Below are 57,052 nucleotides of genomic sequence, written 5' to 3'. Positions count from 1 at the left end.
CATTGACCATTAAAGGAAATCCGTATCATGAAAAATATGAGAGTTTAAAAGAATACCAAGGGATTGCTTCCGATGAAATGATGTATTTTCATGTATCTGACGAGGCAGATTCTATTTTGGTATACGATGTTCGAGCGAAAGCACTAGTAAATTGGACAGAACATCCGCCCATATTCTTTGAAAATAGGAGCTATCAGCTAGTTGTTATTCCAAAAAATAATAATGAGTTATCCTTTTATCATGAGCATCCATTACTTAGAAAAGCAATTAGCTCTACTAAAATGGGCCCACTCAAGATATTAATGGGAAATCTCTCATTTCCTAATGAAGTAGGGTATACAGACTTTGAAATTCGAGATGATAAAAAATCTTTATTAACAGTTAAATTAGAGATTTTTCCATCCAAGCTTGATTATAAAGAAGATTACCGGGCACTTTTGGAAGAAGTGAATGATGAAATATATAATTTGGCGTTTCATTTACTGAAAAGAACGTATTTAGGAGCATCAACGATTCAAGCTTCTAATCCTTCTAAGAGTGAATTTTATCGCATTTTAAATGACTCTTTTAGTAGATTTATGAAGGCTATTTCTCATATTAAAAGGCAGCCACATCATGCGCTTGTCACTCAGCATCAGCTCGTACAAGGAGAAAGAATTCGTCGCCTTGATTCTGTCGGAATGAATTACTTACGAAAACGACCACATTTGTTTCAAGGAACAAATATGGTCCCATCTAAAGGAATCACGGCTCGTAAAGAAGTGTCGTACGATACATTAGAAAATCGTTTTGTGAAGTGGATGATGCAGAGAGTATTACATAAAGTGGATGATTTATATAAAACCTTAGAACCAGGATCTACATTTAAGCGGTTGTCAATTGATGATGATCTCATACAAAACGTAAGAAAGATGAAGTCCCGATTGAAAAATGAATTAAATGACCCATTTTGGGGTGGAATTGGGAAGATGGATCGTTCCGTCTTCTCTCTTGTTATTCAAATGGCACCTGGTTACCGAGATGCCTATCAAATTTTTTTAATGCTATCGCGGGGACTAACGTTAAGAGGACAGATCTTCAAAATGTCTGTAAAAGACGTTGCGAGGTTATATGAATACTGGACATATTTAAAGCTCGGACAAATTTTATCGAAAAAATATGCAACGGTCCAGCAAGATATTATTAAAGTTCGGCAAGATGGCCTGTATGTGACACTTGATGAAAGCGCCACTGCAAAACGAACATTTATTCATCCTGCAACGAAAGAAACAATCGAACTTTACTTTCAAAAGAGAAGCAAAGCATTACCAACAGTCACGCAAAAACCAGATACAATGCTTGCGATTGAGAAAAAGGGGAAAAACTATCAATACCAATATATTTTTGACGCGAAATACCGAATTGACTTCGCAAAGGATGGTTCACACTATAACAGACAGTACGGAACTCCTGGCCCAATGGAAGAAGACATCAATACGATGCATCGCTACCGAGATGCATTAGTCGTAGACCAAGGAGGCCCGTTTGAGCGAACAGCTTACGGTGCTTACGTACTATTCCCATGGAATCAAGAAGAACAATACGAGAATCATCCTTTTTACAAAAGTATTGAAAAAGTGAATATTGGCGGATTCCCATTCTTACCGAATGCAACAAGACTAGTGGAACAATTTCTTGATCACTTAATTGAAAAAAGCCCTGAAGAGATTATAAGCGAAGGAATTCTCCCAAGAGGAACAAGAGAGGAATGGCAATCTTCTTTAGATGAAAAGGTACTCATCGGCGTTGTGAAAAACAAAGAACATTACGAGGTACATATGAAAGAAGGCTTCTATCATATTCCTGTTTCGCAATTAAAACAAGGCTGGCAAGAAGCAAAATACGTAGCATTGTATGCACCAAAAAAGTGGTACGGAGAAAACGGTGGCATTCAGTACGTCGCAAAAATTAAAAATGTTCAAATGAAAAAACGAGATCAAATTGATGAACTGCCTAGCAACAAAATAAACGATTATGTTTATTTCGAACTATCACCATGGAAAAAGCTTGATCATCTCATTCGCCCAGTAGGGTACGGTATTCAAGTATATACGCTAACAAACATGTCGTTATTAAAAGAAGTGCAAGAACTTCCAGAGTTGTTTATGAAGTCAAAAGAAGAACGTATTCTTTGGCGAACACTTCGTAGGTTTACGAAGAAGGTTAGAATTGAGCTGGATCATTCATACTTGGATCAGGCAGCTGCTATCAAGAGTTATCATATTCAAGATGTTTATATCAATATTGATTATGAAACTAGAATTGTGATGATTGGAAAAGATCGGGTAGTTAGAGAGTTGCCTTTGGATTTGGTTGTGAGGAATTCTTCGGTGTTGTTTAAGGTGGTTTTGGAGGAGTTGGGGAGGTGGTGAAACATTTCTGTTTGTATGTTGTTGTGAAGAAGATGATGTAGTTTTCTATTATTATCCAATAAAATCTAAATTTTTGTTATTATATTATTGAGTTTTAAAAATAGTATAAATTTTATGATAATAGGAGTGGAAAGATGGAAATAACGAGATTACAGTCGGTGTTGAAGGCCTGGCATTTAGTCGAAGCATTAGCACCAAGTGAAGTTCCAGGTAAGGGAGAAGTTGTGGGAAAAGGTTACTTCAAAGATAATAAAAATCGAAGTCGAACGCGTTTGATAGATTTTAATGAAACTCCTTGGCAGTACGATCAAGTAAAGGATAGTAAAAAACATCGAGTGCAATTCCGTTATTATTTAGCTTGTTTCGAGCATCATAAACTTGTCAGCTTTATACGTGATATTTTTAAAAACAACGATGAGATTATTAATAAGGACCATAAAACTTTATTTAGTTTTTCTTTTTTGGTGGACAGTGATGGGAATTATATAAAAGATTCAATGTTTGTTCCTTTTCTAATGTATGTAATGAAATTGATGGCAGAAACCTCAAAAGTACATTATGAGGAACTAATGACTCCTTTTCGGAATCAATTGCAGCTATTTGAAGAACAAGCACAGACCGTTTTTACTAATGGAGTAACAAAAGAATCCTTACTCTCAATTCAACAAGTATACCAGCAATATTTTCATCGATTAGATAATAATTCATTAAACTATTTAGAAATGGAAGTTATGAAAGTAGATCAAAAATCTATATCTAAGAATTTTAATAGCTTTTATTTAAATGATTTAGAACTAATATTATCAAAAGGAGAAAACGAAACACTCCGTCGGTTTATTGAAGGGGCATTTACTGAAGAACGCTTGGATATAAATGAGAATCGAGAATATATTGAAGAGATTTTAGAGCCTAGAAATCTACCTGATGGTCGTTGGCCATCGCCGGTAAATCATAGATTATCTTTAATGCAGCAAGTGGCTGTAAACCAAATTATAAATAATAATCAAAAAATTAGTTCTGTCAATGGGCCACCAGGAACAGGAAAGACTACGTTATTAAAAGATATTTTTGCTGACATTGTAGTTCAAAGAGCAAAAGAAATGGCACAACTAGATTATCCTTCTAAAGCTTTTATAAAAATAAAAACTATTAATTTAGATGGCTTCCATTATCCAATCTATTTATTGGATTCAAAAATAAATAAGTACTCTATGGTTGTTGCTTCAAGTAATAATGGGGCGGTTGAAAATATTTCAAAAGACCTTCCTAAGCTAAAGGAAGTTATACGGCCTTCTGATGAAAGTAAGGTTAAGGAATATGAAGAGTTGTATGCTAAAGAGGCAAAGGATTTATCTATGTATCCATCTACCGCAAAAGATCTTTTAGGTAGCGATGATGATACATGGGGACTATTTTCAGGGGCTCTTGGAAAATCGGATAATATATCTACATTTGGTTGGAAATTGTTTGGAAGTAAGAATGATCAACATGCTTTTCTTCAACAATTGGAGCAGGATAGTAAACGAGTCAGCATAAAGGATTGGGAAGAAGCTGTAAAAGATTTTGAAGATATTTCAAAATGTGTACAACAAGAAAAGGAAGATCTTCAAAAATTTCACGATGATTTTCATAGTATACAAGCTTTCAATACCCAATTAAAAGTGTTAGAGAATCAATTATTTATACTGAAGCAAGAACAACTGAATATAGAGAATGAGACGAGACATTTAGAACAGCAAAAGCAACGAACAGAGCAACAGATTCAACTCCTACCTAAACCCACTCTTTTACAAAGGTTTCTATGCAAAAAAAATACAAAAAAAATCGAATTAGAAAATGAACTCAATAATATTATTTCGTGTTTGAAAGAAGAAGAAAGTAAGCTCCACTTAAAAAGTAAAAAAATAAACGAGTCTAAGAAGACCATAGAGGAAATAAAGAGGAAAATATCTACTTTTACAAAATGGCTAAACGATCATAAAATGCAAGGCTTGGTATTACCTGATGAAGACTATTGGTCAAGTACTCACCAGGCATACGAATTTCGACAATTAAATACAATATGGCTTACAGATGAACTAAATTTTAAAAGAGGATTATTGTTTTTAAAGGCTATGAAAATCCATAAATTAATATTAGCCTTTAATTTTGAAGCGATTAAATCTACTTTGCGTTTATTAATTAATCGTACAAATTTAGATCTTAATGATAAGGATCATAGAGAATATTTAAAGAACATGTGGCAAACTGTTCATTTAATTACCCCTTTGGTAAGCACAACTTTTGCGAGCTTTAGTTCTATGTATAGAGGTATAGAAAAGGGCTTTATTGATTATTTGTTTATAGATGAGGCAGGGCAAGCTACCCCACAGCAATCAGCAGGTGCTATATGGAGGGCTAAAAAAGTAATAGTAGTAGGTGACCCGATTCAAATTGAGCCTGTTGTAACAATTGATCAAACAATTTTAGGGGATATTAAGAAGTACTTCAATATAAATGATAGATATATTGCCATGGGTACCTCAGTTCAAACTTTAGCAGATGCAGCGAATCCATATGGAATGTTTAACAGCTATGGTCAATGGATTGGAACACCCTTATGGGTTCATAGAAGATGCTTAAATCCAATGTTTACTATCGCAAATGAAATAGCCTATGATAACAAAATGGTATTAGGTATTAAGAAGGGAGAAAGTAAGAGTGCTTGGTTTGACTGCAAGGGATCGGCTATTAACCGTCAATTTGTTGAAGAACAAGGACATTTGGTGGTAGATCATATTATTGAACTATGGGAGAAGGATTCAAGTCCTCCCAAAGTATATATAATCTCTCCTTTTACTGCAGTAAAAGATGGTATTAAAGAAATTCTAATCAAAAGGTTAAAAAATATGAATGTTTCTACAAGAATATTAAAGGATTGGGTGAAGAATTCTGTAGGTACTGTCCATACATTTCAAGGAAAAGAAGCTGATATTGTTTATTTTGTAACTGGTACAGATGAGAATAGTGATGGAGCAGCTAACTGGTCATGTTCAAAGCCTAATTTAATAAATGTAGCCGTTACACGAGCTAAAAAAGAGTTTTATGTAATTGGTGATTACAAGCGATTTTCTAAGAAACCTAACTATGCCGCTATCGTAGAAAACATAGATGAGGTTCAAGATGGTAATAGATTGACCTTAAACCTTAATTAAGCTTAAACGAATATGCGCCATAAATTAATAAAAGGAAAGTATAAGGAACGTAAGAACCAAAGTTAATAAGAAAAATTATATAAAATGAGAGGGAGATAGCTTTGAAAATTTTAACATGGAACATTCGACAAGGTGGCTCTGATAAACGCATACCTCAAATGGCTGAGCAGCTTAACAAACATGCACCTGATGTTTTAGTTGTAATAGAATACTGGAACGGGCCAAAGTGAACTGCACCACTAATGTGAGACAGGTAGTTTAATTTTTTAAACGGTCGTATGTAATTATAATAATGCATGAAATCATTTACTTTTTCTAGTACAATAGAATTTGTAAGGCGTACCCTTTTTGGGGTATAGAATTCTTCCGACTTTATGGTGGAGTGGAAGGATTCTATGACGGCATTATCGAAGCAGTTTCCTTTCCGGGACATGCTTGTGATAATGCCTTTTTCTTCGGCTAAATTCTGAAAGGCATAGGAAGTATAGACGGATCCTTGATCACTGTGAAGTGTGACGCCTTTTACTTTTCGATTCTCGCAAGCAGCTTGTAAAGTCTCTAGCACAAGGGATACATCTTGACTCTCCTTCACCCGATAAGCGATGATTTCGTTACTATACAAGTCCATAATCGTCGATAAATACATCATAGACTCCCCAAAAGGTAAATACGTAATATCTGTTACCCACTTCTGATTTGGTCGGTCTGCTTGAAAATTTTGTTCTAAACGATTGGGTACCACTTTCTGACTTTCTCCTAAAATCTTTACTTTTCGTTTTAGTTTTACTCTACACTGAAGGTTATGTTTTTGCATAATTCTTTGTACTGTCTTTCGATTCACGTGTATTGCTACTTTTGTTCGTAATAACCCAGTGACAGTGCGATGCCCGATTCGAAATTTGTAGGTTGTACAAAGCCTTTTAATTTGTTTTTCTAGAGGAGACAAGTCCCATGACTTTCCCCTCCAGCGATAATAGGTAGCACGAGAGATACCCATGCATTCATAAATAAGACCGATGGTCCCAGAATTCATCATTTCCTCTACGAGTGTAATGATGAATTCTGGGACCATCTCCTTTCGATTTCCTGATACTTTTTTAATATTTCTACTTTCATCTCAAGATAAGCATTTGTTCGTTTTAACTCTTCCATTTCCGTTAAATCTGCAGGGCCTTTCCCATAACTATACTGTTTGCCAATTGGTTGTGCGAATCGATGTTCTTCCCCATTTCGAAACCATTTCATCCATCTTTTGATCTGCGACACATCACGAATACCAAACTTCTCCATAATTTCACGATTGGTTAACTTTCCCTCCAACTTCAATTCAATCACATGTCTCTTCACAGATTCTGGATAATAATTTTTCTTTTTCCCCATAGAAAAAACACCTCCAATTTGTCGTTTACATTTACATACGACAGTGGGGGTGCTTTATCCTTGTCTCATTTTACTGGGTCATTACAAACGAGCAAATGAAGGCTGTTTTCCTAGGTGAGGCTAATGAGGATATTGAAGAGAATATTCTAAATGAAGTGGAGTCTCTTGATAGTATTTATCATGTCGTGTTTGAAGAGTTTAAAGATGTTTTAAGAGTGGATGGTTTTGGGATAGTTAAAATTTTATTATCTGCACTAGGCTATCCTGTTCTTGAAGAAGTACATGAAGTTTCAACAGAGCAAGGGTTAGTATGTAAAGGAAAAAATGCACATGCAACTGGTGAGTATAAAGACGGAGGAGTGGTAGTTTATAAAGGTTCAATCTGTAATATTGAAGAAGCACGAACAGCGGGGTCTTGGGTTATAAATATGAGAACTAACCTGCTGAACAGCAGTATTTTAGAACAACAGGAAAATGTATATGTTTTCACTTCGGATTACGCTTTCCCTTCTCCTAGTGCTGCAGCTGCAGCTGTCCTTGGACGTAGAGCGAATGGATGGACAGAGTGGAAAGATGAGGCTGGAAAAACATTAGATGAACTAAAGCGAAAACCAGACTAATTGTTGTCTACGGTATTTACATTTCTTATTATGAGATGACAGCAGTGTGTATTATGAACTAAGCTAAACGATAACGTATGTAAACGTATATACGAAGCTCCAACTCAACCAATAAATATTTGGATGGGTTGGGGCTTTTTTATATTATTTTTTATGTCTTATAGGATTTTTTTGTAAAAAAGAAAAAGCTCCCAGAAATGTGACGCAAATATTACCATGTTGCATTTTATAATAGGAATGTATCGATACTCTGCTGTTCAAACGATAAGGAATTAGAGTACATAAGGTCACCATCTTAAAGAATGGTAAATTATCACAAGAAATCAAAGCTACTTATATTAATTTTGATTTCTCAGATTTCAGTGAAGAGAAGTTTGAAGTGTTTTTGCTAATTTTCATGCAGAAGCGGAAAGAGTTGTATCATCAGAAGTATATGCAAATGAAACGGAAAAAGCGGTAAAGAGAGACTGTACCAACTTCATTTCGAAAGAGGTATTTGAATAAGTAAAGTAAGAATTAGAAAAAAGAAAGAAATGGGATTTATAAAACATGATGGATTGACATTATAAAACCCTCACGCATGTTTTTTCATGTACAAGAGTACAAATAAAATATGCACGAGGGTTTTGTAATTTGGAAGTCTTTCAAACTATGTTGTTATTAAATAGTTTCTCCATGATCTAAGTATTTAATAGTTGTTGCCTCTTGATTTTCAATACCTTGATTTGCAACACCAAATGATAAAACGCCTGTAAGAACCATAACAGCCAACACTAACTTTTTCATTATTTTAAAGCTCCCTTCTCCATATCTTTTTTGTCAGCAGTCAATGCCATATGCAGATATTTACTAGATGTCTCATGATTATTTAATTCATAAAATGTATTTCCAAGCATGGAAGCATATTCCTTCACATGCCCCCATAACTCTTCTTCTTTAAAGTAATAGATTCCTGCTATAATTGCTTTTTCTATTTCCTTAACATCTGCCTTTTTATTGAGTTCCTTTAAAATATTGAAGTGATACTTATATTCTTCAAGGTTGTTAAGTTTGCACCCTTGCTCAATTATCTCTGCAGCAATCTCATTTTTCCCTAGTTTGTAGTATTCTCTTGCTAATAAAAATAGAGTTTTAGGATTGTCTTTTAGTGATTCTCTTAAGTGTTTGACAGCTAATTCTGATAAATTCTGGTCTGCGTATAACAAACCTAAGTTATGTCTAACCTTATTTGCTAAATGTTCTTCATTATATTTCTTAAATGTGTCTAATGCAGAAATAAAGTGTTCTTCTGCACTTTCAAATTGCTTTAGTTTTGTACAGGATAAGCCTAAAGTATTTAAGCAAGCTGCAGATTTAACCTCATATCCCTCATTCTTTGAAAAAATCGTATATGCTCTATTAGCATAGCTGATAGCTAATAATGGATTCAAAGTTTGGTAATGGAATGATGCAAGCATGTAATCAAATTCAGCTTTTTCTAGCTCATTTGTGACTTGGTTTAGCAACTTTTCAGCTTGTTCATAATGAATTCTAGCTTCTCGGTGATTTGCAAGAGAATTTTCATAAATAGCTTTAAAGAAATGATAGTAATATTTTAAGAATTGTTCCGCTTGTTCTGGGAGAGGCTCAATTTTATCTAAAATTTCCTCATACCCCTCAGTATCACATACAAGCAGCTTATACCTAAATTCAATCAAAGAATAATAGGTGAGAATATCTTGGTTTTCTTCAATATTGAAGATTTTTTTATCAATTTCTTCTTTTAAATGCGTTGCTTTTATAGCATGTTGAGAAATAATTGACTGATACCAACTATTTAATAGATTGCTTATCTCTTCATTTGGAACAACACTTGTGTTCATAATATCCCCCATAACTCCTTTTTTGGTGATTTTGCTTCTAATTTTACCACGAAAAAAGAATTTTCTGACAATAGGTCTATTGATAAATAATTGTCTGAATATTATGTCATTTTTAGATTTAGTTGAGATATGTGTAGAATTTGCTCATAGTGATACATTATTTTCTAAACGATAATTATTAAGATTTTTGTAACAAAGTGAATTCTTTATTGGAAAAAGAATATCGCAAGCGTATTGATTTTAGTGATAAGCAAGCGAAGCGTATGTGGGAATATGATGAAGATCTTTTATTTAGATGGACGAAGGAGATTTGTGAGTACCGCCCTCATACATATTTTGAAAGAAAAACAGCAAGGATGAAATGAAGTGGTTCAAAGTCGTTAGACATGAGTTTGGTACGGTACCGAACTTATGTCTATTAGTTTTACTATTATAGAGAAGCCCTCAACATTTTCTCTATAATAGTAAAACTAATTGATCGATATCTCGAACGATAAGTATACACACTTAAAACAGCTATTATTCTAGTCAATCCCCACAACATCCTCAAACCTCAACCGCAAAGTAAACCCAAACAAATCCTTAAAAAACACCACATCCTGTAATAATCTCTTCTGCACTTAACAACGTGGCTTCTTGAATGGTGATGTTATTCGTTTTCATAAAAGATTGTACGGCGTAATAACCTACGGCGTAACCTGCGCCAGATGATAAGCCTACTGGTGAATAACCTTCTTTTTTAGCAATTTCATCTCCAAACATGTAACTACTAACTTCCGCAAATCCTTTTAAATGAAAACCTTCTCGAATGACATGAATCGAATATTCAAGTTCTTCTTCATCAATTGAGGTGACCCAAGGACCTAAATATTCTTCACCGTACAACTCAGTAGCAAATGAATCAGCAAGTCCTTCGATGACTAAATATTCACCTAGCGTTACGTCACCGTGATCCCAATCGAAATAAGAAAAACGGAGGTTATGATGAAACTCATGAGCAATGAGCGCTGGTATTCTCGGAATGTTATAACTGTTTGGGTGAATGGTTATGGTGACATAGCCAGGTATTCCGCCGAAACCACAATAACCATTTTGATTTTTTAGCTTTTCAGGATCGGCAATATACATTCCAAACTTCAATTCTTCTGCACGTACTTTTAAGTTAGTAGCTTTTGCAAACTCTATGCATCTGTTTAATGTTTTGTGAGCGATGTCTAGAGCATCTATTGTTTTTAAATCGTGCAATGCTTTTTTTGCTATATCACTTTCTTTTATATCAAGATACCCTAACATTTTTGTTGCCATCATAACATCGTATCCATTGGGTTGTTTGGCTTTAAGTGGCACATGAATTGTGTTCCACATATCCTCAAAAGGTTTCATCATTGTATATCTAAAGAAATATTCTCTCTCTTTGAGAGGTAATGAAAGTAAAAATTCGTACTGACTTAAAGTATCTTCCATGTGGATTTTCATTTTAATCACCTCTTGTTTATATAGGTTTCATTAAATTCATAAGATAGCTTAAGAGTATTTAATAGGATATCTTCATTCGTGATATTCTTTAGTTGGTTTAATGATATAAGTAAGTCCGCTATATGAGTGTACATTTCATCAAGCTGAAGTGTTATGTCTCTAATATGAAGTTCATGTAATGGAAAAGACGCTATAGATTTTAACCTTCTGCCCAATATTTTTAGAGCGAGAACTTCAATTAAGTCTAGTAAATCCTCATTTGATAAATGTATTTTCCCTATGTCGTTTTTCTTAGGAGTAATCAAATTTAAATCACAATAATACCTTATTGCTCTTTCGGGCGAACCAGTAGTCTTTTTGACATCCCCCGTTGTTACCAGTTGAATTCCCCTCCTAAGATTAACTTAATCTATCACGTTGCGTTAAGGTCAAGCTGATTATTGATTTTTGATATAAAAAAGAATCTCTTATAAAGGGAATAAGGGATACTAATTAAAAAAATCGATAACAAACGTAATAAGTTCGGCGATAAACATTCCAATATTCACTTTTTCCCCCCTTTTAAACGGTATATGTTCTAAATGGATCTATCCAAAAGAAATTTAATAATATCTCTTGAACTTCTACCCACGTCATCTTTTACGATAAAAAAAGAAGACAAAACGAAAGGGGAGTTCCAATGAAAAGCAGTGTAAGAGAAAAAAGAAATATCGTCATCATGGTACTGCTATCAGCTGTTGTAGGGATTTTTTCACCATTGTTTATGCATATAACGTTGGCACGTAAAAATGGAGTATACAAATACCATTGTCGAAAAGCGTTTAACTTTCACTTGTTGATTTTTCTTCTCTTTAACATTAGTTCACGTATCAGTGAAGTTTTGTTTTGGTGTGTATTTGCTTTAGAAGTCATTCAAGTTGTCATCATTGCGTGGAAAATAATCCGTGATGAACCATACCGTTATCTCATTCGAATTCCGTTATTTAAAGAAGACAAATACGCTATGGGAGGAAAATAAGTAATGAACACAGAAATGGAAACAAAGAAAAAAAGGGTTATTATTGCGATATTGGCTTTGTTTGTTGGCCTTTATTTAGTTATAAGAAAAAGAAAGCAAAATGATCTGTATTATGGCTGTGAGGAATATGATAGCTACGGAAAATCAACTCGAAAAAGTTTCAATTTTTTATTACTTGTAGTAGTTCTGTTTCGATTAGGTATGAAAATTAAGAATAAAAAAGGTGTATTGGAGAGTGTTTCTAATATGCTTCAGTACGCAATTAAAAAAGAAATGTTATGGGCTATAAATGAAAAAGAAAAATGAAAAGCAGGTGAAGACATGTCCTGGACAATTAGTGAGCTTGCCAGTGTAGGTGAGGTAACAGTACGAACACTTCGTTATTATGACAAAATTAATCTATTGAAACCAAGCGATTATACAGAAGGTGGACATCGTTTATATACGAAAGATGATTTATATATATTGCAACAAATACAAGCGTTGAAACATCTTGGCTTTTCATTAGGGGAGATTCAAAGCATCATTTTACAGAATGATATCTCTAAGGAGAAGTTTATGGAGCGGATCCATTTTCAAAGAGTGTTATTATTAGCGGAACAAGAGAGAATTGCGAAGATACTCACACATATGGATGAAATGACAGCAGTATTGCAGAAAGAAGAAACGATAGATGTACCTTTATTTTGTTCTTTCTTACAAACATTCATATGGGAGAAGGAAAATAGAGAGTGGTTAGGAGAACGGTTTTCAGAACAGGGGATCCAAAAAATTTATAATGATAAAGAACTAAATTTACAATTGAATCAGCAGTTTATGCGTTTAATCAAGCAATTGAAGAGATATAAGGAAGAGAAGAAGGATCCAGCACATGTTGATGTTCAAGCTGTTGCTAAAGAGTTTTATAAATTAATAGAAGAAATCATTCAAAGTGCTGGTGTATCGAAAGATGACTTTGAAAATATTGCGAAACAGGATAAGATTCCATTAGCTGAATTTCCTGCTCTTTTGACGAGGGAAGAAGAGTGTTATTTGAAGAAAGTTATGAAAAATATTTAGTTATTAGAAGGCACCTTTATTTTAAAATTTCCAAAAGTGTAAGAGTGAACCTTTCCATCTGTTTACTTAATATCAGTAGATCCTTTTCCTAAAAATGTGACAGGCAAGATATGAAAAAAGAATTTGAAGAAAGAACGATACCATTAAAAGTAACATAAGATAATTATGTTCAGAAAAAGCCATCTGATTGTTAGATTAGATGGTTTTTATTTATAAAACAACGTGTCATTATGGATGTTATGGTCGCCATGTTATCCCGCATTAACGGGCAGTAATACTCCCACCTCAAAATTCAGCGAAAGCAAAGAAGTTAGGTGGGAGATAAACTGCCCGTAAAAGCCCGATTGGTTCAACTAATAATCAGTGGGGGATGAAGAAAACCCCCACTGATTAAAGTTTCACTTTATTGGTTGAATGTTTATTTAAAATGGTAGAGGTTGTGTATAGATGGTTGTTATTACCGAACTGTACAGTAAAACATGTTGTTAAGGAATCGTTTCCAGGTTAGCCGTTCGTGTTGAGATGAACCACTGGATCATGTGGGGCACTCGAAATCTATAGATAGAAGTCACATTAACACTTTAGAGGAGCAGAGATTAATGAAGGTAGTAAATAAAGAAAAAGTTTTAATCCTTACCGGAAATTATGGGGATGGTCATATCCAAGTAGCCCAAGCTCTACATGAAGCGATACAAATTCGATTTCCGGCAGTAGAACCGGTGATTTTTGATTTTATGCAATGGGTTCATCCCTATTCTAATCATGTGAGCCGTTTCCTTTTCCTCCAAGGAGTAAAAAAATTCCCTCAGTTGTATGGGTATATGTATCAAAAAACACGGAGAGTGAATACTTTATCCAATTTGCTAAAGACGATTTTCTCTACAGGTCTTGGACGATTGCAAAAATTGATTGAAGAAGTGCAGCCGACTGTCGTAGTCAGTACGTTTCCTTTGGCAGCAGCTGTGATGTCAAAGTTGAAATCCTATGGTTTAACCGATATTCCTGCTGTAACCACCATTACTGATCATACAGATCATAGTTGCTGGATTTATCCTTTTACGGATCAATATATCGTTGGCTCAAGTATTGTCCGCGATTCTCTGATTAACCTAGGCGTTAAAGAGAATCGGATTGCTCATACAGGGATTCCCATTCGACAGCAATTTTTTCAGTCCTTTGAACGAGAGGGAATTTTTGAGAAATATGGTTTAGATCCTCATATTCCTACAGTGTTAGTAATGGGGGGCGGTTGTGGCATGATTGGTGATGGAAGTTCCACTCTTCAAGCGTTTGATACGTTATCGGAGCCTATGCAATTCATCATTGTTTGTGGACATAATGAAAAACTTCGTATGCAATTACAGGAAACGTTAAAGGATTCCAAGCATCACATCCATCTCACTGGTTATATCAATTATGTTCATGAGTTAATGGCTATTTCTGATCTAATGATTACAAAACCGGGAGGAGTCACTACCTTTGAGGCGATTGCCATGGAACTGCCTATCCTTCTTTATAAACCTATTCCCGGTCAAGAACAGGATAACGCTAAATTTTTAGTTCATTCAGGCGTGGCGATTCAAGCAAAAACGGATCAGGATTTAACCGATCATGTATCCAAATTACTGAGCAATGTAGAACTACTTCAACAGATGAGGGAGAATTCGAAACGATTTCATCCTAAAGAATCTGCCTTTGCATCAGTAGAAGTCATTATGAAGATAAAAGAAAACAATTCCAATGTACATGACCTAATGTATTCATTTGGTTCATAGTTAATAAGGTGAAATATGAGGATGTTCATGTTTGCGTCATACAAGTTCAAGAAACCAGTAGCTCGCTCTCTATCTATTGGAAGTTTAATTATCTTTTTACTTCTTACAGGAATATATTTGTATTTTCTTCATACAGGATCGGCAAAAGTATGGCTTGAATCCATTCGGCATCTCGGTGTTTTCGGGATATTGTTAGGTATTATGATTCAAACGGTTGTCAATGTAATACCTGTGCCTGGTGAATTTGTTTCTCTTTTTCTTATAGAAATATACGGTGCAGTTGCAGGTGGATTTTATTCATGGATTGGCGGGATTTTAGGAGCAGTCCTTGCGTATCATCTATCCAATTGGCTCGCTCGTCCAATCATTGAATCATTGACGAATCCTTACCTGATAAAAATAGATCGTTGGCTACAAAAACAAGGAGATACAGGGCTTTTGATTCTGCGTTTTGTGCCGTTGGTTCCTTATCATTTCATAAACTATACGGCAGGTATATTGGGAGTAAACAGAAGGGCTTTTATATGGACGACCGCCTTAGGGATATTGCCTTATACTATATCGGTAAGCAGCCTATTTGCAGGGGTGCGTTATGGAAGGTTCATTCCTTTTATACTTGGCGGCGGACTTTTTATCTTGTCTTTTATTCTAAGTATTGTCCTACGAAGAAACATGCAAGAACAGAAATTATAGAAAGGGGAGAGTGCAGGAAATGGTTAAGGTTATTTTACTGTTGTTGTTCTTACTAGCATTATACTGGCTTGTTCCATATATTCTTACTGCCGGTTTTGGTATCGGGGTATTAAAAAGGAAAGATTCTTCTGCAAAAATTGCGTTTACTTTTGATGACGGTCCCAATCCTATTTATACTCCGCAGCTATTGGACTTGTTAAAAATAAATAATATGAAAGCGACATTTTTTGTCGTTGGTTCTAAAGCGGAACAATACCCTGAGTTAATTGAAAGAATGCAAGCAGAGGGGCATTTAATAGGAATTCATAATTACGTGCACAAGTCCAACTGGATTATGGCTCCTTGGATGATAAGGAGGCATTTAAGGAAGAGTGCTTCAATCATTGAAAACATTACTGGGGAACGTCCCATCTATTACCGTCCGCCATGGGGATTATTAAACGTATTTGATTTTTTGCTAATGAAAAAGTATAAGATCATCCTATGGTCGGTAATGGCAGAGGATTGGAGCAGTAAAGGCGGCAGTGAAAAAATTAAAAAAAGACTATTACGGGATATGAAAAATGGGGATGTCATCCTCTTGCATGATTGTGGAAAAACCTTTGGAGCGGATGAAGATGCTCCTATGAATACCATTCATGCATTAAAAGATGTCTTTCAAGAACTATCAAGCCGAGGTATGTCTTGTGTAAGAATTGATGAATTATGAGATTAGACTGAATAGTGGACATGGATTACGATTACATGAGAAAAAAGAATGGTGCGGAAAGAAAAATTGCTGCATAGCTATCAAACTGTTTCGTTTTATAATAATCTTCAGGGGGGCGATGTTATGAGGAGAGGAATTTGTTTTGAAATTCCAAACGAATATGGCAGTTTGCTTGGAGAAGTGCTAAAGCCAATTGACATTACTGCTTTTAGTTGGCGAATTGGAGATGGCGAGTCATATATAGTAGAAAATGACCAATTAGGTAAAGAACTTTTCTCAGAAGATAGAGATATTATTTTTAGGTAGTGAACGATTTTAGATTACATAAAATCTTCATGTTATCCTAAATGATAGTTAAAAGGCATGAGTCCAGTTCAATACCGGACTCATGCACAAGAAGCTGCCATTTTAATATTTACTAAGAGAATCGCACCAACGATAGTTGAAACAAAAAAATTATTTACAACCGCAATTACACTTGTTCTGTTTAAAGTCGATTACCATACGACCTTGAATCTTACCTTGTTCCATGTCTTCGAATACATTTTGTACTTCATCTAGTGGGCAAGTTTGAACAACCGGAACTACTTTGCCTTCTGCACCGAACATAAATGCCTCTTCTAGGTCTATACGGGTACCAACTAGAGAACCAACTACTTCAATTCCGTCTAGTACAAGTCGTGGAATGTTTAAGTCCATCGTTTCTACTGGTAAACCGACCGCAACTACTTTACCGCAAGCACGTACTGCATCAACTGCTGAGTTGAAGGCTACTTTAGAAACCGCTGTTACGACAGCAGCATAAGCGCCGCCAAACGCCTCTTGAATAATCTTATCAGCAGGACCTTGTGTAATTGGATTGATAGTCATATCGGCACCAACCTCTTTAGCTAATGCTAATTTGTCGTCATTGATATCTACTGCAATTACCTTTGCACCAAATACATTTTTAGCATATTGGATAGCAAGGTTACCTAATCCACCACAACCGTAGATTACGATGGGTTGACCAGGTTTAATGCCTGATACTTTAATAGCTTTGTATGTAGTTACGCCTGCACATGTGATTGATGATGCTCCGGCAGGATCTAATCCTTCTGGTACTTTGACCGCATAATCAGCAGTAACGATACATTGTTCAGCCATGCCGCCATCTACTGAATAACCAGCATTCTTAACTTCACGACAGAATGTTTCTCTACCAGTTACGCAATACTCACAACGGCCACAAGATTGGAACATCCATGCGATACTTACACGATCACCAACTTTAAGTGAAGTAACATCATCAGCAATTTTAGTTACAATACCGATACCCTCATGACCAAGGATGCGGCCATCTGTGTCACCAAAATCATGATTCGCAACGTGTAAGTCAGTGTGACAAACTCCGCAATACTCTACATCTACTAATGCTTCCCCTGAGCGTAACGGACGCAATTCTTTGTCAATAACTTCAATGTTTGCTTTGCTGTTTTTATTAACCACTACTGCTTTCATATGTGATCTCCCCTTTAATGTGTTAGAGTTTTAATGAATTTATCTCACAACTTTTGTCCTCACTTATGGCCAATTATTGTACCAAATTCAAGTGTTTAATCATCATTACCGATTAATCGTAACATAAAATTTGGAAAGAAGATTATGAAATATCGAACAAATTTTGAAATATTATGTAAAGGGTCTTCGATGCTTTTAAAGAAAAAATCCGTTAGGGTTTTAGGTGGGGGTAGTTCAATTTAAGTATTGTCCTACGAAGAAAAATGCAAGAACAGAAATTATAGAAAGGGAAGAGTCCAGGAAATGGTTAAGGTTATTTTACTGGTGTTGTTCTTGCTAGCATTATATTGGCTTGTTCCGTATATTCTTACTGCCGGTGTTGGTATCGGGGTATTAAAAAGGAAAGATTCTTCTGCAAAAATTGCGTTTACTTTTGATGACGGTCCAAATCCTATTTATACTCCGCAGCTATTGGACTTGTTAAAAATAAATAATATGAAGGCGACATTTTCTGTCGTTGGTTCTAAGGCGGAACAATACCCTGAGTTAATTGAAAGAATACAAGCAGAGGGGCATTTAATAGGAATGTATAATTACGTGCACAAGTCCAACTGGATTATGGACCTTTGGATGATAAGGAGACATTTAAGGAAGAGTGCTTCAACCATTGAAAACATTACTGGGGAACGTTCCAGCTATTATCGTCCGCCATGGGGATGTTATTCTCTTGCGTGATTGTGGAAAAACCTTTGAAGTGGATGAAGATGCTCCGATGAATACCATTCATGCATTAAAAGATGTCTTTCAAGAACTATCAAGCCGAGGTATGTCTTGTGTAAGAATTGATGAGTTGTGATATTAGGCTAAATTCCATAAGTATTTGAATTTACAAGTATATAGGAATACAATATAACCATCATATGTACTCTATTTCTTGGAAAGAAGGCAGTAACATGAAAACCAAAATAAAGAAATCAATTGAAAATTTACAAGTAAAAACATTGAAAATAATGACAAATTCTGTTTCCTTCAAATCTATTATGCGCGGGGCTGGTATGACTTTTGTAATTATTTTTGGATCAGCTTGGGTTAAGCAATCTGCTTTATTTTCATTGAATTCTTTGATGATGGTATTCGGTTTCTTTTTACTCTTTATGCCATATATTCTTGATAATTCTAGAAAGATTAGATTATGATTTGATTTCTAATACTTAGCTATCGATTTGAAAACTTTATGATACCCCCAAATAAGAGTTTTGCACATTTTTAATGAAAAAGTGTAAATCTTCTTGTTTTGGGGTATAGGATTTTTTTAGGTTGATGGTGATGTGGCGGTATCCCAAGTATATAAACTTTTTAACATTAGTTTTACATTATGCTAGAATTTTTAACTTCCTTTTTATACCTAATTATTACTAATATAGCAGCTAAAGAATATAATAGTGCAAGTCCTGCGCCAAACTCTGTTGTTATATATCTTGATATTCCTTTACTTATTGTAATCTCATCAAATAAAGCTTGAACGAACAGATTATGGCTTGCGTGAAGTATAATTGTTGGCCATACGCTGTTTGATCTTACTCTTAGATAGTTTGCTATAAAAGTAACAGAAATCATGGAAAAAGCAAAGCATATTAGTACAAAAGGTTTTTCTACTTCACTACTATAGTCTGCAAACAATATGAGTGGACAATGGTAAAGATACCAAATTAATGCTGCAATCAAAGATGTCTTTAAAAAAGAGTTTTCTTTTAAAAGTTCAGGTACCATAAAACCTCGCCAGCCTATTTCCTCTCCCGCAGCAGACAAACAGCTATACATAACTCCTAAGGTTGCTAAAACTATCACTTGAAGTATGTTTGGCGACTTAACATCTGCTATACCGGTAATCCAAACAGCGGAATATACAATTAAGCAACTTGCTAAGGGTAAAAAATATCCAAAAGCTAAATATTTTAATTTTCCAGGTTTAAAACCAAAGCCCTTAATGTTCTTGTCATATATGAGTTTTGTGAGAAATGCTGCTATAGCTGGAGCCCACATAAGCTCAAATACATAACCCTCATTTCCTTTCAGGGTTCCTTTTGAAATTATTGCATAATATGAGTATCCAGTTAGTAATACGATTAATGTCAAATACGTGAAAATTTTTTTTGTACTTTTCGTCATAAATTTCCCTCTTTGTGCTTTTTTCGTCATAAAATGTATTCCCTTTCATACATCATATCACATCGCTCTCAACCTAACGTAAGTCTTTACCCCGCGTCCATCAAGTTAAGAAATCGGTTATTCTCCAAAACGAAAAAAGTGAGCGGAATCCTCATAAATAACTGTAAAATAATAAAATTTTCGTTTTGGGGACACTCCAAAATACTAGCTTGATAGCTATGGGGTACCGCCAACATTTTAACGAAAATATACGCTAAACCCTAAATCTCGTCCAGCTTGGCGTCTTTTCTTACTCTAAGCTGAAACGGTACGATCACCCATAAGCCGAGTATCAAATTCCATTAGACTGACTTGTTAAAAAAGCAGTGACGGACTAGGAACCCGAAAGACCTAGACTGCCGCTGCTTTTATTATGCTATCGTTCTCCGTTAGTAGAATCATGTGGGAGCAAATCTACGTGCTTAGAAATGAGAAACCCATCATGATTTAACGCGGATTGTTTCCTTTTTGCTGCTATGCTTTCCTGAACACGATAGCAGTGCCAAGCGCCTCGGCCGCCGGTACGAAGAGGTCGCCCGAGGTCGTCTCCGCTATCGGTAAACCATTCCCTTCGAGATAACTTCGGGTGTGGGAGATGTCGCTCACTGCTACCGCGTACCCGGCAAATCCCGGCAGCGGGGGTGCCATCTCTCCTGGGAGCAGTTCTGACAACTGCGATCCGGGAACGATTGTGATGCGAGCCCCTTCCAAGTTGAAGATGTGTGTCACTCCATCCGTCTGGGCCTCACGGTCCAAGTATCGGCCATATCGCCGAGTGAATTCGTCCAGCTCGGAATCTTCTACGCATAAGATTGATTCGACTAGATCCGTCGCCCCATTCGGATGGTTTGGAGGTATTTGCTCCTCTACTATGGCTGAGGACGAGTTTTCCGCTGCAGCCAGACGACCTTCGTGCACGTTGTCCTCGTCAATTTCCAAATAGCGCACGGGAATAAGTTGAATTCCCCCGGACATTTCAAGAGGTCGCTGCACGGTATTAACGCCGCCATGACTGATTCCACTCCGTTGGAAACGGTCAGCTGTCTGGTCGGCGTCCTCGGTGCCGAAACAAAGAATATGCGTTCCTTCATAACGGGACAGACATCTGGAGACAGTATCGACAGTGTGCTTGATTTTTCCGATTATTACTTGGAGCACATCCGGTGATGCCTGCAATGGAACGAGTTTTGCATTGAGCGGAATCCTCGCGCCTTTCTCGGCAACTGTTACGATTTCGATGAAGCTGCCTAAAAACTCGACATGCGAATTGGCTGCTCCGAACGGCTTCGGAGGTTCTCCTTCATTTTCGGCCATCGCCGGATAGGACGGCGGCGAACAGACAAATCCCAGTTTTCTGTACAGTTCGAGTGCAGCTTCCATATCGGAGACTACATGGCCGACGTGATGAATGAATTTGATTTCAGCATGCATCTGCATCCACTCTCCTTGAATTCAATAATTGTGACAAAAGAAAAGTTTATTTTAATTACATTGAACAATTTGGGGTAGAGATACATAGCCATCAAGCTAAAGTTTTATTGCACCCCCCAGAACGAAATTTTTAGGCTTTCTTGTAACGAAGAAGCTTATTTATCGTTTTGGGGGACTTGTTTTCTTAAGTTGATAGCAATGTGGTGGTACCACAATTTATAATCCTTTGTTTAGTTAATTATTCTTATTTTTAAGATTCTCGATGCTTCACATCTGCGGATACGCCTCCCGTTATGGGCTATGTCCTCCTCCAAAATCAATTAACCCCTTATATAATTCCTCTGTTTTATATTCTTTCGCGTATAGTATGTAGTCCACCAAAAAAGTACATTCTTTTCTTTAAGTACGACAGAAACTTTATTTATAATAACTTTATTGTCTGTTAACAAAAAATCTAATCAAAAGTCGTGTTAGAAATCCCAAATTTAGTTGCGGTCAAGTATATCTCCATGACATGTAAGAGAACTTAAAAGATATTCTTGAACAATAAATTAATTTAAAAATGAAAGTCGATATTCTCAAATGCGAGGGTATCGACTTTTATCATTCACCAATAGTTCCAAATTTGGGTATGATTCTTAAACAAGAAGGCATGTTTTTTATGAAAACTGTTATTAATATAAACAACAAAAAAGTTTTAAAAAGATACTTGAACCTAACACGGTGTCAGGTTGTATGGTAATTTTGCCGGCAAAATTACTTCGTACGAAATGAGGGGTTAATTCTGAATAAAAAAACTTGGAAAGTTGGAGAATTAGCTAAACAAACTGGACTTACGGTACGGATGCTCCATCATTATGACAAAATTGGATTGTTTTCTCCTTCGCAGTCTTCTGATAAGGGATATAGGATTTACACTGAAACAGATATTACCAAGCTACAACAAATTATGTCACTTAAGCAGTTAGGTTTTGCTTTGGGTGAGATTAAAGAAATGATAGAAAATCCAAATTTAAATCCTGTCGAAGTTATAAAAGTACAGTTAGAAAGTGTAAAAGAGTACATTCGAATACACGAGCAATTATGCAGTCGGTTGGAAAGAATATACGAGCTGCTTAATAGTCAGCAAGAAGTGGGCGCAGAGCAATTTATAAATTTAATTGAGGTGATAAATATGAGTAAAGAAAAATATTTTACCCAAGAGCAACAGGAAAAGATGTTCAAACAAATGGGACTAGAGGAAAGAAAGCAATGTGTAAGTGAATGGACTAAAATAACTGCAAAGATCCGAATGGAATATGAGAAAGGAACACCACCTGAAAATCTAGACGTAACTCAACTAGCAAAACAATGGAATGAATACCTCAATAAGTTGACTTTTAGGGATCCTGAGATATCCAAAGCAGCTGAACGTTATTATAAAGAGAATCCTGAAGTAGGAGAGAAATTAGGGATAGATAAGATTGATAAACAGCTTTCTGACTACATTAAGAATGCTATGCCACACAGTTAAATTCATCTTTATTATTACAGAAAAAGTCGTAAGAAATTGTATAACTACGACTTTTTCTTTTTAAGCAATCGAACGAGATTATTGAATAATCTTTTAGACTTAAACAACTTTAAAGAGCAATACCACAGTTCGTAAGTAGTATTGCTCTTGGTTTTTCACATCAAAATTAAAAGACATGATGATCTGTATATAAAAGAAACCTATTTAAGAATCGCGCTCAAAGGCCCAAATAAAAATAAGATAGCTAATACAAAAAGAATACACACGCTTCAAAGTACTAACTTTTTCACTTAATCAGCTCCTTTTTATTCCCTAAGATTTGTATTTATGTTATTTAACCTCGGCTTTAAGAAAACTCCAAAGTCCAGCTATACTAAATACTACAAATGTAATAATAACTGCAATATAAAAATCTTGGAGAGATTGAGTGAATCCCAATTGATTCTCAGGAGTCATTGCATAAACAGGTTGAGACCATGGATAGTATTTTCCATACTTTGAACTGGAGATGAAGATATTAGGCATTCCAAAGGCAAAATTTATTGCTAAAGGAAGCACAAAATTTTTCCATTGGGTAGATAGCCATAGTTGCATTGCAATTAATGGTAATGTAGCTAGCCATCCTCTCAAGAATAAGCCTAATAGATCGAAAAAGGGGAAAGTCCCTGTGACCCCCATTATATTACCTATTATGAAAAGGTAGGTGAAAAGAACGATATTTGTTATCCCCACTAGAGACCAAGCCCAAATCATTTTTGAAAGGTAAATGTCTTTTTTAGAAATCGGAAAAGTCAGAAGTTGTTTCCATCCCCCATCAACATGTTCGAAGCGACATAGCAAGGCAACAAACACACTAGAAAGGGTAGGACATAAAACCATACCATATAAAAATTCCACTTGCGTCCAAGTGCCCCCACTTTTTTTAAAATGGACATTCGATTTTGGTTGAGCTCTTGATTAAATATTTTTACTTCCCCATTTGTGGGACGAATCAGTCCAAGCAACATACGGATGGTGGTTGTTTTCCCGGCACCATTCGGTCCTAAAAAACCATAAATTTCTCCTTGTTTTACCTCCATATTCAATTGATCTACAAGCGTTTGATTTTTATATTTTTTGGTCAAATCTTTTGTCTTGATAATATATGAACTCACTTCATCACCCCATAATTTTTAGGTAGTGAACGATTTCAGATTATATAAAATCATCATGTTATCCTAAATGATATTTAAAAAGCTAAATCCATACATCGAAGCAACCGCAAAAATGACTGTCCATACTGCTAGACTGACCGTCATCCAACTTATGACGTGTGTCCGGGAAGACCCGAATGTTAAAGCTAATACGGCCGCAATATCGGTCCCTACAAGAATTGGAGCGAGCAAGGCCAAACCTGGAATACCATATCGTTCCCATATTCTTCTTGATCGAGTTTCTTTTTTCGAAGGTGCTGTTATACCTTTTTTTAACCTTCTTGCTGCTTGCCATCTGGCAAACTGTTTAAAGAAAAAGCCTAGTAGTAGAACTAAAATAAGATTTCCTGCAAATGCTGTTACTCCTACTGCAAATGGGTGTAACCCCCATGCGATACCAAGTGGTACAACGATTGATACATCCATCCATGGGGCAAAAGCTAATAGAAATAACACTGCATATTGCCATAATGCACCCGCATTTTGAGCCCACTCCAACATATTGTTTCATCCCCTTTTTTCTTTAGATTAAATACGATTTAAAATAAGAATAGTAGTTAACCAATAGACAATGTATTGACCTGCACCTAGTACACCAATACACAGTAATGGAACAAAATGATGTTGAGAAAAGAGGAAGCAGATCCCTGCCGTTACTGGAAGTGCAATGCTATAGTAAATATACACATTTCGGCAAGCCTTATAGGTTACCCACTGCTGCCCTTCATCTATTTCACGAAATTCGGATGGTATAAAGCCAAATAATCTAATCTTATCATCAGGATTCTTTCTGTTATAAAACTCTGTAAGAATGAACCATAAAAAAGTAACCGTCGCTAAAATCCCAAAACATAATCTAGCTAAAACGACCTGTGTACTCATAAGAGAAAATAGTAAAAACGCAATAACCAACACAAATATACTCGCCCCTATAAGCGGAGATCTTAAAACCTGCTTCACCATAATCATTCCTTTCCCTTTAAATAAAAAACATCTTCTACGGTAACTTGAAACGCAGCGGCTATTTTTAACGCCATAGTGACAGAGGGGGAATAATCTCCTTTTTCAATTAACCCGATTGTCTGTCTTGTCGCGCCAATTGCATCGGCTAAGTCTTGCTGAGTCCATTTAAAACGTGCCCGTAATTCTCTTACTCTGTTTTCCAACATTTTGATTTTCCTTCCTTTATTTTCTATTACCATCATTGTAAAAGATTGGTTACAAAATGTAAACAATCATTTGCATTTTGTAATGAATAATTGCTAAAGAAAACATAAATAAAACCATTTATAACTAAAATGACGTTGTTTAATTTATATGGTTTTTAAAGATAGCGAGCGGTCTGTACCTTTATAAATACAAAAGCAAACGACTTGATCTTATCCAAGTGATTTGCTTTCATAAAAAAGATAAATATTTTCATATCAAAATAGAATTCTGTAAGATCATAGGTCTTTCTTTGTGTTTTTGATTGTCACATATATTTTTGTAAAAAGAGAAGTTTAGTTAAAGCGTGATATTTACAGTAGCTTGAAAAAAATTGCCTTCACGTTTTAAATAAAATTTTAATTTGTAAGCGCAAGCAATGCTATCTATGTAACTACCACGTAGGAAATATACGTATAGGATGTTACATTATGCTAATATTTAAATGAAAAGGGGGATTCTAAATGAAAGATATAGAGTTATATATTCCAGAGCAATTAGAAAACTATAAAGAGGATATTTTAAAATCATTAAAACCAACACTAAAAATGACAGGTAAAGTAGGGGCTACAGAGTTATGGGAGAGTAAAATTGGTGGAGATCCTTATTTGCTAATTGGTGAGGAACTCCCTAAAAACGAACAAGGAAAGACATTGCGTTTGCTGGCACAAATCAATTTTGAAGATGTGCCGCATATCAATAACATGCCGACAAAGGGCATCTTGCAATTCTTTGTAGATACTACAGATGATTTAGTTGGGGCGGATTTCGATAATCCTACATCACAAGAAGGGTTTAGAGTTATATATCATCAAGATATTATAAAAGACAAAAGTAAATTGATTACTGAGTTTAACTATAATATTGAGGAGCATGATGAGGAGTTCATTCCTCCTTTGGAAGCGAAACTTGTATTTGAAGAAAGATTACAGCCAGTTACAACTTGTGATTACCGATTCGGCAGTGAGTTCCTTGTGGGTTTTGAGGAAGAAAAAGAGGTACAAGACGGTGATAGAACGATTGAGTTAAGGAGTTTATACGTTGAACATATGAGTAATATAGGACATAGGATTGGTGGGTATCCGTTCTTTACACAGTATGACCCACGAGAAGAGGGTAGCAAATATGATACGCTGCTTTTACAGATTGATACAGATGATGATTTAGGAATTATGTGGGGAGATTCAGGTGTTGCAAACTTTTTTATTAATAGAGACGACTTAGCTCGGTTAGATTTTTCAGATGTGTTATACAATTGGGATTGTTTCTAAGGATGGGAGAGTACGTTTGACGAGATCGTGCGTATTTTTAATACTTAATTTTGATATTACTAGATGAGAAAAATATATTGGAAATTCAATTAGAATATGGAGTGAATCGTTTGTTTACGATAGAAAATTACACAAGTTCTTTAAAAAAGGGTCTTGAAGAACATTCCGATGATCTGATTCGAAATATAAAAGAGACAATTCATTTTAATTATTATAAGGGGATAGATTTATTAGATTTCACAGCTTTTGTTCAGGGATTTGGAATGTCCATTGTCATGTTTTCCATGGATGGAGGAGCAAGTGAAGTTTTTTATGAAGGAAGTGATAGCAGTATTTTTTCAGGTAGTCACGATTTGATAGATGATGTAGAATATTACAAATTCCCTGATGACAAATCAGATGAATTTTGGGAGTTTTATGATCAAGATGATGGGGAATTATCTAAAATTGAAACAGAAGCTATTGTGGAATGGTTTGCTGCGTGTTGGAATAAAGCAGGTGGCCCAAGCGTTAAAATGCCTGTCTACTTTAGTTTTCATGATTATGATCCATGCTTTGATTTACATAATAGTAAATGGATTACTGATGGAGACAAATGGTTCGATTAAACCATAGAACTTAGTAGGGTTATTTGTAGTATGTTCTTTACATAAAGTGGGTATAATTCTGTCAATCTACTGCTATCTTTTTATCTCAGATTTCGGTTGTATGGAATGATTTTTTCTGAGTATGTAGAAACCTAAAAAAGTCCCTTTAGATCAATATAAAGGGACTTTGCTCACACAAATGATCTGTACAACAATTCATGTTGAAGGTAAAGTAAAAGAACCCTACACAAAACAGGATTCTTTTACCGGTTATTCTGCTGGTAAATGATTTCACCACAGAAATGGAGTCTGGACCACTTGATTCTTGTTTTTATGCTATAACAGAAAAATAGAATTGCACCATACATATATGTATGAGGAATAAACCTTTATTTACAACTTCTATTGTCAATTGGCTTTCTGATTATTTTTCGGCTTCCTTACCAAACAAACCACGCTAATAATAAGTAAAATCAGAGGGATTCCTTGAATCATAAAGAATCCAATGGAAAATTCAGCAAGGCCGCTTCCAGGAGCATCGGTGGCCATTGTACCAAGGAACATTGCAGCAGGAAACGCACATATATTCAATATTAAACTAGCACAAAGAAAAAATATTTTCCAAAACACTAAAATAATCCCCCTAGTAAACGAAATGAAGTAATATATATATTTATAATATCATATACGAAGAGAAAGGTATGAATTTTCAAACAGTTATTCCTTGTACATCAACAATGTCAACAAACTTAAAAGTAATTTTATTATAAAACGCGTCTGTACATATTACAGAGTTGTTCAAAGGATCTATGCTAATTACAGTTATATAGCTTGTAAGTAGGTGACCATCTTCATAATAAGTAATTAATATTTCTTCCTCTGAAAGGAATGAGCATAATAACTTGTTTTCAATTTTCTCTTTCACATTTTTTGTTAATACTGGTCGTGGCACCTTCGTTTTTTCCTCAATAATTTTTCGGATTCCAGTAAATTGTTCTGGTATTGCAGAAAACGGATTCCATTTTACCATTCCTCTATCTTTTGGCATATTTATGTTATTCATGTTTTATTTCCTCCTAATCATGTGTTTCTATCATGTTGTGTAGTCCCTTGTATGTAACTTATACCTCTCATAATCGAATCTTTACCATACTTATGATGGATGCCATCTATTGTTTTTGCTAATTTTGTTATGTAATTCGAACATCTTATATATCTTTCTATGGTCGGAGTGGCGGCTCACATAATTGATCCTTGTCTATTCACATCACCGACAACGGCTAGTTGATCGAGTCCTATTTTGACGCAGGACACAATGGTGTAAAAACTTCGTAAGGTAACGGTTTGGTAATCACTCCTACGAATCGGAACGTTCGTTCTTATTATATACGAACTTATGTTCTTTTAGAAGAGGGATTTCATTTATTTTCCGCTTGACGATACATAAAAGTAGACTTAACCATTATGAATGGAGAATTTATCCCGCATTAACGGGCAGTAATACTCCCGCCTCAAAATTCAGCGGAAGCATTGTCCAGCTCTAGCGGCTAGAATCTCCGGTCGTTTCGCCCCCTCGGACGAGGCAAAACGCGCCTCGGCCGAGGGGGCGTGGGCGCCCTGCGATTCTGAGCAAGCCGCTTCCGCTTTCCTTAAGAAGTTAGGTGGGAGATAAACTGCCCGTAAAAGCCCGATTGGTGAGGGCTGATAATCAGTGGGGGGATGAAAAAAACCCCCACTGATTAAAGTTTCACTTTATACGCTATTGTATCGATGGGGCAAAGTGTAGATTCTCACTCGCTAGTATTGAGGAAATGCTTACTATGATACCTAATGAGCGGTATCGAAGTTTGTTATAGCTAGACAGAATACATGATTTTCGTGGTATGACGAAAGAAGAGCAAGGTGCGGTTAATAACGATGTAGTGCGACCTTTCATATATCGACTAGATACTTCCTTCATTTCATTCTTGAAAGAAGTATCGTAATCATGAATGAAAGTAACAATAAACCATACTATAAAACCATCTTTCTAGTGAAAGATGGTTTTATAATGAACACTACTTTTTAGCTTTCGAATCAAATATAGAAAGAGGGCAAAACGTTACTTCATATTCTATTCCTACAAGAAATCACAATGTGCGATCCAATTATTTGTTTTGCTATTTTTAGCAAAGTAAATTCCGCCGCCGTGAATAATTCCAAACTTTGCTTTTGGATCGTCTGTTATTTGAAAAATAAATTCATAATCCGCGGGCCATTGGATACCAGATTGCGCAAAGCAAGCATAGCCTCCTAATTTGTGTATGTAATAATTTTCTTCAAAAATATCCTCGTAGTAGTCAATCTCAATTGTGTTTTCAAGTTCAAAAATTCTATCTTGCATGTTGTTGGGAAAATCTTCCGTATCCCATTGTGGAAACTCATCAGTTACTAATCTTGGTATTAAAGGAAAAGGTTTTAGATTTGGAAACGTAAGTGACATTTCATTCGGTACTAATTCCTCTAAAGAATCATATTCTCTAATACAAAAATTTCCTGATAAGTTGGACAAATCTTTAGCAAAGTTTGGCGAAAGAAATACTGCGATGGCCTTCATATCTTTTACTGCTTCTGGAACAAAAGGGACCTGAGTTAAATTAAGCATCATGATCGCATACATTTTGTCTTGATAGCGGTCGATTGGGTAAGTTTCATTTGGTAATGAATAGGGAATCTTTCCAATCCAACTTTCGTTTATAGATAAATCGGGTCTTTTTCCACCTGTTTGAAATATAGTTGCTCTTTTTCTTAGGATATTCTTTATATGATCTATTTCCAAAGTATTTCTCCTCCTAAATATATATTTCGTTTTCTCTTTATTTTAATGGTAATTATATTGTAACAATAATGTATGTTTTTGTTATAACGATTCTTTTGAAAGGTGTTGTTAAGCAGCAATTTTAGGTTTTTCTTTGTGGTTTTACAATTCACGTATGATTTGATAAGTCATTTGTATAGCAACAGATGATCTAATAGTTTCGTATTCTTGGTATAGTGGTGACCCCTCTTTGGGTATTGATGTATTAAAATGAAGCTATTCACATTAACAGTATTCTTTTTCCCCCTGTGCATTGTGTAAGGACTTTTTCATAAAGAAAAGACACTCATTAGAGTGTCTTTCAAAATTAATATTTTAGGCTAAAATTTGTAGTTGAAATAGAACCGATATTGTAATTATCATTGTAATCTATTGAAGCTGTGAATTTCTTACTTTCATCATTTTCGATATGACCAGTTATAAAAATAGTTTCTATATCATTAGAAGGGAATCTATAATCAGTAATAGCTACATCTAAATTTTCTTTCTCTTTAAAATAATTAATAGTTGTTTTTTTTGCTTTTTCTACGATTTTTTGTTCTTCGTTTTTTTGCTTTTTGTCCATATTGCATCCTACTAATATGATTAATAAGAAAATTATACTCAAAGGTAATAAGATTTTTTTGATTCAACTTTTCCTTATGCATCGTGTGGAATTATTATTTTAAATGTAAATTTTTACTTGTAGAGATTGAACCTATTGCATACTTATCGCCACCGTATTCTATGATTATGCTAAATTTTTTATCTTTATCGTCTTTAACATATCCAGATATAAAAATACCTTGTAAATCACTTGGACCAAATTTATAATCAGTGATTACTACATCTAAGTCTTGTCGTTTTTTAAAGTATTGGATAGTTCTTTCTTTAGCTCGGTCAACTATTTTTTGTTCTTCATTTTTTTTATCGTTATTCATACTACATCCTCCTACAAATATTAGTGTAAAGATTATGATTAGTCCTAAACAATGTTTTTTCAATCATCATCCCCCCATTAGTGTTATTCTATATTTAGAATATATTAAATTTTCTAGCGGTGGTACTGCCGATAAAACGTGGATATTATACGCTAAGGCATTTTGGGGGAGATAAGCCTATAAAGAAAAGACACTCTAAAGAGTGTCTAATGACTTAGTGTTTTAATTCTAGATTTTTAGAGTATGATTTAGAAGTTACTCTATAATCCCCATTTGCATATTCTACATCCACTGTAAACGATTTGCTTTCATCATTTTTAACATGTCCTTTTATAAAAACAGTTTGAAAATCACTCGGAGCAAATTGGTATCCAATAATTACTACATCTAGATTTTCTTTTTCTTTAAAATATTTAATGGCTGTTTCGTTGGATTTTTCTACTATTTTTTGTTCTTCATTTTTTTTATCATTACTCATACTACATCTCGCTATAAATATTAGTGTAAAGATTATGATTAGTCCTAAACAATATTTTTTCAATTATCATCCCCCCATTAATGTTATTCTATATTTAGAATATATTAAATTTTATGGTTTTTGTACTGCTGACGAAACGTGGATATTATACGCTAAGGCATTTTGTGGAGGATAAGCCTATAAAGAAAAGACACTCTTATGAGTGCCTAACTAATCATCGTTTTAGTTCGAAGTTTTTAGTTGTTGAGATGGAACCAATGTGATATTTATTAGCGTATTCAACTGATGCAGTAAATTCTTTAGTTTTATCATCTGTTACATAACCGGATATGAAGATAGTATGAAAATCTTTTGGACCAAATTCATGTTCAGTAATTGTTACGTCTATCTCTTCTGTCTTTTTAAAATATTGAATAGTCTCTTCTTTTGCTTTTTCTACGATTTGTTGCTCCTTTTTTGCTTTATCAGTATTCATACTGCATCCCCCTACAAATATTAGTGTAAAGGCTACTATTAGTCCTAAATAATATTTTTTCAATCATCATCCCTCCATTAGTGTTGTTCTATATTTAGAATATATTAAATTTTCTGGTGGTGGTACTTCCGATAAAATGTGGATATTATACGCTAAGGCATTTTGTGGGAGATAAGCCTATAAAGAAAAGACACTCTAGTGAGTGTCTAATGATTTAGTTCTTTAATTTCAAATTTTCGGAACGTGACATGGAACCTATTCTATATTTCCCACCACCATATTCTACATCTGCAGTAAAGCTTTTACTTTTGTCATCTTTAACATGCCCATATATAAAAACAGTTTGAAAATCCTTTGGGGCGAAATCATATCCAGTAATTATCACGTCTAAGTCTTGTTTTTCTTTAAAATAATTAATAGTTGTTTCTTTTGCTTTATCCACTATTTGTTGTTCTTTATTTTTTTGATTCATATTGCATCCACATAAAATGATTAAAATTAATGTAGAAAACAAATAAGAATGTATTGTTTTCATTTTTATCATTTTAGTCATCGTAACTTATGCTTTCAACTCTATAATTATCTCTGTAATTTATATCTGCAGTAACTTTACGATTTTGGTTACCTGTTTCATAACCAGATACAAAAATAACCCCAAAATCTGAAGGCCCAAATTTTACTTTTGTCACTGTAATATCTAAGTTTTTAGTCTCTTTAAAGTATTGGATAGCTACCTCTTTTGCTTTATCTACGATTTGTTGCTCCTCTTTTGCTTTATCATTATTCATACTGCATTCCCCTACAAATATTAGTGTAAAGATTATGATTAGTCCTAAACAATATTTTTTCAATCATCATCCCCCATTAGTATTATTTTATATTTAGAATATATTGAATTTTCCGGCGTGGTACTTCCGACAAAACGTGGATATTATACGCTAAGGCATTTTGTGGGAGATAAGCCTCTAAAGAAAAGACACTCTAAAGGGTACAGTTCAGAGTGTCTAACCTCTTATTTTTTTAATTTTAGATTTTCAGAGTATGATCTAGAACTTATGTTATACTCTCCACCTCCATATTCTACACCTACTCCAAACTTTTTACTTTCATCACCTTTAACATGTCCATCTATAAAAACAGTTTGAAAATCATTTGGAGCGAATTCATAACCAGTAATTACCACATCTAGATCTTCTCTTTCTTTAAAATATTTAATGGTTACCTCTTTTGCTTTATCTACGATTTGTTGCTCCTCTTTTGCTTTATCATTATTCATACTGCATCCCCCTACAAATATTAGTGTAAAGATTATGATTAGTCCTAAACAATATTTTTTCAATCATCATCCCCCCCATTAGTGTTATTCTATATTTAGAATATATTAAATTTTCTGGGAGGGGAAATGTTTTGAATGAAAATAATAAAGTTTTAGATTCAAGTTATTATCAGATGTCAAGATATGCTTACCGTAGTGACGAGAAGTTAGGAGAAAGTGTTGATATTACAGACAATAAAGGTAATCCTGTACAAACATGGAAAGTAAATAAGGACATGACCTTTCATGACAAACAAACAGGAATGGATGCTGTTGTCTTTGAAAGAGAAGTAAATGGAAAAACACAAGTAATGGTGGCTTTCCGAGGTACAGAGGGAGATACAATATTTGAGAAAAATTCTTTAGGGCTTCCAATTAAGCCAGGAGAAGGAATGAAGGACGCTAAAGCAGATGGTAATCATTTTATTTTACGTAATGGCGTTCATGATCCAGCTCCACCCCCAACCCCAGGATCTGAAGGTAATCATCCGGAGAAATACTGGAATGAAGAGAATAAACGGTGGGAATATCATAATCAATTTGAGCAAGCTGAAAGAGTAATGAAGCAAGTAATGGAAAAATATAAAGGAGAAGATGTAGAGGTATATACTACAGGCCACTCTTTAGGTGGAGCGTTAGCCGAGTATGTCGCAGCATTTAATGAAAGTGTGAGATGTTTGTCGTGGAATGCACCAAGCGCAAAGCATTTACTTCCACCAGATTTGCAAGAAAGAGCGAATAATGGAGAGTTTAGAGGAAGAATTAAGGGTGCTGTTCATGGCTCAGATTCTATTGGTTATGGGCCATTTGGACCTTATGACGGTCATATTGGTTCTACATATGCTGTATCACCACCTCCGTCTAAAGAAGTTTTAGCTGCTTTAAAAAACATGCCATTATCACAGCAGATTCTTTTTGGAGCGCTAAAGTTTACTGATTCTATTTCGGGACCTGGATATCATTATCAAAAAGATAAGAATTTTCATTTTGGAAATGATGGAATTTTATCAAATGCATATCTTATGGATCTAGACACAGGAAAAATGGTGTCTGATTCTCCTGGTACATTACTAGGTGGTGGAGAAATTCGTGTAGTAGTAGAACATTTAGAAGAAGCTGTTAAACGTATGAAACACAATGCACAAGAATTTCAAGATCGAGTACCAAGATTAATTTCCAATATGATGACTTTATTAGAAACAGCTGAGAGTAGACGTCTAGAAGCAAAGGTAACGGATATACGGGCTCATGTAGAACATTTAAGTTTTTGGTACATAAGAACAGCGACAGAGATTTCAAATTTTATTGAAGAGAAATTAAATGCTTATAAAGAAGCAGATGGACAAAAATAGGGGGGATGTATAATGCCAAGGATATATTTAAATGAAGAAGCGTTAAATCAAGCATTACAACAATTTGAACATATGATTGAAGATTTACATCATAATAAAAGTGTAGTGAGTGATATTCACGATTTACTTCTAGCAAGTTGGTCGCAACTTGGCGTGGGGAAGAAGGCGATTAGTGATTTAGAAGATTTCAGAAAAAATATTGGAGAAAGAATGGAAGAATTGAAATCTGATAAACATGAATTAAAGAGTGCAATTGATTTAATTAAGGCATTAGATCAGAGTTATGATTATATGGGTCCTAAATATTAAAAAGCACTCGTTAGGAGTATCGCCATCAAGTTAAGAAATCAGTGTTCCTCAAAACAAAAAATAAGCTAAACTCTCATAAATATCCACCTTGTTTTTGGGTAAAATGGTGAAGGCTGGGGTGAAGTGAAGCGAAGCGAAGGGCTAGCCCTTTCAAACTACTGAAAACATTGAATTCATGCCAAATCTCCTGATATCCTCAAAATACACAACAAAAGTATACTTTCAAAACACTATAAATAAAGAAGATATTGAATCATGATTCAATATCTTCTTTATTTTAACTATTATATAAAAAGTCTATCCTAAAACAGTCTTAATAATTAAAAATAGAAAAATATAAACTGTAAATCCTCTCAAAATCCAAACCATCATTCTTTTTACTTTTGTTTTGGGAGATAATAATCCAAAAAACATTGTTCCTAATAACCCAAACGGTATTGATACCAAAATAACTCGATTCATTACACCATATCCAAATCTAAATCCATTTACTAAACAAATAAAAGAAAAAATTGATACTAATAAACATGCTAATGAAATATAGCCCCAAATTTGCTTCATCTAGCTTCCCTTTTAATTCATTTCGAAATACATTTCGATTTTATCATTGAATACTCATTACTTCTCGATACCAGCATCAAAATCTTTTTTATTTATACAAGATTTTATGCAAAAAAAGAATAGCGAGGATTCCCAGGATCCGCGCTATATCAACCATGTATAAAATCTTGCATATCGATTTTACATAGAAAAGAAGAAAAAATCTCATAAAAACAAGGATTCTAGTAAATCCTTGCTACCGATAATATTACGTTATGTTAACCTCACATGTATAGGATATACAATATACTTTTATCTATTTGGCTATGTTAAATAGCGTTGTTGATACTTTCCGTTCTCTGTCGAAGAAACTTATGATAAACTCAAATTATCAATTTTTACCAAATTAACATGTGTTATTCCACTAATGGATAGAGGGGGTTATGAGATGAAGGAAAATTTAAAGGTAGCATGGATACTTTCCTGGTTTGCCCTTTTAGGTCAGTTGGTATTTTTTATAGGAGTATCGTTACTCAATGAAGATTGGCGGTATGTAATGTGGAGTTTTATGGTCAGTATGATTGTAGGAGTTCCAAGTATAATTCGCACTTATAAGTCCCAAAAAATTGCTGATACAAAAAGGTAGAAGGCTCAGTTACACCTATCCTTCTATTATATCAGCTAAGGAGTTCCCTCCAGTCTAATACTTTATTCTATAATCTAAAACACTTTTTTAATTAAACAACTAGAGAATTTCTTAAATTAAACAAGCAGCTAAAAGGATCTTCAAATGGAAGATCCTTTTTCAGTCCCTATAATGATGTGTTATGTCAACCTTATATGTATAGGATATACATAATAAAAGAATGTATTTGTTTTATATAAATTCCCTTTTGAGCAGGGTTATATTATAAAAAACAAGAAATAGTGCTTAAAGTAGAAAGGAATGGGGAGATTTGATGAAATTAAGGTTATCTTTCATTGCCTTATCTGTAATACTTAGTGTTGCATGCGTATTCTTTGTACAAAAAAAGGATGTCATTTTTCAAGAAGGAAATCCGATACCACTGGCAATTGCTATGTCAAAGATGGTACTTGCAGATAAAAATATAATGGAAGTGCAAACAGCTGATATTACCCATCCTTATTTAGTAAAACGAGGAGAGCTAGATCCTTATATTGAAATGAAAGAGAAAAACGGATGGGAATTTATAAGTAGAGATATATACGGAAATTCTTTAACTTTTCAAAAAGGAAATACAACAGAAAGTATTCCTTACAGATATTTCACACGATATTATACAATCATTAATTTCCAATATTAGTAGATGTATTTACTTCCAATAACGATCATTATGTCAATCAGCTGTCCATATGGGCGGCTGATTGTATTTTTTGCTTAGCGTGGTTTTTTTCCAAAATGCTGGCATACCCTTTTTTGAAGAACAATTAATTTCTTAAGTTGATGGGCATGCTCGTTAGGAGTGTTTTTGTATTCAAATCAGTATTTTGTTAATCCAAAAATAAAGTTTTCTCACTATGCGTATCTGGTTGATCGATAGTAAGATGTATTTGATTACTCAGTTCTTCATTTCCTTACTCCTTGCACATTGTGTGGGGATTTTTTGTAAAGAAAATACACAATTTGAGGTGTCTCTTTGTGGTTTTACAATTGATTCAAGTGAATATAAAAGAACACCAGCTATAGTACCAACTTGGTGTTCTTACTGCAACAATTTCTATCGTCTTTAATTGGCTTTTTGATCATGAGACAAATGCACTTCAATGTAAAAGGTGCTGAAAAGAGCTTAAATAGTGTCTCAAAACGCATCTTTAAATCAAATCCTCAATTCAGCTCGTGTTATGGAGTTTCGAGAATCCCTTAGCGTATAAAAACGTTAAAATGTGCGTCCTACCCCTTATTGAATGGAGGAATTAATTACAGCACAAACAAAAAAAGCCGCATTTGCGACTCATGAACTTATAGAACTAACGCATGCGTTAGTTGAATTACTTACCGTTTAATCGCATCAACAATTAACGATGGAAAACCAAGTTTATCTCCTTGATTTCTAGAATCATACCTTTTTGAACGGAAAATAACACCATCGTTCGCGTCCCATTCGTTGTAATAAAATTGCCCATTTTCATCACAATATTCAAGTAAAACTACTTCAAATCCAGCAGTTTCAAACATTTTAGTTAATGTTTTATAATTATAAACTATTTTATGGCTTGCAGCTGCATGGTCTTTAGGTCCAGGTCCGCCTACTTGAACTATATTTTGGTAGGTTTCATCTGGGAAAAATGCATCAGGGACGCCACAACGAATATGACCTGATGGTTTTAAAAACTTATAACAAATTTTAGCTGCTTTTACACCTTCTTCAAAAGTAAGATGTTCCCATACATGCTCAGCTAAAATAGCTGAAATGGAATTATATTCAAATCTTTCTTCCCAGGTAGTTTCAGCTAATAAGTTAAGTTCATCTTCTTGAGTTTGAATCCAACCTGGATTATTGTTAAATGCTCCAGCTCCAACTACTACTTTAATTTCGTCTTGTTTTATTACCATCACTTTCACCTCATAAGAAATTTAATTCATTGAATATTTTCTATGTTTACTATAAGTTTTCCTTCTTCAACTAAACTGCCAGTTAGTTCAATAATAAAATTAACAAAACTCTTTAATAGGTGTCTTTTCATAGAAAACCCCCACATGTAGTATGTAAGGAGATGATCTCATGGGTTATTTACAAATTATAGGTGGGGAATATTTGACGCTTACATTTCAAATTAACAATAGGAAAAATTCAAAAAAGGTATGTTGATAATATGTATATTTATCATAATTAAGAGCACATTATATACGAATATAATGGAGGTGTAATGATGAATATTCAAAGACATAATCGTAATACAAATGAGCTTCTTATCACAGGCGCAGCGAGTGCAATTGAGCAAATGAAATATGAGATTGCTCTTGAGCTTGGAGTCACACTTGGTCCAGAGACATCTGCACGTGCAAATGGTTCTGTTGGCGGAGAAATCACAAAACGCCTTGTTCGAATGGGTGAAGAGAAGATAATGGGGCAATATAGAGCTCATTAAAGTTTTTACATAGTTATTTTATGTTTTTTTATAAAAAGGACTGACCCAAAAGGTTTGGGCCAGTCCTTTTTCCATGTCCACCGATATATCGACCGTTCTTTGCAATATATCGACGCTTTTCACAATATATCGACCATTCTTTAGAATATATCGACGTTTCGACATGATATATCGACTTTCCGACGATATTCGACATACAAGTAGTCGAGCCGCTGAACTGGATCATACCGAAAAGTGAAAGGAGCTGACTAAAAAGTGAACTTTTTAGTCAGCTCCATTTTACTTCGAACTTTAAAGTGCTCTGTTCTTAAAAAACGCCACATCCTGTAATAATTTCTTCTGCACTTAACAATGTGGCTTCTCGAATGGTGATGTTATTTTTTTTCATAAAAGATTGTACGGCGTAACCTGCGCCAAATGATAAGCCTACTGGTGAGTAACCTTCTTTTTTAGCAATTTCATCTCCAAACATGTAACTGCTAACTTCCGCAAATCCTTTTAAATGAAAACCTTCCCGAATGACATGAATCGAATATTCGAGTTCTTCTTCATCAATTGATGTGACCCAAGGACCTACATATTCTTCACCGTACAACTCAGTAGCAAACGAATCAGGCCTTTTTTTAGTACTTCTTGTTAACTGATTTGATGTAGTTAAGAAAACATACTTACAATATACAACAATTAAATTGTTTGAATAGAATAAAAAGATTACTTAATCTAAGCTATAGAACTTTACTGGTGTGTTATAAAAATTAACTTTGAAATTTGCTGTTATCTCTCTCTTTCTCGGACAATTGTTCCTCGATATGATTCCGTCCCCAATCGCACATACAGTCAAGTACAGCTGTTAAAGATTTTCCATATTCACTTAAGGAGTATTCCACTTTAGGAGGTACTTGTTTATAGATAGTACGATTAATTATTCCGTCTGCCTCTAATTCTCTTAATTGTTGCGTAAGCATTTTTTGTGTAATGCTTGGCATGGCACGCTTAATCTCACTAGTTCTCTTCGTCCCATCTAATAAAATGCACAATATCACGACTTTCCATTTACCACCCACAACATCAAGAGTTGCCTCAATAGGAAAATGGTATGTTTTCATAAAGTATCCCCCTTTCATTTTTTTGATGGCTCTTTAAATTATATAAAATTTTCCACACCTTTTAAAACATAGTATCGTAGACACTTCTCACTTCTTGTTATAGGCACTTTAGAGTACCTATAGCACCTAAAAGTGCTTATAGTACTTTTAAGTGCGTACTTTAAAGTACGAATACATATGTTGCATAATATCAATATCATCAAAATACAAGATGATATTTAAAAATATCGAACTACTTTTTAAGGAGAGGGGAAAGATTTATGAAGACTCTTGTAATCATTGCGCATCCAAATATTGAGGAATCACGTGTGAATAAACGTTGGCGAGAAGAGTTGTGGAAATATCAGGAAGAGTTTACTGTGCACGAAATATATAAACGTTATCCAGATTGGAACTTTGATATTGAGTTCGAGCAAAATTTATTAGTAGAACAAGATCGTTATATTTTACAGTTCCCATTCTATTGGTATAGTTCTCCGCCACTATTAAAGAAGTGGTTTGACGATGTTTTTGCATATGATTTTGCATACGGTTCTAAAGGAGATAAACTGCAAGGAAAAGAGTTTGGCTTAGCGATTTCTGCTGGTGTAGTAGAGAAGGAGTATCAAGCAGGTGAAGCAAATGAGTATACATTAAGCGAATTACTAAAACCTTATCAAGCCTCATGTCTTTACACTGGTATGAAATTCTTACCGACGTTTGCTGTGTATGGTACGGAAAACAATTTGACAGATGAAAGATTAGAAGAGAGTGCTAAAAATTACATACTACATATGAAGAGCTATTCTAAGATTAAATAGATAATTATTTTTAACAAACCTTCATGAATGAAATTTTCCTGTTTAATTAAAAATCAAAAGATTTACACGCTACTATATAAACTCCTTATTATGAAGGATCGCTTTTTTTATGATTTGGCAAAGGTTATGTTGCCAAAGCGCTGAACTCGGACTAACCATTGCAAAATCACTAGTTGAAATGTACAAGGGAGAAATTGGGGTTCGGGATCGTCCGGATGAAAGAAATAATACGGCCGAAAGACTTTTGTAACATCTATGAAAGTAAATTGAAATATATATATACTAAGATAAATGTATTGAAAGTAAGTTTACTTTAAGCCGAAGTAAAAAGTGTAAGCGATGTACAGTGTAATTTCATTTTTTGTAATCTTGTGAAAATCATGAAAGAAAGGGAGAGATAATAGGAATTATAAGAATAAAGTAATCCCTGCAGCGTTAGCATTTGCTGTTCTAGCAAGTCCAGTTTTTTCTTTCAAAGCAGAAGCAAGCACAGTATCTTCAGGTTCTAGCGCAATTACTTCTGTTGAAAAAGAAAATCCATCATCTACTTCCACAGGTGCAATTAAAACAGATGATGTAAGACTCGTTCGTTCAGATGTGTTAGAAAAATAAAATTGATCAAACCGAGCTTCCCCCCAAGCTCCTTTAAAATGACAAAACCCTACAGGGAAAAAAATGTTCTCTGTAGGGTTTTGTTATTTTTTGAAACAAGTAGTTCTTTAATTAAGATCCCCGTCTCAAGATTCAGAGAGAAATGAGGAAGATCGATTGACAAGGCGATGGTTGTGATGAAAAGTGGTCTCAGCAATGCATTGGAACTATTTTTTTAATTCACTTATAGCAAACGTAATTATTATTTAAGCCCATCAAGTTAATGTTTTGAGGTATTTTTATTTGTTAGCTTAATAGAGGTGTGGCGATACCCCCTATAAAAAAGACATGGACTAACATGTCTTTTTTATGTAAGAATATATTTTTATATGTTTATATATAGAAAGCGGGTGAATGTAGTGACAAAAAAACAATATGCATATCGTGTTGCCTTTTATTTATCTGACGGTAAGGAAGTAAGTGGGAGGATTACACATCATGAAGATCTAGAAACATACTTAAATACAATAGAATCCTTAATAGAGAATGGAAAGCCAATTCTCATCAAAAAGCTTGGAACGATCATACAAAGTAAATATATTACACATGTAAAAATCATTGAAGTTATCGTATAAAAGGATCTATTATGTTATAGAAAATATATTCTTGAGGTGAAAGTTTTATAGTCCTAGTGACGTAGTGGATCCAATCATCTATATTATGTAAGTATGTAGATGTGTTAAAAAAAGAGGGATATAGCTTCACAAAGAACGAATGTGGAAAGTATAGAGAGGGCTTGTTTTTAAAAAAGGGGTAGCATGCCATCGCCATCAACTTAACGAAATTAAATATCAAAAAACGAAAAAAATGAACGGAATTCTCATGAACAATTGTGGAAAGATAAAATTTTCGTTTTTGGTATATGATTTTGTCTTACTACCATGTATAGAAATCTAAAAGGCCCCTTCGTAATATGTAAAGGGGCTTTGCTCACACAAATGATCTGCACAACAATTCATGTTTGATATACAGATCATTTGTATGATAATGATTTATAAATAATTGCTGAATCATGAATTTACATAAATGCTTTTAAAAGTTCTTGTACAAATGGAAGTATTCCACCGATAAATTTTAAAACTGCCATTGCGATTGCCATGTGATTTCCTCCTCTAATCTGCACCTCAATTTATCTTTGCTATACAGATTGTTTGTATGATAATTTTTATAAATAATTGCTGAATCCTGAACTTACATAAATGCTTTTAAAAGTTCTTGTACAAATGGAAGTATTCCACCGATAAATTTTAAAACAGCCATTGCGATTGCCATGTGATTTCCTCCTCTGATCTGTACCTCAATTCATCTTTGCTATACAGATTGTTTGTATGATAATTTTTATAAATAATTGCTGAATCATAAACTTACATAAATGCTTTTAAAAGTTCTTGTACAAATGGAATGATTCCACCGATAAATTTTAAAACAGCCATTGCGATTGCCATGTGATTTCCTCCTCTGATCTGCACATCAATCCATCTTTGCTATACAGATTGTTTGTATGATAATTTTTATAAATAATTGCGGAATCCTGAACTTACATAAATGCTTTTAAAAGTTCTTGTACGAATGGGATGATTCCACCGATAAATTTTAAAACAGCCATTGCGATTGCCATGTGATTTCCTCCTCTTTTTTTGATGTTAAGATGTGGTTCATCTTTATACTCTTATTATAGTAAGCGCTTACAATTTTATCAATACATTTTAATATGCAATATTGCATATTAGGGATAGAGGGAGAAATCGTGAAAATGATAGGATATTTGGTCATGAAAAACTGCACCCCAATTATTAGTTGTGTCTAACAATTGGGGTGCAGTTCATTTTTGGATTTCCTTTATGCATAAAATCTATTTTACGTTTAATGAATACGATCCATTTTTATTTTCATATTTATAGACATACAAGTAATATTTCCCTGGTTTCGCCTCATATTTTCCTTTAATCATATTACCATCATTTTGTCCATATGCTACGTAGTTTTGTAGATCTGACTCATGATAAAGTGTCCATGTCATTCCAATCTTATTTTCATTTAATGCAGAAATATCGATATTGCGCTGGGAATCAACATTAAAAGTATACACATCTACATTATCATTGTCGTTAAGATTTCCTTTCATAGTTGCATTAACATCTAATATGTTTGCCTGCATAGGCTGATTATTTGGCTCTTGTTCTGTTATCTGTCCAGTCTGGGGCTGTTCTGGTTTTGGTTCTGGTTTTGGTTCTGGTTTTGATTCTGAATCAGATCCGTTTGATTTAAATCCCAAATTTGATAATATAGCTTTCAAATCTGGTAAAACACCAATTCGATCGACAGATGGATTGTTAGATTGTGTTCCTGTGTTTTTGTTACTTAAGATGGCTCTTAACTCATTTGGTTTATAAGGTTTACCTAAATGTTCCTTAGCAATACTTTGTATAGAAGTGGCTGCACCAGCAATAATTGGTGAAGCACTAGATGTACCATTAAAACTAGACGTATATAAATTTTTAGCACTTCTATTTGGATCTGAAGAAGTTGTATCTACATCTTCACCCCATCCATATACATCAATTCGACTTCCATAATTTGAAAAGTATAAACGTTCGTGAGGAATAGTTGATGAACCAGCTCCCACTATGATTGCACCTGAATCTTTAAAATCTTTGCTATTACGATTCAAGACTTGTTTTCCATTTATATCTTTAAATCGATCTAAATCATTTGAACCATTTGCTCCAGCCTCTATGATTATGATCCCTTTATCTGTTCCGGTACGAATCGCATCAAATACATCAGGCTCTACTTCGGCTGGTAAATATTGATTGCCGTATCCAGCATAAGATGATTGTAGCTCCAACAATAAAACATCACCAGCATGTAGATTATTTACAGCACTTAATATGGCATCTGCTCTGTTAACACGACCTTGATCCCTAAATTGAGATATTACTTTTACTGTAGCTTTTGGTACAATACCAATATTACCGATTTGATTATCTTCCGCAGAAACAATCCCTAGAACCCCGGTTCCGTGTGCAGAGCGCTCTTCTACATTTATTCCAGACATAAGTTCAATATTTTGATGTATTAAATCCTCATGATTTAATACCCATCCAGACTCCATATCTACAAATGTGGTGCCTTTTCCATCTCCGCCCTTTATTCCCCACGCATAAGGTGCATTAATACCATGTGGTGCCTCTTTTAGATATCCTTGGTTCTCAAATCTAGGGTCATCATAGGGATTAAGAGATAAATTTGGCTGCTGTACTTCAGGTGGTGTTAAGTTTTCCGGTTCTTTCATGTATACATCTTCTATCAAAGGTGATTGTTTTAATTTTTCTACTAACATTTCTGCTTGTACATTCTTTGAAACTTGAACTGTATAATAATTTAATAGGTTAGCAGATGAATTATTATTATCGGTTTTCGCATTTTTATCTAGATTTTGAATTTCTTCCGGACTTACAGACGTAAATAAGCGAGTTAATGTTAAATCTGGGAATTCGGAAAAAAAGCTTTCTAGTACGACATCATTTTTTTCGTGTTTTATTCGCTTTTCTATACCATCTTCATACGGTAAATTTATCTCATTTTTAAACTTTATTATTATTTGCTTCTCTTCTCTTTTTTCTATATTAGATTTTTCTTGCTGTACTACTGAATTGTTTGAAGCAGCACTCACTATATGAGTAGTCTTTCCTAGTCCCGTAAAAGCTGTAATTGCAACTGTAGACACTAGCATTCCTTTTAAAATTTTCATTCATTTTCCCTCTACTTTTTGTTTTTCAAATATTTTTCTAGAAAAATATTAAAATAATTGTGTACAAAGCTTTATACTAGATAAATTATAATGAGCATCTAAATGAACTTCAATGTATTTAAATATGCAATATTTCATATTCTTTTAGAATTTTGGGATTATATTCTGCATTTTTTTGTAACAAAAAAGTTTCAGATTCATAATGTTATGGATTAGCTATGTTTCGTTTTTGTGTGTAGATCTTCTTTTGGCGTTATAATAACAGAATAATTCATCTAATAGTCTGTATTTTCCGATGTACACAAAAAATGGAATAGAGTATAATAAATATAATCTTTCAAATGGGGTGAAGTGGATGTCTTTCCGTATTGTTCGAAGTAATTAGTTTTCGGGTTGGGTAAAACGCGTACCAGCCATCAAGGGAGAAGTCTGCCCTTTTTCGGAAATATAAACTTTGAATCTGTTTCGGGAGTCACCATTATGAAAACAAGGAACGGGCTTGATTCATGAACAAGTCTTATAACCTTAGACTTTATACTCTTTTGGAAGGTGGATATACAAAATGAATGAATTAGATTACAAAAAATTTTATGATACAGTCGGAAGATCAAATGGCTGGGATTTTAGTAAACTCAAATGCGTAACTGAAGGTGCCACATGGGAGTTTTATGAAGAAGTAATTGGGAGATGCAAATCCTCAGATGTTTTGCTGGATGTTGGTACAGGCGGGGGAGAGAATATATTAAAAATTGCATCGGCTGCTTTATTCATGATTGGGATTGATAATTCAAGTGGAATGATAGAAACAGCACAGTCTAACTTAGAAAAAGCACGTGTTTCAAACGTTAGATTTTGCAAAATGGAATCCGGAAATTTGATGTTTCCGCATTTCTTTTTTGACATTGTATCTAGTTGTCATGCCCCTTTTGTAGCGGCAGAAGTAGCAAGAGTAATAAAAAAGAATGGCATCTTCTTAACACAGCAAGTTAGTGAACATGATAAATTGAACTTAAAAGAAGCGTTTGGAAGAGGGCAATGCTTAGGGGGAAAAGACGGCACTTTAAAAGAAAAATATGTCCGTGAGCTAGGACATGCGGGTTTTGCTGACGTGCAAATCTTAGAGTATGATGCGATTGATTATTACCAAACACCTGAAGACCTCATTTTCCTATTAAAACACACACCGATCATACCACGATTTGGTGAAACGAAAGAGGACTTTGACATTTTGCAAAAATTTATCGCATCAAACAAAACTGAAAAAGGGATCCGTACAAATTCAAAACGTTTTATGATCATAGCTAATAAATCTTAATCCTTGTTACATGAACAGGGGTGTTCATAATAAATGATACATTACAAAAGCCGATTTCCATTGTTTATAGGAGAACGGCTTTTTTGCATGCAGTTCAAAAGCCTAACTGGATAGCACTGTGGAAGTCCTCCATTTATTCCTATAACGTAAAACCTCAGTTATTAGTATTCTAATTTCTTCTTCTGAAAACCTTTTAAAGCTTGCCCAGCATTTAAAACTACATAATCCGTTGCTGAAGCATTTGGCGGAGATGGAAACTTAAACAGATGTTATTGAACAAGAAATAGAAGAACAAATGCGAGGGATTGACCAAACGAAAGCAGGTATTGAAGTAATTAGTAATACCCTTCCTGGCATGCAAGCTATGATGGGTATTTTTGATTCAAGCATTGCGCAAGGTCTTGCGGAAGTTCAAAGCGGGAAAGGTTTTAGTCCCGCAAGTGGTACATTTAACATACAAGAATTGAGTATGGATTGGATGGCGAGTTACAGAAGATAAAGCGCGTGAAGCTGAAATTGAAGAAGTATTAGCTTTAGAAGAACAAGAAGCTAAATAGACTATGGTATGAAAAAACAGCTATCGGTGCTTTGGAACTTATGCAAGGTGCTATCGAGTTTTTTCAAGGGGCTGGCAATGTAACTTTCGAAAACTATACTGGGATAAAATCAAATGTAAGTAATTAGAAAGCGAGCGGTATTCCTGTTAATGAACAGCCAACTAAGGTTACACCAGCTGTAGATAAATATGGAAGAGACTATCATTTCAGGGATGGTAAAATTATAAGAGAGCATTCAGGCGGTCATATTTACCCAGATGACCCATTCAAAAATAGAGGGGCACATTTTAATGATATACATGGAAATCATTATGACCATTAAAATTGAGGTGGGAAGATGAAGTGTTGGAATGAAGTAGAAGAAGATGCATTCTCATATTACAAATGGTTTAGTAAAGATGAAGTAATCAAAAGAGTTGGTAATTTACCAAATTTAAGTGTATTCAGTGTTAATGGCTCCATGTTATTTAGCCCAGATGAAAAGAATCAATTCAAAGAAGTATGTGGCACTGAAATCAAGCAAGTATGTATGGAACATGATTTAACTAATGTCTACAAATTCTACTTACTTGCAGCTATTGAAATCAAAACGAACTCTAAGATTGAAAAATACCGAAAAGTATGGAAGGCTCTTCAAACCAAATGGAAACTTGAGGTATTTAATAAGGGTCCAGAAGTTGAGATGGAAGTTGGAGGGAAAACTTTCTACTCAAGTATTGCAGAGTTTTGTCTCGAGAAACTTCCAGCTGCTATTGAAATAGTTTCTAGTAACCCTAAAAGATTCACAATCATTGCAAGTAAAAGTAGTGATATGCTTACGGAAGAAAATATTAGCGGAATCTTCGGAAAAGCATTTAATGAAAATAATCAATGGAAAGATGAAATAGATTATTTTAATCTTTCCATTCATCTCTGCCTAAAAGGTGATATAGTTTTTAGATGGGGAGATTCATTAGAGGAAGTAGAAATAGCTGCTATCTTTAAAAGAGATATGCTTACGCTTTTAAATAGCTAACTGCAAAACTTTGCTAGAAGTAACTGCATTTCAATTAATAATTATAATATTTTAATAGAGTTAAAGAAAATCCGACTTGCAAGAGCCGGATTTTTTCATTATCTAAGCCAACTTACATATTCCTTATCAAAATACATCCAACCACCAGTTTTCAATCCGCCACCATTTGCGAAAATCCAATTTTCATAGCAATTTAGATTTGAAAATGGAATGAATACAGTTCTTTATCTTAAATGTAAAACACAAAATCTTACATGATTCGAGAGTGAAATAAACATTAAGAGGGAATAAAAATGAGTAAATCAGTACTTGAAAAAATAGAATTAGTTAAAAATATTCTAGGTGATGATCCATTTAGTTTGGTTATTGGTGAAATTGTGGAGGAAGAAAAACCAATAAATGAAGAATTAGAAGATAATAATTTATTGTAATTAAGTTGATAAGTTATTAATAGATTTTAAACTTATAGTGGTACCGTCAATATGTTTGTGTAAATGACTTTTCAACCTTTTCACATAGAACGTCACTGTTGGTATAAAAATAACTTTATTCGAAGGATTTATTTTATTTATTGGCAGGGCTAGCCCTGTCAATAAACAAAATTTTAAGATTCGGGTTCTTCAAACATCACTTCTAATGCTGCAACTCTAATTATGGTATAGGAAAAGGAGAACACATAGTATATATGACTAATATGTACTCTCCTTTAATTTTTAAGAATTTTTATAATTTAGCTCTTGATAATACATGATATCAGTATTTTGTCAGTAGTACCTATACTTTTCAAGCTAATATTTTGAGATATCCCTAAAAAGTTTTATATCTCTATAGTTTGAGAATTCACCATGTTTTTTCGTTTAGGAGACAACCTGTTGTTAGCTTGACGAGCATGCGGCAGGCCACTTATTATTGTACATGTGCTCGTACACTTCGTTTTCTTATAGTAATTTTCCATCGCGAAGTGTTAAAATTCGATCACATACATCAAGCATTTTTTCATCGTGTGTAATCATAATCGCTGCTTTTTTATTTTTCTTCACTTCTTGTTTCATTAATTCAACGACTTCTCTTGCACGTTTTGAATCAAGACTAGCTGTAGGTTCATCAGCTAAGATTAAGTCTGGGTTATTCATGAACGCACGAGCAATAGCTACTCGTTGTTTTTCCCCGCCTGAAAGTTGATTTGGATAACGATTCATTCGGTGTGATAATCCGAATGTTTCCAGTAATTTTTCTGCAAATTTACCAGCTTCTTTTTTATCTTCTCCCTTTAACTTAGCGATATACAGAAGTTGTTCTTTCACCGTTAAGAAAGGTACGAGATTCGCGAATTGGAATATAAACCCAATTTTTCTTAAGCGAATATCTGTCATCTCTTTTCCCGATAATTTTGCTATGTTTTGATCAGAAATATAAATATTTCCTTTCGAAGGAGAGAGCAGTGCACCTGCAATGGAAAGCAAAGTACTTTTTCCTGAACCAGATGGACCAACAATGCCGATGAATTCTCCTTCCTTTACATCCAATGTAATTGGGTGTAAAGCTGTTACTTCTGTATCTCCTTCTCCATATACTTTACTTACTTGATCGAGCTTTAATAATGATGATGTATTTTCCCATTTCACTTCCGTTACCATCACATGCCACCTCCAATTGCTTCTAATGCATCTACTTTCAATACATGATATAGAGAGAACAATGTACCTAATATACTAATTACAATAAAAATACCTGAAAATTGTGCGATTGTTGTTGCTGTTAATAAAAACGGCATAGTGGCTGGCAAAACAGTCCGTACTGCAAGGACTAAACTGATGCTGATTACAACGGAAATGCTAGTTAAAAATACAGATTGTATAACTAAAGCCTTTACTAAATATGAATTTTTTGTTCCGATTGCTTTTAATACACCTAGTTGGTGTGTTTTTTGTAATGTAATGACATAGAAAAAAACGCCAATTAATAGTGCTGCAATGACAATTAAAAATGAAATAATCATCGTTAATGTCTGTTGTTGTTCTTTATGACCTGGAATGCCTTTCAATACTTCTTTTTTATCTACAACTTTTGCATTCTTAATTTCTTTATCCGTATTTAAAGCGATTACGTTATAATCTTTTTGATGTGGCATTGCAATGCTATCCCATACAGCTTCATTCATGCGAACAACAGGTGTATGGCTAAATATTTGATTTTTTGTAAATCCGACAACTTTGAACACCTTATTAGAAATAGGTTCTACAAGTTCGTCTCCAAGATTTACTCCTTTTTCTTTAATAGATTCATCCGCAATGATTTCATTGTTTTCTAAAGGGGTATTTTTCCCTTCAATTACTTTTGGAGCAATAAATGAATCTGGTTTACTTGAAAAAATAGCAGCATCAACTTTTTTTGAACTTCCTTCTTTTTCAAATGTTGACACTTTCATATACATTGGAACTGCATCTTTTTCATCGACCTGTGCCAATATGTTTTTAACATCCTCTTTTTTAATTTGAGAACGCAACAATTTCCCCTCGGCATCATCGGATAATATAAATTTGTCTGCCTTCATTTCTATAATAGAAGAAGCACTGTCATGAGATAAACCATTTGCTAAACCTGATATGATAAGTACAAGAAATGATAATAATATCATAATTGTACCAACTAATCCGTATCGTAATTTCGATTGTTTTAATTCTTTAAGTGCTAAAAACATTAAGTTCGTTCCTCCTTGTTTCCTGTTATGTACTTATCATAAAGGGGACAGCCGAGATGCATGTAAAAACGGACTATAAACTGTATTTTATTATAAATAAATAGGAACAGAAAAATAGCCCATCATCCAGCGCGAATTTGATGAAAAATTTCGATATATTAAATTTCGCCCCTTTACATATGATGTTCTTTTCAAAATGCGATAATCAGTGCAATGGATAGCATTTATTCTGAGGATGCTGATCCTTGTGAGACAAATAGCGCTGTGAAAAATACAGTTCCAACCATTCTTCCTAAACTGTCAAATGAAAAATTTAGACCCGAAATTGTACCGTAACCTGTTTCTATTTGCTTCGCTAAAAATGAAAGTGTACACGTTCATACAAGTGCATTTCCAGCTGAGAATATGGATGAGGAAATTCCTGTCCAAAGTAAAGTGATTGTAAATGAAATTAAAAACAATCCAGCCACAGAAATAACTTGTCCAATTATAATGCAACTTTTTTCCTCTCCGTTACGAATGTAGCGCATCAATCCGTCTTGTATACATGCGTTTACTAAGCCGCTCGTCAAAAAAATGTTCCCAAATTGCTGCTCCAATAATAAAGTCCATCCCCATACATGCACCAATCATTCCCATATAACGATTACGGTTTGTTTCAGTCGTCATATCGATAACAGATGCTGTTGCGGCGGTGTATAATGCACCTACGAAGAAACTATTAATAATTCTTGATATGTACAATCCTACTAATTTAGCAATAAAGATGCTTGTTAATATAAACCTAATAATCTAATATAACGATAAAAGGCGTAGGACACCGACTTATTCGATCAGAAATTATTCTCCAAAACTGAGCTGTTAGGAAAGAGGGAACCGAGTAACAAGATAACAGTAATCTTAAATTACATGAATTTACATCTAAATTTACAATCACCTATGGGAGGAGAATAGGAAAAATTATGCTGAAACCTAAAAAGATAAAAAATTAAACAATCATTAGCGAGATTATACTATTTTTATCATATCCTCCTTTACTTTTATTATAAAAAGAGAAAATATGACTAAAAAGTCATATTTTTATACTAACGGTTTATTAAAATTTTACAAGCGATATAATAAAATTGAAACAAATTATGCATAATTTACAAGCGAAGTTAGGAGTTTTAAGAATGTCTATTCGATATGCATTACTAGGGCTACTTTCAAAAAAAGAACAAACTGGTTATGACCTACATCATACTTTTCAAGAGCAGCTCATTTATTTTTGGAATTCAGGTCATTCGCAAGTATATAAAGAGTTATCAAAAGTGATAGTAAAGAGGCAAGAGTTTTGGAAGATGTTACATGATAAAACTGTACAAGAAATTAATCCTGTAGAATAAGGAAAGAGGGATTTATAGTGAGATATGAGGCGTTAGTTAAGGAGATAGACTCATGTATTGAAGAAGAAGTTGTAGTGAAAATTAAAGATATTGAATTAACCGGCTTTGCAAATATTTTTCCATATGAGATAAAAATCGGGGAAATCTACCCTGTGGAATTAAGTCTTTGGTTTCTAGATGATTATGCAATTGATATACAAGATAGTCAAGAAAAGCAAATTACAAAGCTAGGTGAAGGCTTTAAATATGAGCTTAAAGGCTTACTTACTTCAGGTGGGATGTTTGATATAGGAATACGAATTGAAGATGAGATTTTAGAGGATTATGAATACCTATATGGGAAATATATTAAATTAATAGTTGATAGAATAAATATAGAATTTCTATAATGTGTAAAATTCAAATGCTATATTTAAAAGCAAAAAGGTAAATTATAATGATTACAGATCGAAAACGTAGTCTTATTGAGAAGAGAAACTCTCTTTAGTAAACTGACAGAAGTGAAAATAGAGAGATAACTTTCTTTTTTTCAACTAACTAAAAATTGAGGTTTACTATGATTGAATTAATTAACGCTAATGATTTAATAACCCCTGAGCATCTGCCAATAAAAAATCTATTGGAATCTTTTTTAATGTGTAATTGTTTTAAATGGGTGTTAGAAAATGTAAGTGATGGAAATGGGTGTGGATTGGATTATTTCGGAGGATTTACCTTTTGGAGTGATTTAGATGACTATGACAAAACTTTTTACGAAGAAGAGTTCACAGGGGTTGAAGTCGACTATCGAGATAGTCAAGTAGTGATTGATTATGAAACTATTTATAAGTATTTTCAAATTGCAGTCAGCAATTATTTAAAAACATCTCCGAATGAAAAAGAGGAGTTTTATCAGCTTCTTTCTAAAATGAAAGAAGTATTTGGATTATAACTTTAAACGAATAGAATCCCACTTTGACAAATTAGTCATTGTGAGTCTTCTTTTTTACAATCTGAGAAACCAAATAAAAAGTTTCAGATGAGATTCCTTAACACAGGAAAAACATCATACGTACGAATTTTTTCCTTTGAATCTTTAAAAGCGAGAGAAAAAGTTGAATTTATCGTGAAAAAATATTTACAAGAAGAATAACCATGAAAGAGTCGAGTTCTTAAGGAAGTGAGCTAGAATGTTTATTAAATATGATGAACATGAACTATTGGAACTTTTTTTGAGTGAACCAGTTAGTATAGCAGATAATGTAGACGCAGGGGAATTGATTTATTCTTATAAGGATAATAAAAAATTTAAGTTAATTTTAACTATGGATGTTTATAGACAAACATGTAGTCTAGGTATAACTCATGATGATTTTATAGTATTTACTGGTAATTTTAAGGATGTTACAAGCATTAAAAAGGTTGAAAATGATATGATAATTAGTGTTAGCGATCATGAAAGATTAAAAGTTAAGTTTTTAAACCAAGTGGGGGTTGAATTGCTTTAGAAACTTTAATAATTACAGTTCGGAACTATTGAAAAGAACTTAGAATAAGATAAACCGAATCAGGAGTAAAGTGATCCCATAAAGTTAGACCGGTTATTTCACTAGGAAACTTTTTGGGATGGTCTCGGTATTGTACCAATCCATCATGGTTACCCGAATCTCGGATAAGAGATGATATAAAAATGCAGGGAACTTACCTGGAAATGTAAAAGCACCTGATAGAGTACCGGTTTGGAGAGAATACAAGGTTGTTAGGGTTGACGAAATAAAATCTGTAACGATTTTTTCAGATACTGCACAACCATAACTTAATAGGCGGTGAGAAAGTGTTAATTGATCGTGTGAAAGAAGTAATTAGTGAAAGGATGTTAATACATCCAGAAGATTGCTTTAGAATAGAGCATTGTTGGAATAAGCTCACAAACTTATTGAGTGAAGATACTCAAAAAACAATCGAAGTTCTTAAAGAATTAGATGAAGAGCAGGTTCTTTATGTAAGTGAAGTGTTTGAAGATATAGCTTATAATTTGCAAAGTCAAGACTACATTAATGAACTTGAAAAATTAGAAAAAAAATTTCCTAATCTAAATCTTGCATCTTTTGTAGCGACGGCTAAAGATTTCATGAATTAAAACAAGTATTCGTAAGGGGACTTATGAGTGACCCTGATAATTATTACCTAGAGCACAAAAGTAGTAATTGCTCGGAAGGAGATACCTTAGTAGAACAAGACTTGTTTGATCAGGCAATTGCTAGGTATCTAGATGCATTATAAGAAGGGGATTATTATTCGTGATATTACTAGAAAGGTGTATAATTAATGGGAATTTACTATTGTGATGAGTGGTCTAATATAAAAAGGAAACCTTGGAATATAATTGATGAGAAGACAGCAAGTACACTTCATGAAAATTGCCAGTCATATACTGCTGTCCTAAGTGATGGAGGGCAACCGAAGTATCTAGTAAATATCACTGATAAATGGGTATCAGTAAGTTTTTTGGATGATTTTCTTCGTGAATATTTAAACTACGATTTTGTAGTTAAAGACGATAATAGGATATTTCTAAGGACAATAATGTATTGGGAGTATGAAGGGGATACCGAATTGAAGAGTATGATTTTTGGTTATCAAGAAAATGGTCATATTGCTATGGAACAAAGAGATTCCAAAACTGGAGAAATTGAAGAACGAGAGACAAAAGATGATGTATCTAGAAATTGGGATTGTTTCCCGGAATTTGGCCAATACCTATATTTATGTAAAGAAGAAAGATAATATTTACTTTTTGATTATCAATAAAACCTTAGTTCTATTTATGTGAATTTATATATAGAAACAATACAATTTTGATTAGGACAAGAAAATGGATAATTCGTTTGAAAGTCGAGAGTTCATGAAGGTTGGACCAATGATACTTAGTTTTGAAATTAAGAACGATAGCCAGGCGAGATGACATTTCACAATTCAAGTCTAAAAAGAATAAAGTTTAATCTTGTACAAAGAAACAAGTGAAAATATTGCTATCGTTGAAAAAAACGCCATCCTTTCTGTATATTTCTACAAAAAGAATAGCGTTTAAATTATATGGATATAAATTTACCTTAGCTTAATAGGCATAGATTTGTACCCCTAATAATAGATTACTAGCCACGTTTTTTCATTAATTTTTTTACAACAAAATAGAGAACAGCAAGAGCGACTGCAGCAATAGCAAAATATTTAACATAAGGTCCTGCTACTTCATTTATATTCTCCCACTTTTCACCCAGTTTCCAACCTAAATAAACAAATAAAGTTGACCAAGGAATGACTGCAAGCGTAGTAAGCGTAATAAATCTAACATGTGACATTTTAGCGATACCTGCAGGTATTGAAATAGCATGACGTACAAAAGGAATAAAACGTGCCGTAAAAATAACACCAGTTCCATAACGATTAAACCATGCCTCTGCATGATCAATATGTTTCTTTTGAATGAGAATGTATTTTCCGTAACGCTCAAGTACTGGTCTACCTCCATAACGACCAATCCAATATATAAATAACTGTGCTATAACTCCGCCAATTGTACCGAATGCAACAGCACCGAAAAACGATATACTTCCCGATGATACTAAATATCCAGCATAAGCTAGCACAATTTCACTTGGGATTATTTCAATCATTAGTCCAAGCATAACTCCCCAATAACCAAGTCCTTCTAAAAAAACTAAAACTGAATGGATTAAATTACCTAACATATTTACACCTACCATATACAAAATTTTGAAGTATACTAACAAAATAAAAAGATACCTTATTACAGGCACCTCTTTATTTTACATAAAATACAAAATTTTGATAGTAATATATAAATAAAGATTTTCTTTATACTGTTCTATTTGATCTAATGTTAGTACTTCTTTTCAATTCTAGTCCAACATTAGAACTATCGATTCTAAATTTAGAACGTGTACTTTCCTCTAAACTGTCAATGCCTCAAACATATCTTCACGTAAAGTTAATTAAAGTTCTTCTAAAATGCTATTATCGTCAAAAATATCATTTTCAAGCAGTGTTATGCTTTGTGCGTTGCAACCATTCAGGGTGTGCAGGCTATCAACTCAATTGACGCTTTTGTATTTGATGCTGCTTTACAAGGAATCATTTGCTTGTGTGAAGAATGAATCTGTCAAAATGATGCCTTTCCAAACGATTTTCAATTACAAGTAACTTCAACAGATGTCATCGAACAAGAACTATTGGAACGAATTCAATGGATTGAGCGAACGAAAGCTTCAAGGAAAGTTAGAACATCTATATTTGTTCAATCAAACATCTAATGGCAATTATGATACAGTACTCCAACTAGCCGCCAACATCACTACAGGTCTTGCCGAAGTCCAAAGCGGAAAAGATTTTTATGCTCAACTTCCATTATTATGTATAATTAAATTGTCTGAAAGTTATAATTACATGCTTATGGAGACGGTATTATGAATGATAGGGATTCTACCAATTTTGTTTTACATGCAAAGAGTAACCAGTTTTATTGGGAAGGAAACGGCCAATTATCTATTAAAACATTTTCTAACGGAAAAGCATATTACAAGACTAGTAAAGGCTTTTTTGCTGTCGAAGAAAGTAGATATTTACTGCTTAATGAAGGATCTTATACAATTTCAATTGATGAAAATAAGGAAGTAGAATCTTTTTGTATCTTTTTTAAAGAGGGATTTGCAGAGGGGATTTTACACTCACTAAGAGAATCAAACGATAGACTTCTTAGCGATCCTTTTAAGGATAAGCGTTATATCGGATTCTTTGAAAAAACTTATGATACAAGTAAAACTCTACTGTCTCAAATAACAAAATTTAAAGAGAACTTATCTATTCTTGAGAATGACCCAATTGGTTATGAAGAACAATTTCACAAGTTTATGCAAATTATACTAATTGAACATTTCAATACATGTAAAGAAGTCGAATCATTAAGTGCAATACGTAATTCTACACGAGAAGAATTGTATAGAAGGATTAGTATCGCACATGATTATATAAGGTCCTATTATGATAAACCCATTAAATTGAATGAAATTGCCCAAATTGCTTGTTTATCACCAAACCATTTATTAAGAACATACTCACAGATATATGGAAAAACACCTCATCAACATATATCAGAGTTTAGAATTTTAAAAGCGAAGAAGCTTTTAGCACAACTAGATTTCAATATGACTGATATAACATTTGAACTGGGATTACAAAACCCCGTATCTTTTAGCAAAATGTTTAAACAACATGTTGGGGTTTCGCCTATTGAATTTCGAAAAAA

At 34.0% G+C, this 57,052-nt stretch carries 66 protein-coding genes and 6 pseudogenes (2 of these 72 cut by a window edge); 37 read left to right on the top strand and 35 right to left on the bottom strand.

Annotated features, from left to right (window positions below; translation table 11 throughout):
* Positions 1-2,411, top strand: partial view of a restriction endonuclease-like protein gene (locus tag MR076_RS10355; RefSeq protein WP_242220360.1) — the 3' portion only. It extends 67 nt beyond the left edge of the window; 2,411 of the gene's 2,478 nt are visible here — the last part of the coding sequence; its start codon lies off the left edge, out of view; it ends in the stop codon at positions 2,409-2,411.
* Between the two features lie 134 nt (positions 2,412-2,545).
* On the top strand, positions 2,546-5,605 hold the full coding sequence (locus tag MR076_RS10350; protein WP_242220358.1) for an AAA domain-containing protein: 3,060 nt from the start codon (positions 2,546-2,548) through the stop codon (positions 5,603-5,605).
* A gap of 256 nt (positions 5,606-5,861) precedes the next feature.
* Here MR076_RS10350 and MR076_RS10345 read toward each other — a convergent pair.
* Positions 5,862-6,985: pseudogene (locus MR076_RS10345) on the bottom strand (IS3 family transposase); the annotation flags it as partial.
* A 95-nt stretch (positions 6,986-7,080) separates the two neighbouring features.
* Between MR076_RS10345 and MR076_RS10340 the strand changes: the two are divergent.
* Positions 7,081-7,605, top strand: coding sequence for a DUF4357 domain-containing protein (locus MR076_RS10340; RefSeq protein ID WP_242220356.1), 525 nt, complete (start codon positions 7,081-7,083; stop codon positions 7,603-7,605).
* 660 nt (positions 7,606-8,265) lie between these two features.
* On the opposite strand, the gene MR076_RS26370 is transcribed toward MR076_RS10340, so the two are convergent.
* Both MR076_RS26370 and MR076_RS10335 read right to left on the bottom strand, forming a co-directional pair.
* Positions 8,266-8,391: a hypothetical protein gene (locus tag MR076_RS26370; RefSeq protein WP_277928439.1), complete on the bottom strand. Its 126-nt coding sequence runs from the start codon at positions 8,389-8,391 to the stop codon at positions 8,266-8,268.
* Positions 8,391-9,467 carry a Rap family tetratricopeptide repeat protein gene (locus MR076_RS10335; protein ID WP_242220355.1) on the bottom strand — a complete coding sequence of 359 codons (1,077 nt, stop codon included), beginning with the start codon at positions 9,465-9,467 and terminating at the stop codon, positions 8,391-8,393. Before MR076_RS10335 ends, MR076_RS26370 begins: the two co-directional genes overlap by 1 nt.
* A gap of 209 nt (positions 9,468-9,676) precedes the next feature.
* Between MR076_RS10335 and MR076_RS10330 the strand changes: the two genes are divergently transcribed.
* On the top strand, positions 9,677-9,832 hold the full coding sequence (locus tag MR076_RS10330; protein ID WP_242220414.1) for a hypothetical protein: 156 nt from the start codon (positions 9,677-9,679) through the stop codon (positions 9,830-9,832).
* A 217-nt stretch (positions 9,833-10,049) separates the two neighbouring features.
* On the opposite strand, the gene MR076_RS10325 is transcribed toward MR076_RS10330, so the two are convergent.
* Positions 10,050-10,943 (bottom strand): DUF2268 domain-containing putative Zn-dependent protease, encoded by an 894-nt coding sequence (locus MR076_RS10325; RefSeq protein WP_242220353.1) that lies wholly within the window; start codon positions 10,941-10,943, stop codon positions 10,050-10,052.
* Positions 10,944-10,948: 5 nt separating this feature from the next.
* On the bottom strand, positions 10,949-11,323 hold the full coding sequence (locus tag MR076_RS10320) for a MerR family transcriptional regulator (RefSeq protein WP_277928447.1): 375 nt from the start codon (positions 11,321-11,323) through the stop codon (positions 10,949-10,951).
* A 299-nt stretch (positions 11,324-11,622) separates the two neighbouring features.
* Between MR076_RS10320 and MR076_RS10315 the strand changes: the two genes are divergently transcribed.
* The 7 genes from MR076_RS10315 to MR076_RS10285 all read left to right on the top strand — a co-directional run bounded on the left by MR076_RS10315 (position 11,623) and on the right by MR076_RS10285 (position 16,503).
* Positions 11,623-11,961, top strand: a complete 339-nt coding sequence (locus MR076_RS10315) for a magnetosome magnetite crystal formation protein family (protein WP_242220350.1) — start codon at positions 11,623-11,625, stop codon at positions 11,959-11,961.
* Between the two features lie 3 nt (positions 11,962-11,964).
* Positions 11,965-12,267, top strand: coding sequence for a hypothetical protein (locus MR076_RS10310; protein ID WP_242220347.1), 303 nt, complete (start codon positions 11,965-11,967; stop codon positions 12,265-12,267).
* A gap of 15 nt (positions 12,268-12,282) precedes the next feature.
* Positions 12,283-13,020, top strand: a complete 738-nt coding sequence (locus MR076_RS10305) for a MerR family transcriptional regulator (RefSeq protein ID WP_242220344.1) — start codon at positions 12,283-12,285, stop codon at positions 13,018-13,020.
* A gap of 599 nt (positions 13,021-13,619) precedes the next feature.
* Positions 13,620-14,795, top strand: coding sequence for an MGDG synthase family glycosyltransferase (locus MR076_RS10300; RefSeq protein ID WP_242220342.1), 1,176 nt, complete (start codon positions 13,620-13,622; stop codon positions 14,793-14,795).
* 27 nt (positions 14,796-14,822) lie between these two features.
* Positions 14,823-15,488: a TVP38/TMEM64 family protein gene (locus MR076_RS10295; protein ID WP_242220339.1), complete on the top strand. Its 666-nt coding sequence runs from the start codon at positions 14,823-14,825 to the stop codon at positions 15,486-15,488.
* A 19-nt stretch (positions 15,489-15,507) separates the two neighbouring features.
* Positions 15,508-16,197, top strand: coding sequence for a polysaccharide deacetylase family protein (locus MR076_RS10290; protein ID WP_242220336.1), 690 nt, complete (start codon positions 15,508-15,510; stop codon positions 16,195-16,197).
* A 123-nt stretch (positions 16,198-16,320) separates the two neighbouring features.
* Complete coding sequence (locus tag MR076_RS10285; RefSeq protein WP_396021688.1) at positions 16,321-16,503, top strand: DUF2691 family protein; 183 nt, start codon at positions 16,321-16,323, stop codon at positions 16,501-16,503.
* A 150-nt stretch (positions 16,504-16,653) separates the two neighbouring features.
* Here MR076_RS10285 and adhP read toward each other — a convergent pair whose 3' ends face one another.
* Entirely contained in the window at positions 16,654-17,697 is a 1,044-nt protein-coding gene (gene adhP, locus MR076_RS10280) for an alcohol dehydrogenase AdhP (RefSeq protein ID WP_242220334.1), read from the bottom strand.
* A 303-nt stretch (positions 17,698-18,000) separates the two neighbouring features.
* On the opposite strand from adhP, the gene MR076_RS10275 reads away from it, so the two are divergent.
* The 3 genes from MR076_RS10275 to MR076_RS10270 all read left to right on the top strand — a co-directional run bounded on the left by MR076_RS10275 (position 18,001) and on the right by MR076_RS10270 (position 18,893).
* Complete coding sequence (locus MR076_RS10275; RefSeq protein WP_313897321.1) at positions 18,001-18,432, top strand: polysaccharide deacetylase family protein; 432 nt, start codon at positions 18,001-18,003, stop codon at positions 18,430-18,432.
* Positions 18,425-18,553, top strand: coding sequence for a hypothetical protein (locus tag MR076_RS26560; RefSeq protein ID WP_313897320.1), 129 nt, complete (start codon positions 18,425-18,427; stop codon positions 18,551-18,553). Before MR076_RS10275 ends, MR076_RS26560 begins: the two co-directional genes overlap by 8 nt.
* Positions 18,554-18,650: 97 nt before the next feature.
* The gene (locus MR076_RS10270; RefSeq protein ID WP_242220331.1) at positions 18,651-18,893 is read left to right on the top strand and encodes a hypothetical protein; all 243 of its coding nucleotides are present in this window, start codon (positions 18,651-18,653) and stop codon (positions 18,891-18,893) included.
* 172 nt (positions 18,894-19,065) lie between these two features.
* Here MR076_RS10270 and MR076_RS10265 read toward each other — a convergent pair whose 3' ends face one another.
* On the bottom strand, positions 19,066-19,896 hold the full coding sequence (locus MR076_RS10265) for a CPBP family intramembrane glutamic endopeptidase (protein WP_242220328.1): 831 nt from the start codon (positions 19,894-19,896) through the stop codon (positions 19,066-19,068).
* 483 nt (positions 19,897-20,379) lie between these two features.
* Entirely contained in the window at positions 20,380-21,336 is a 957-nt protein-coding gene (locus MR076_RS10260; RefSeq protein WP_242220325.1) for a VOC family protein, read from the bottom strand.
* 844 nt (positions 21,337-22,180) lie between these two features.
* Here MR076_RS10260 and MR076_RS10255 point away from each other — a divergent pair.
* Positions 22,181-22,849: a MerR family transcriptional regulator gene (locus MR076_RS10255; RefSeq protein WP_242220322.1), complete on the top strand. Its 669-nt coding sequence runs from the start codon at positions 22,181-22,183 to the stop codon at positions 22,847-22,849.
* A 330-nt stretch (positions 22,850-23,179) separates the two neighbouring features.
* Here the strand turns inward: MR076_RS10255 and MR076_RS10250 are convergent, their stop codons facing one another.
* The 5 genes from MR076_RS10250 to MR076_RS10230 form a co-directional block, all read right to left on the bottom strand.
* A complete protein-coding gene (locus MR076_RS10250) occupies positions 23,180-23,728 on the bottom strand; it encodes an ABC transporter permease (protein ID WP_242220409.1) in 549 nt (182 codons plus the stop codon).
* Positions 23,641-24,003 (bottom strand): ATP-binding cassette domain-containing protein, encoded by a 363-nt coding sequence (locus MR076_RS10245; RefSeq protein ID WP_396021687.1) that lies wholly within the window; start codon positions 24,001-24,003, stop codon positions 23,641-23,643. Before MR076_RS10245 ends, MR076_RS10250 begins: the two co-directional genes overlap by 88 nt.
* Positions 24,004-24,066: 63 nt before the next feature.
* Positions 24,067-24,543, bottom strand: coding sequence for a small multi-drug export protein (locus MR076_RS10240; protein WP_242220319.1), 477 nt, complete (start codon positions 24,541-24,543; stop codon positions 24,067-24,069).
* A gap of 27 nt (positions 24,544-24,570) precedes the next feature.
* A complete protein-coding gene (locus tag MR076_RS10235; RefSeq protein WP_242220316.1) occupies positions 24,571-25,005 on the bottom strand; it encodes a hypothetical protein in 435 nt (144 codons plus the stop codon).
* A 2-nt stretch (positions 25,006-25,007) separates the two neighbouring features.
* Positions 25,008-25,211, bottom strand: a complete 204-nt coding sequence (locus tag MR076_RS10230) for a helix-turn-helix transcriptional regulator (protein WP_242220314.1) — start codon at positions 25,209-25,211, stop codon at positions 25,008-25,010.
* Positions 25,212-25,712: 501 nt separating this feature from the next.
* On the opposite strand from MR076_RS10230, the gene MR076_RS10225 reads away from it, so the two are divergent.
* Both MR076_RS10225 and MR076_RS10220 read left to right on the top strand, forming a co-directional pair.
* A complete protein-coding gene (locus MR076_RS10225) occupies positions 25,713-26,519 on the top strand; it encodes a YwqG family protein (RefSeq protein ID WP_242220311.1) in 807 nt (268 codons plus the stop codon).
* A gap of 110 nt (positions 26,520-26,629) precedes the next feature.
* Entirely contained in the window at positions 26,630-27,127 is a 498-nt protein-coding gene (locus tag MR076_RS10220; protein ID WP_242220407.1) for a hypothetical protein, read from the top strand.
* A 387-nt stretch (positions 27,128-27,514) separates the two neighbouring features.
* On the opposite strand, the gene MR076_RS10215 is transcribed toward MR076_RS10220, so the two are convergent.
* The 11 genes and pseudogenes from MR076_RS10215 to MR076_RS10170 all read right to left on the bottom strand — a co-directional run bounded on the left by MR076_RS10215 (position 27,515) and on the right by MR076_RS10170 (position 33,175).
* The gene (locus tag MR076_RS10215; protein ID WP_242220308.1) at positions 27,515-27,736 is read right to left on the bottom strand and encodes a hypothetical protein; all 222 of its coding nucleotides are present in this window, start codon (positions 27,734-27,736) and stop codon (positions 27,515-27,517) included.
* Between the two features lie 79 nt (positions 27,737-27,815).
* Positions 27,816-28,169 carry a YolD-like family protein gene (locus tag MR076_RS10210; RefSeq protein ID WP_242220305.1) on the bottom strand — a complete coding sequence of 118 codons (354 nt, stop codon included), beginning with the start codon at positions 28,167-28,169 and terminating at the stop codon, positions 27,816-27,818.
* Positions 28,170-28,285: 116 nt separating this feature from the next.
* A pseudogene (locus MR076_RS26795) lies at positions 28,286-28,489 on the bottom strand (hypothetical protein); the annotation flags it as partial.
* Between the two features lie 736 nt (positions 28,490-29,225).
* A complete protein-coding gene (locus MR076_RS10205) occupies positions 29,226-29,924 on the bottom strand; it encodes a DUF1963 domain-containing protein (protein ID WP_242220302.1) in 699 nt (232 codons plus the stop codon).
* A gap of 346 nt (positions 29,925-30,270) precedes the next feature.
* The gene (locus MR076_RS10200) at positions 30,271-30,591 is read right to left on the bottom strand and encodes a DUF1433 domain-containing protein (RefSeq protein ID WP_242220405.1); all 321 of its coding nucleotides are present in this window, start codon (positions 30,589-30,591) and stop codon (positions 30,271-30,273) included.
* A 31-nt stretch (positions 30,592-30,622) separates the two neighbouring features.
* Positions 30,623-30,946, bottom strand: a complete 324-nt coding sequence (locus MR076_RS10195; protein WP_242220299.1) for a hypothetical protein — start codon at positions 30,944-30,946, stop codon at positions 30,623-30,625.
* 151 nt (positions 30,947-31,097) lie between these two features.
* Positions 31,098-31,424: a hypothetical protein gene (locus MR076_RS10190; protein WP_242220297.1), complete on the bottom strand. Its 327-nt coding sequence runs from the start codon at positions 31,422-31,424 to the stop codon at positions 31,098-31,100.
* Between the two features lie 151 nt (positions 31,425-31,575).
* Positions 31,576-31,836, bottom strand: coding sequence for a DUF1433 domain-containing protein (locus MR076_RS10185; protein WP_396021686.1), 261 nt, complete (start codon positions 31,834-31,836; stop codon positions 31,576-31,578).
* A 214-nt stretch (positions 31,837-32,050) separates the two neighbouring features.
* Positions 32,051-32,371 carry a hypothetical protein gene (locus MR076_RS10180; protein WP_242220403.1) on the bottom strand — a complete coding sequence of 107 codons (321 nt, stop codon included), beginning with the start codon at positions 32,369-32,371 and terminating at the stop codon, positions 32,051-32,053.
* 10 nt (positions 32,372-32,381) lie between these two features.
* Positions 32,382-32,624, bottom strand: a complete 243-nt coding sequence (locus MR076_RS10175; protein ID WP_313897319.1) for a hypothetical protein — start codon at positions 32,622-32,624, stop codon at positions 32,382-32,384.
* Positions 32,625-32,848: 224 nt separating this feature from the next.
* A complete protein-coding gene (locus MR076_RS10170) occupies positions 32,849-33,175 on the bottom strand; it encodes a hypothetical protein (RefSeq protein WP_242220290.1) in 327 nt (108 codons plus the stop codon).
* A 68-nt stretch (positions 33,176-33,243) separates the two neighbouring features.
* Between MR076_RS10170 and MR076_RS10165 the strand changes: the two genes are divergently transcribed.
* Together MR076_RS10165 and MR076_RS10160 are read left to right on the top strand one after the other, a co-directional pair.
* Positions 33,244-34,503: a lipase family protein gene (locus tag MR076_RS10165; RefSeq protein ID WP_242220288.1), complete on the top strand. Its 1,260-nt coding sequence runs from the start codon at positions 33,244-33,246 to the stop codon at positions 34,501-34,503.
* Positions 34,504-34,515: 12 nt separating this feature from the next.
* On the top strand, positions 34,516-34,812 hold the full coding sequence (locus tag MR076_RS10160) for a hypothetical protein (RefSeq protein ID WP_242220285.1): 297 nt from the start codon (positions 34,516-34,518) through the stop codon (positions 34,810-34,812).
* Positions 34,813-35,109: 297 nt separating this feature from the next.
* On the opposite strand, the gene MR076_RS10155 is transcribed toward MR076_RS10160, so the two are convergent.
* Positions 35,110-35,373, bottom strand: coding sequence for a hypothetical protein (locus MR076_RS10155; protein ID WP_242220282.1), 264 nt, complete (start codon positions 35,371-35,373; stop codon positions 35,110-35,112).
* Positions 35,374-35,800: 427 nt separating this feature from the next.
* On the opposite strand from MR076_RS10155, the gene MR076_RS10150 reads away from it, so the two are divergent.
* Positions 35,801-35,998: a hypothetical protein gene (locus MR076_RS10150; RefSeq protein ID WP_242220281.1), complete on the top strand. Its 198-nt coding sequence runs from the start codon at positions 35,801-35,803 to the stop codon at positions 35,996-35,998.
* A 313-nt stretch (positions 35,999-36,311) separates the two neighbouring features.
* Positions 36,312-36,677, top strand: a complete 366-nt coding sequence (locus MR076_RS10145) for a hypothetical protein (protein WP_242220279.1) — start codon at positions 36,312-36,314, stop codon at positions 36,675-36,677.
* 689 nt (positions 36,678-37,366) lie between these two features.
* Here the strand turns inward: MR076_RS10145 and MR076_RS10140 are convergent.
* Positions 37,367-37,927, bottom strand: coding sequence for a class I SAM-dependent methyltransferase (locus MR076_RS10140; RefSeq protein WP_242220277.1), 561 nt, complete (start codon positions 37,925-37,927; stop codon positions 37,367-37,369).
* Positions 37,928-38,244: 317 nt separating this feature from the next.
* Here MR076_RS10140 and MR076_RS10135 point away from each other — a divergent pair, with 317 nt between their 5' ends.
* Entirely contained in the window at positions 38,245-38,463 is a 219-nt protein-coding gene (locus MR076_RS10135; protein WP_242220275.1) for an alpha/beta-type small acid-soluble spore protein, read from the top strand.
* Positions 38,464-38,770: 307 nt separating this feature from the next.
* Here MR076_RS10135 and MR076_RS10130 read toward each other — a convergent pair.
* Positions 38,771-39,076, bottom strand: a pseudogene (locus tag MR076_RS10130) (DUF2268 domain-containing putative Zn-dependent protease); the annotation flags it as partial.
* Positions 39,077-39,218: 142 nt separating this feature from the next.
* Positions 39,219-39,569 (bottom strand): winged helix-turn-helix transcriptional regulator, encoded by a 351-nt coding sequence (locus tag MR076_RS10125; RefSeq protein ID WP_242220273.1) that lies wholly within the window; start codon positions 39,567-39,569, stop codon positions 39,219-39,221.
* 260 nt (positions 39,570-39,829) lie between these two features.
* Here MR076_RS10125 and MR076_RS10120 point away from each other — a divergent pair, with 260 nt between their 5' ends.
* Complete coding sequence (locus MR076_RS10120; RefSeq protein WP_242220271.1) at positions 39,830-40,369, top strand: NAD(P)H-dependent oxidoreductase; 540 nt, start codon at positions 39,830-39,832, stop codon at positions 40,367-40,369.
* A 407-nt stretch (positions 40,370-40,776) separates the two neighbouring features.
* Here the strand turns inward: MR076_RS10120 and MR076_RS10115 are convergent, their stop codons facing one another.
* On the bottom strand, positions 40,777-40,923 hold the full coding sequence (locus MR076_RS10115) for a hypothetical protein (RefSeq protein WP_242220269.1): 147 nt from the start codon (positions 40,921-40,923) through the stop codon (positions 40,777-40,779).
* Positions 40,924-41,379: 456 nt separating this feature from the next.
* On the opposite strand from MR076_RS10115, the gene MR076_RS10110 reads away from it, so the two are divergent.
* A complete protein-coding gene (locus tag MR076_RS10110; RefSeq protein WP_242220264.1) occupies positions 41,380-41,595 on the top strand; it encodes a hypothetical protein in 216 nt (71 codons plus the stop codon).
* 962 nt (positions 41,596-42,557) lie between these two features.
* Here MR076_RS10110 and MR076_RS26550 read toward each other — a convergent pair.
* Both MR076_RS26550 and MR076_RS10105 read right to left on the bottom strand, forming a co-directional pair.
* Positions 42,558-42,745, bottom strand: a pseudogene (locus tag MR076_RS26550) (hypothetical protein).
* Positions 42,746-42,872: 127 nt separating this feature from the next.
* Positions 42,873-44,774 (bottom strand): S8 family peptidase, encoded by a 1,902-nt coding sequence (locus MR076_RS10105; protein WP_242220259.1) that lies wholly within the window; start codon positions 44,772-44,774, stop codon positions 42,873-42,875.
* Positions 44,775-45,336: 562 nt separating this feature from the next.
* On the opposite strand from MR076_RS10105, the gene MR076_RS10100 reads away from it, so the two are divergent.
* The 5 genes and pseudogenes from MR076_RS10100 (at position 45,337) to MR076_RS10080 (ending at position 48,092) form a co-directional block, all read left to right on the top strand.
* The gene (locus MR076_RS10100; RefSeq protein WP_242220256.1) at positions 45,337-46,089 is read left to right on the top strand and encodes a class I SAM-dependent methyltransferase; all 753 of its coding nucleotides are present in this window, start codon (positions 45,337-45,339) and stop codon (positions 46,087-46,089) included.
* Positions 46,090-46,351: 262 nt separating this feature from the next.
* Positions 46,352-46,576: pseudogene (locus tag MR076_RS10095) on the top strand (T7SS effector LXG polymorphic toxin); the annotation flags it as partial.
* Positions 46,577-46,785: 209 nt separating this feature from the next.
* Positions 46,786-46,968, top strand: a complete 183-nt coding sequence (locus tag MR076_RS26545) for an HNH/endonuclease VII fold putative polymorphic toxin (RefSeq protein WP_313897322.1) — start codon at positions 46,786-46,788, stop codon at positions 46,966-46,968.
* 15 nt (positions 46,969-46,983) lie between these two features.
* Entirely contained in the window at positions 46,984-47,661 is a 678-nt protein-coding gene (locus MR076_RS10085) for a hypothetical protein (RefSeq protein ID WP_242220254.1), read from the top strand.
* Positions 47,662-47,954: 293 nt separating this feature from the next.
* Positions 47,955-48,092: a hypothetical protein gene (locus MR076_RS10080; protein ID WP_242220252.1), complete on the top strand. Its 138-nt coding sequence runs from the start codon at positions 47,955-47,957 to the stop codon at positions 48,090-48,092.
* Between the two features lie 507 nt (positions 48,093-48,599).
* Here MR076_RS10080 and MR076_RS10075 read toward each other — a convergent pair.
* From MR076_RS10075 to MR076_RS10065, 3 genes are all read right to left on the bottom strand, one after another.
* Positions 48,600-49,298, bottom strand: a complete 699-nt coding sequence (locus MR076_RS10075) for an ABC transporter ATP-binding protein (protein WP_242220400.1) — start codon at positions 49,296-49,298, stop codon at positions 48,600-48,602.
* A complete protein-coding gene (locus tag MR076_RS10070) occupies positions 49,298-50,362 on the bottom strand; it encodes an ABC transporter permease (protein WP_242220250.1) in 1,065 nt (354 codons plus the stop codon). Before MR076_RS10070 ends, MR076_RS10075 begins: the two co-directional genes overlap by 1 nt.
* 513 nt (positions 50,363-50,875) lie before the next feature.
* Positions 50,876-51,106 (bottom strand): MFS transporter, encoded by a 231-nt coding sequence (locus tag MR076_RS10065; protein ID WP_242220248.1) that lies wholly within the window; start codon positions 51,104-51,106, stop codon positions 50,876-50,878.
* A 428-nt stretch (positions 51,107-51,534) separates the two neighbouring features.
* Between MR076_RS10065 and MR076_RS10060 the strand changes: the two genes are divergently transcribed.
* From MR076_RS10060 to MR076_RS10035, 6 genes are all read left to right on the top strand, one after another.
* Positions 51,535-51,747, top strand: a complete 213-nt coding sequence (locus MR076_RS10060; protein WP_242220247.1) for a PadR family transcriptional regulator — start codon at positions 51,535-51,537, stop codon at positions 51,745-51,747.
* Between the two features lie 17 nt (positions 51,748-51,764).
* Entirely contained in the window at positions 51,765-52,136 is a 372-nt protein-coding gene (locus tag MR076_RS10055; protein ID WP_242220245.1) for a hypothetical protein, read from the top strand.
* A gap of 167 nt (positions 52,137-52,303) precedes the next feature.
* Complete coding sequence (gene cdiI, locus MR076_RS10050; RefSeq protein WP_242220243.1) at positions 52,304-52,678, top strand: ribonuclease toxin immunity protein CdiI; 375 nt, start codon at positions 52,304-52,306, stop codon at positions 52,676-52,678.
* A 238-nt stretch (positions 52,679-52,916) separates the two neighbouring features.
* Positions 52,917-53,234, top strand: a complete 318-nt coding sequence (locus tag MR076_RS10045; RefSeq protein ID WP_242220241.1) for a hypothetical protein — start codon at positions 52,917-52,919, stop codon at positions 53,232-53,234.
* A 326-nt stretch (positions 53,235-53,560) separates the two neighbouring features.
* Positions 53,561-53,866, top strand: a complete 306-nt coding sequence (locus MR076_RS10040) for a hypothetical protein (protein ID WP_242220238.1) — start codon at positions 53,561-53,563, stop codon at positions 53,864-53,866.
* 188 nt (positions 53,867-54,054) lie between these two features.
* Positions 54,055-54,513, top strand: coding sequence for a hypothetical protein (locus MR076_RS10035; protein ID WP_242220236.1), 459 nt, complete (start codon positions 54,055-54,057; stop codon positions 54,511-54,513).
* Positions 54,514-54,881: 368 nt separating this feature from the next.
* On the opposite strand, the gene uptA is transcribed toward MR076_RS10035, so the two are convergent.
* On the bottom strand, positions 54,882-55,478 hold the full coding sequence (gene uptA / locus MR076_RS10030) for an undecaprenyl phosphate transporter UptA (protein ID WP_242220234.1): 597 nt from the start codon (positions 55,476-55,478) through the stop codon (positions 54,882-54,884).
* Positions 55,479-55,904: 426 nt separating this feature from the next.
* On the opposite strand from uptA, the pseudogene MR076_RS26790 reads away from it, so the two are divergent.
* Both MR076_RS26790 and MR076_RS10020 read left to right on the top strand, forming a co-directional pair.
* Positions 55,905-56,139: pseudogene (locus MR076_RS26790) on the top strand (hypothetical protein); the annotation flags it as partial.
* A 74-nt stretch (positions 56,140-56,213) separates the two neighbouring features.
* A protein-coding gene (locus tag MR076_RS10020) for a helix-turn-helix domain-containing protein (RefSeq protein WP_242220231.1) crosses the window boundary here: on the top strand, positions 56,214-57,052 show its 5' portion. Its footprint extends 25 nt past the window's final position; the window shows 839 of its 864 coding nt (coding positions 1-839); its start codon is at positions 56,214-56,216; the stop codon falls past the right edge of the window.

This window comes from Bacillus cereus group sp. BfR-BA-01380 (genome assembly GCF_022663535.1).
GTDB lineage: Bacteria > Bacillota > Bacilli > Bacillales > Bacillaceae_G > Bacillus_A > Bacillus_A cereus_BB.
The sequence above is the reverse complement of the archived record's forward strand: the minus strand, read 5'-3'. Positions and strand labels throughout refer to the sequence as shown.

What these genes read in the sequence shown, in the direction of transcription:
- adhP (WP_242220334.1), bottom strand. Translation starts at nt 17,697, where the DNA reads ATGAAAGCAGTAGTGGTTAATAAAAACAGCAAAGCAAACATTGAAGTT.
- MR076_RS10150 (WP_242220281.1), top strand. Translation starts at nt 35,801, where the DNA reads ATGAAGGAAAATTTAAAGGTAGCATGGATACTTTCCTGGTTTGCCCTT.
- MR076_RS10035 (WP_242220236.1), top strand. Translation starts at nt 54,055, where the DNA reads ATGGGAATTTACTATTGTGATGAGTGGTCTAATATAAAAAGGAAACCT.
- MR076_RS10100 (WP_242220256.1), top strand. Translation starts at nt 45,337, where the DNA reads ATGAATGAATTAGATTACAAAAAATTTTATGATACAGTCGGAAGATCA.
- MR076_RS10045 (WP_242220241.1), top strand. Translation starts at nt 52,917, where the DNA reads ATGTTTATTAAATATGATGAACATGAACTATTGGAACTTTTTTTGAGT.
- MR076_RS10295 (WP_242220339.1), top strand. Translation starts at nt 14,823, where the DNA reads ATGTTTGCGTCATACAAGTTCAAGAAACCAGTAGCTCGCTCTCTATCT.
- MR076_RS10080 (WP_242220252.1), top strand. Translation starts at nt 47,955, where the DNA reads ATGAGTAAATCAGTACTTGAAAAAATAGAATTAGTTAAAAATATTCTA.
- MR076_RS10070 (WP_242220250.1), bottom strand. Translation starts at nt 50,362, where the DNA reads ATGTTTTTAGCACTTAAAGAATTAAAACAATCGAAATTACGATACGGA.
- MR076_RS10210 (WP_242220305.1), bottom strand. Translation starts at nt 28,169, where the DNA reads ATGAATAACATAAATATGCCAAAAGATAGAGGAATGGTAAAATGGAAT.
- MR076_RS10225 (WP_242220311.1), top strand. Translation starts at nt 25,713, where the DNA reads ATGAAAGATATAGAGTTATATATTCCAGAGCAATTAGAAAACTATAAA.
- MR076_RS10305 (WP_242220344.1), top strand. Translation starts at nt 12,283, where the DNA reads ATGTCCTGGACAATTAGTGAGCTTGCCAGTGTAGGTGAGGTAACAGTA.
- MR076_RS10255 (WP_242220322.1), top strand. Translation starts at nt 22,181, where the DNA reads ATGCTCCATCATTATGACAAAATTGGATTGTTTTCTCCTTCGCAGTCT.
- MR076_RS10240 (WP_242220319.1), bottom strand. Translation starts at nt 24,543, where the DNA reads ATGTTGGAGTGGGCTCAAAATGCGGGTGCATTATGGCAATATGCAGTG.
- MR076_RS10335 (WP_242220355.1), bottom strand. Translation starts at nt 9,467, where the DNA reads ATGAACACAAGTGTTGTTCCAAATGAAGAGATAAGCAATCTATTAAAT.
- MR076_RS10230 (WP_242220314.1), bottom strand. Translation starts at nt 25,211, where the DNA reads ATGTTGGAAAACAGAGTAAGAGAATTACGGGCACGTTTTAAATGGACT.
- MR076_RS10315 (WP_242220350.1), top strand. Translation starts at nt 11,623, where the DNA reads ATGAAAAGCAGTGTAAGAGAAAAAAGAAATATCGTCATCATGGTACTG.
- MR076_RS10350 (WP_242220358.1), top strand. Translation starts at nt 2,546, where the DNA reads ATGGAAATAACGAGATTACAGTCGGTGTTGAAGGCCTGGCATTTAGTC.
- MR076_RS10075 (WP_242220400.1), bottom strand. Translation starts at nt 49,298, where the DNA reads ATGGTAACGGAAGTGAAATGGGAAAATACATCATCATTATTAAAGCTC.
- MR076_RS10270 (WP_242220331.1), top strand. Translation starts at nt 18,651, where the DNA reads ATGAAAACCAAAATAAAGAAATCAATTGAAAATTTACAAGTAAAAACA.
- MR076_RS10125 (WP_242220273.1), bottom strand. Translation starts at nt 39,569, where the DNA reads ATGAAAACATACCATTTTCCTATTGAGGCAACTCTTGATGTTGTGGGT.
- MR076_RS10235 (WP_242220316.1), bottom strand. Translation starts at nt 25,005, where the DNA reads ATGGTGAAGCAGGTTTTAAGATCTCCGCTTATAGGGGCGAGTATATTT.
- MR076_RS10340 (WP_242220356.1), top strand. Translation starts at nt 7,081, where the DNA reads ATGAAGGCTGTTTTCCTAGGTGAGGCTAATGAGGATATTGAAGAGAAT.
- MR076_RS10175 (WP_313897319.1), bottom strand. Translation starts at nt 32,624, where the DNA reads ATGAATAATGATAAAGCAAAAGAGGAGCAACAAATCGTAGATAAAGCA.
- MR076_RS10260 (WP_242220325.1), bottom strand. Translation starts at nt 21,336, where the DNA reads ATGCATGCTGAAATCAAATTCATTCATCACGTCGGCCATGTAGTCTCC.
- MR076_RS10300 (WP_242220342.1), top strand. Translation starts at nt 13,620, where the DNA reads ATGAAGGTAGTAAATAAAGAAAAAGTTTTAATCCTTACCGGAAATTAT.
- MR076_RS10140 (WP_242220277.1), bottom strand. Translation starts at nt 37,927, where the DNA reads ATGGTAATAAAACAAGACGAAATTAAAGTAGTAGTTGGAGCTGGAGCA.
- MR076_RS10265 (WP_242220328.1), bottom strand. Translation starts at nt 19,896, where the DNA reads ATGACGAAAAAAGCACAAAGAGGGAAATTTATGACGAAAAGTACAAAA.
- MR076_RS10060 (WP_242220247.1), top strand. Translation starts at nt 51,535, where the DNA reads ATGTCTATTCGATATGCATTACTAGGGCTACTTTCAAAAAAAGAACAA.
- cdiI (WP_242220243.1), top strand. Translation starts at nt 52,304, where the DNA reads ATGATTGAATTAATTAACGCTAATGATTTAATAACCCCTGAGCATCTG.
- MR076_RS10275 (WP_313897321.1), top strand. Translation starts at nt 18,001, where the DNA reads ATGGTTAAGGTTATTTTACTGGTGTTGTTCTTGCTAGCATTATATTGG.
- MR076_RS26370 (WP_277928439.1), bottom strand. Translation starts at nt 8,391, where the DNA reads ATGAAAAAGTTAGTGTTGGCTGTTATGGTTCTTACAGGCGTTTTATCA.
- MR076_RS10310 (WP_242220347.1), top strand. Translation starts at nt 11,965, where the DNA reads ATGAACACAGAAATGGAAACAAAGAAAAAAAGGGTTATTATTGCGATA.
- MR076_RS10290 (WP_242220336.1), top strand. Translation starts at nt 15,508, where the DNA reads ATGGTTAAGGTTATTTTACTGTTGTTGTTCTTACTAGCATTATACTGG.
- MR076_RS10160 (WP_242220285.1), top strand. Translation starts at nt 34,516, where the DNA reads ATGCCAAGGATATATTTAAATGAAGAAGCGTTAAATCAAGCATTACAA.
- uptA (WP_242220234.1), bottom strand. Translation starts at nt 55,478, where the DNA reads ATGTTAGGTAATTTAATCCATTCAGTTTTAGTTTTTTTAGAAGGACTT.
- MR076_RS10135 (WP_242220275.1), top strand. Translation starts at nt 38,245, where the DNA reads ATGAATATTCAAAGACATAATCGTAATACAAATGAGCTTCTTATCACA.
- MR076_RS10105 (WP_242220259.1), bottom strand. Translation starts at nt 44,774, where the DNA reads ATGAAAATTTTAAAAGGAATGCTAGTGTCTACAGTTGCAATTACAGCT.
- MR076_RS10155 (WP_242220282.1), bottom strand. Translation starts at nt 35,373, where the DNA reads ATGAAGCAAATTTGGGGCTATATTTCATTAGCATGTTTATTAGTATCA.
- MR076_RS10325 (WP_242220353.1), bottom strand. Translation starts at nt 10,943, where the DNA reads ATGAAAATCCACATGGAAGATACTTTAAGTCAGTACGAATTTTTACTT.
- MR076_RS10185 (WP_396021686.1), bottom strand. Translation starts at nt 31,836, where the DNA reads ATGAATACTGATAAAGCAAAAAAGGAGCAACAAATCGTAGAAAAAGCA.
- MR076_RS10085 (WP_242220254.1), top strand. Translation starts at nt 46,984, where the DNA reads ATGAAGTGTTGGAATGAAGTAGAAGAAGATGCATTCTCATATTACAAA.
- MR076_RS10285 (WP_396021688.1), top strand. Translation starts at nt 16,321, where the DNA reads ATGAGGAGAGGAATTTGTTTTGAAATTCCAAACGAATATGGCAGTTTG.
- MR076_RS10180 (WP_242220403.1), bottom strand. Translation starts at nt 32,371, where the DNA reads ATGAAAACAATACATTCTTATTTGTTTTCTACATTAATTTTAATCATT.
- MR076_RS10120 (WP_242220271.1), top strand. Translation starts at nt 39,830, where the DNA reads ATGAAGACTCTTGTAATCATTGCGCATCCAAATATTGAGGAATCACGT.
- MR076_RS10145 (WP_242220279.1), top strand. Translation starts at nt 36,312, where the DNA reads ATGAAATTAAGGTTATCTTTCATTGCCTTATCTGTAATACTTAGTGTT.
- MR076_RS10250 (WP_242220409.1), bottom strand. Translation starts at nt 23,728, where the DNA reads ATGGTTTTATGTCCTACCCTTTCTAGTGTGTTTGTTGCCTTGCTATGT.